At 63.2% G+C, this 56272-nt stretch carries 52 protein-coding genes (1 of these 52 cut by a window edge); 38 read left to right on the top strand and 14 right to left on the bottom strand.

Translation table 11 applies throughout. The annotated features are described in order from the left end of the window. The 4 genes from nqrF to OEZ71_RS15495 form a co-directional block, all read left to right on the top strand. Positions 1-1145, top strand: partial view of an NADH:ubiquinone reductase (Na(+)-transporting) subunit F gene (gene nqrF, locus OEZ71_RS15510; protein ID WP_263740935.1) — the 3' portion only. 76 nt of this gene lie to the left of the window's left edge; only the last 1145 of its 1221 coding nucleotides appear in the window; its start codon lies off the left edge, out of view; its stop codon occupies positions 1143-1145. A gap of 3 nt (positions 1146-1148) precedes the next feature. Further along, positions 1149-2102, top strand: a complete 954-nt coding sequence (locus OEZ71_RS15505) for an FAD:protein FMN transferase (protein ID WP_263740934.1) — start codon at positions 1149-1151, stop codon at positions 2100-2102. A gap of 178 nt (positions 2103-2280) precedes the next feature. Next, positions 2281-2679 carry a CBS domain-containing protein gene (locus tag OEZ71_RS15500; protein ID WP_263740933.1) on the top strand — a complete coding sequence of 133 codons (399 nt, stop codon included), beginning with the start codon at positions 2281-2283 and terminating at the stop codon, positions 2677-2679. A 4-nt stretch (positions 2680-2683) separates the two neighbouring features. Further along, positions 2684-3862, top strand: a complete 1179-nt coding sequence (locus tag OEZ71_RS15495) for a cation:proton antiporter (protein WP_263740932.1) — start codon at positions 2684-2686, stop codon at positions 3860-3862. Here the strand turns inward: OEZ71_RS15495 and OEZ71_RS15490 are convergent. The 3 genes from OEZ71_RS15490 to OEZ71_RS15480 all read right to left on the bottom strand — a co-directional run bounded on the left by OEZ71_RS15490 (position 3813) and on the right by OEZ71_RS15480 (position 7761). Then, positions 3813-4472, bottom strand: coding sequence for a phosphoribosyltransferase (locus tag OEZ71_RS15490; RefSeq protein ID WP_263740931.1), 660 nt, complete (start codon positions 4470-4472; stop codon positions 3813-3815). The two genes, OEZ71_RS15495 and OEZ71_RS15490, sit on opposite strands and share 50 nt — an antisense overlap. A gap of 93 nt (positions 4473-4565) precedes the next feature. Further along, a complete protein-coding gene (locus OEZ71_RS15485) occupies positions 4566-5312 on the bottom strand; it encodes a hypothetical protein (protein WP_263740930.1) in 747 nt (248 codons plus the stop codon). Beyond that, positions 5305-7761 (bottom strand): Lon protease family protein, encoded by a 2457-nt coding sequence (locus tag OEZ71_RS15480; protein ID WP_263740929.1) that lies wholly within the window; start codon positions 7759-7761, stop codon positions 5305-5307. Before OEZ71_RS15480 ends, OEZ71_RS15485 begins: the two co-directional genes overlap by 8 nt. 97 nt (positions 7762-7858) lie before the next feature. Between OEZ71_RS15480 and OEZ71_RS15475 the strand changes: the two genes are divergently transcribed. The 9 genes from OEZ71_RS15475 to OEZ71_RS15435 all read left to right on the top strand — a co-directional run bounded on the left by OEZ71_RS15475 (position 7859) and on the right by OEZ71_RS15435 (position 18446). Next, positions 7859-8242: a hypothetical protein gene (locus tag OEZ71_RS15475; protein WP_263740928.1), complete on the top strand. Its 384-nt coding sequence runs from the start codon at positions 7859-7861 to the stop codon at positions 8240-8242. 93 nt (positions 8243-8335) lie between these two features. Beyond that, positions 8336-9364, top strand: coding sequence for a BMP family lipoprotein (locus tag OEZ71_RS15470; protein WP_263740927.1), 1029 nt, complete (start codon positions 8336-8338; stop codon positions 9362-9364). Positions 9365-9380: 16 nt separating this feature from the next. Continuing rightward, a complete protein-coding gene (locus tag OEZ71_RS15465; RefSeq protein WP_263740926.1) occupies positions 9381-10892 on the top strand; it encodes an ABC transporter ATP-binding protein in 1512 nt (503 codons plus the stop codon). Then, entirely contained in the window at positions 10889-12016 is a 1128-nt protein-coding gene (locus OEZ71_RS15460) for an ABC transporter permease (RefSeq protein ID WP_263740925.1), read from the top strand. The genes OEZ71_RS15465 and OEZ71_RS15460 overlap by 4 nt, the downstream gene beginning before the upstream one ends. Next, complete coding sequence (locus OEZ71_RS15455; protein ID WP_263740924.1) at positions 12013-13278, top strand: ABC transporter permease; 1266 nt, start codon at positions 12013-12015, stop codon at positions 13276-13278. Before OEZ71_RS15460 ends, OEZ71_RS15455 begins: the two co-directional genes overlap by 4 nt. Before the next feature lie 8 nt (positions 13279-13286). Next, complete coding sequence (acsA, locus tag OEZ71_RS15450; protein WP_263740923.1) at positions 13287-15032, top strand: acetate--CoA ligase; 1746 nt, start codon at positions 13287-13289, stop codon at positions 15030-15032. Continuing rightward, on the top strand, positions 15029-17032 hold the full coding sequence (pdhA, locus tag OEZ71_RS15445; RefSeq protein ID WP_263740922.1) for a pyruvate dehydrogenase (acetyl-transferring) E1 component subunit alpha: 2004 nt from the start codon (positions 15029-15031) through the stop codon (positions 17030-17032). Before acsA ends, pdhA begins: the two co-directional genes overlap by 4 nt. Further along, entirely contained in the window at positions 17029-18204 is a 1176-nt protein-coding gene (locus tag OEZ71_RS15440) for a dihydrolipoamide acetyltransferase family protein (RefSeq protein WP_263740921.1), read from the top strand. The genes pdhA and OEZ71_RS15440 overlap by 4 nt, the downstream gene beginning before the upstream one ends. Further along, positions 18201-18446, top strand: coding sequence for an acyl carrier protein (locus OEZ71_RS15435; protein WP_263740920.1), 246 nt, complete (start codon positions 18201-18203; stop codon positions 18444-18446). The genes OEZ71_RS15440 and OEZ71_RS15435 overlap by 4 nt, the downstream gene beginning before the upstream one ends. Here the strand turns inward: OEZ71_RS15435 and ppsA are convergent. Together ppsA and OEZ71_RS15425 are read right to left on the bottom strand one after the other, a co-directional pair. Next, on the bottom strand, positions 18443-20839 hold the full coding sequence (gene ppsA, locus OEZ71_RS15430; RefSeq protein WP_263740919.1) for a phosphoenolpyruvate synthase: 2397 nt from the start codon (positions 20837-20839) through the stop codon (positions 18443-18445). The genes OEZ71_RS15435 and ppsA overlap by 4 nt on opposite strands. Positions 20840-21038: 199 nt before the next feature. Beyond that, complete coding sequence (locus tag OEZ71_RS15425; RefSeq protein ID WP_263740918.1) at positions 21039-21857, bottom strand: helix-turn-helix domain-containing protein; 819 nt, start codon at positions 21855-21857, stop codon at positions 21039-21041. Between the two features lie 174 nt (positions 21858-22031). On the opposite strand from OEZ71_RS15425, the gene OEZ71_RS15420 reads away from it, so the two are divergent. The 6 genes from OEZ71_RS15420 to OEZ71_RS15395 are packed head-to-tail and all read left to right on the top strand — an operon-like array spanning position 22032 to position 28534. Next, on the top strand, positions 22032-23495 hold the full coding sequence (locus OEZ71_RS15420) for an ABC transporter substrate-binding protein (protein WP_263740917.1): 1464 nt from the start codon (positions 22032-22034) through the stop codon (positions 23493-23495). Between the two features lie 50 nt (positions 23496-23545). Next, positions 23546-24487 carry an ABC transporter permease gene (locus OEZ71_RS15415; RefSeq protein ID WP_263740916.1) on the top strand — a complete coding sequence of 314 codons (942 nt, stop codon included), beginning with the start codon at positions 23546-23548 and terminating at the stop codon, positions 24485-24487. Beyond that, complete coding sequence (locus OEZ71_RS15410; protein WP_263740915.1) at positions 24484-24843, top strand: ABC transporter permease; 360 nt, start codon at positions 24484-24486, stop codon at positions 24841-24843. Before OEZ71_RS15415 ends, OEZ71_RS15410 begins: the two co-directional genes overlap by 4 nt. Before the next feature lie 8 nt (positions 24844-24851). Beyond that, a complete protein-coding gene (locus tag OEZ71_RS15405; RefSeq protein WP_263740914.1) occupies positions 24852-25355 on the top strand; it encodes an ABC transporter permease in 504 nt (167 codons plus the stop codon). 1 nt (position 25356) lies between these two features. Further along, complete coding sequence (locus OEZ71_RS15400) at positions 25357-27033, top strand: dipeptide ABC transporter ATP-binding protein (RefSeq protein ID WP_263740913.1); 1677 nt, start codon at positions 25357-25359, stop codon at positions 27031-27033. Continuing rightward, complete coding sequence (locus OEZ71_RS15395) at positions 27020-28534, top strand: amidase (protein WP_263740912.1); 1515 nt, start codon at positions 27020-27022, stop codon at positions 28532-28534. Before OEZ71_RS15400 ends, OEZ71_RS15395 begins: the two co-directional genes overlap by 14 nt. 65 nt (positions 28535-28599) lie before the next feature. Here OEZ71_RS15395 and OEZ71_RS15390 read toward each other — a convergent pair whose 3' ends face one another. After that, positions 28600-29520 (bottom strand): LysR substrate-binding domain-containing protein, encoded by a 921-nt coding sequence (locus tag OEZ71_RS15390; RefSeq protein ID WP_263740911.1) that lies wholly within the window; start codon positions 29518-29520, stop codon positions 28600-28602. 242 nt (positions 29521-29762) lie between these two features. Here OEZ71_RS15390 and OEZ71_RS15385 point away from each other — a divergent pair, with 242 nt between their 5' ends. The 10 genes from OEZ71_RS15385 to OEZ71_RS15340 all read left to right on the top strand — a co-directional run bounded on the left by OEZ71_RS15385 (position 29763) and on the right by OEZ71_RS15340 (position 39200). Then, positions 29763-30497, top strand: coding sequence for a pirin family protein (locus OEZ71_RS15385; protein WP_263740910.1), 735 nt, complete (start codon positions 29763-29765; stop codon positions 30495-30497). A 46-nt stretch (positions 30498-30543) separates the two neighbouring features. Further along, positions 30544-31614, top strand: coding sequence for an MBL fold metallo-hydrolase (locus OEZ71_RS15380; protein ID WP_263740909.1), 1071 nt, complete (start codon positions 30544-30546; stop codon positions 31612-31614). 300 nt (positions 31615-31914) lie between these two features. Next, positions 31915-32406, top strand: coding sequence for an Lrp/AsnC family transcriptional regulator (locus tag OEZ71_RS15375; protein WP_263740908.1), 492 nt, complete (start codon positions 31915-31917; stop codon positions 32404-32406). Positions 32407-32590: 184 nt separating this feature from the next. Further along, entirely contained in the window at positions 32591-33775 is a 1185-nt protein-coding gene (locus tag OEZ71_RS15370) for a glycine cleavage T C-terminal barrel domain-containing protein (protein ID WP_263740907.1), read from the top strand. 28 nt (positions 33776-33803) lie between these two features. After that, positions 33804-34253, top strand: a complete 450-nt coding sequence (locus tag OEZ71_RS15365) for an OsmC family protein (protein WP_263740906.1) — start codon at positions 33804-33806, stop codon at positions 34251-34253. Positions 34254-34274: 21 nt separating this feature from the next. Continuing rightward, a complete protein-coding gene (locus OEZ71_RS15360; RefSeq protein ID WP_263740905.1) occupies positions 34275-35072 on the top strand; it encodes an enoyl-CoA hydratase in 798 nt (265 codons plus the stop codon). 7 nt (positions 35073-35079) lie between these two features. Continuing rightward, positions 35080-36714 (top strand): acyl-CoA synthetase, encoded by a 1635-nt coding sequence (locus OEZ71_RS15355; protein ID WP_263740904.1) that lies wholly within the window; start codon positions 35080-35082, stop codon positions 36712-36714. Positions 36715-37353: 639 nt separating this feature from the next. Then, on the top strand, positions 37354-37869 hold the full coding sequence (locus tag OEZ71_RS15350) for a sigma-70 family RNA polymerase sigma factor (protein ID WP_263741416.1): 516 nt from the start codon (positions 37354-37356) through the stop codon (positions 37867-37869). Beyond that, on the top strand, positions 37870-38505 hold the full coding sequence (locus OEZ71_RS15345) for a ChrR family anti-sigma-E factor (protein ID WP_263740903.1): 636 nt from the start codon (positions 37870-37872) through the stop codon (positions 38503-38505). Positions 38506-38684: 179 nt separating this feature from the next. Beyond that, a complete protein-coding gene (locus OEZ71_RS15340) occupies positions 38685-39200 on the top strand; it encodes a fasciclin domain-containing protein (protein ID WP_263740902.1) in 516 nt (171 codons plus the stop codon). Between the two features lie 155 nt (positions 39201-39355). Here OEZ71_RS15340 and OEZ71_RS15335 read toward each other — a convergent pair whose 3' ends face one another. Both OEZ71_RS15335 and OEZ71_RS15330 read right to left on the bottom strand, forming a co-directional pair. Then, positions 39356-40081, bottom strand: a complete 726-nt coding sequence (locus OEZ71_RS15335) for an SDR family NAD(P)-dependent oxidoreductase (protein WP_263740901.1) — start codon at positions 40079-40081, stop codon at positions 39356-39358. After that, positions 40078-40851 (bottom strand): DUF1365 domain-containing protein, encoded by a 774-nt coding sequence (locus tag OEZ71_RS15330; RefSeq protein WP_263740900.1) that lies wholly within the window; start codon positions 40849-40851, stop codon positions 40078-40080. The genes OEZ71_RS15335 and OEZ71_RS15330 overlap by 4 nt, the downstream gene beginning before the upstream one ends. Before the next feature lie 124 nt (positions 40852-40975). On the opposite strand from OEZ71_RS15330, the gene OEZ71_RS15325 reads away from it, so the two are divergent. The 5 genes from OEZ71_RS15325 to OEZ71_RS15305 are packed head-to-tail and all read left to right on the top strand — an operon-like array spanning position 40976 to position 45682. Next, positions 40976-42319 (top strand): NAD(P)/FAD-dependent oxidoreductase, encoded by a 1344-nt coding sequence (locus OEZ71_RS15325; protein ID WP_263740899.1) that lies wholly within the window; start codon positions 40976-40978, stop codon positions 42317-42319. Continuing rightward, entirely contained in the window at positions 42258-43415 is a 1158-nt protein-coding gene (locus OEZ71_RS15320; RefSeq protein ID WP_263740898.1) for an SAM-dependent methyltransferase, read from the top strand. The genes OEZ71_RS15325 and OEZ71_RS15320 overlap by 62 nt, the downstream gene beginning before the upstream one ends. Next, entirely contained in the window at positions 43408-43902 is a 495-nt protein-coding gene (locus OEZ71_RS15315) for a hypothetical protein (RefSeq protein WP_263740897.1), read from the top strand. Before OEZ71_RS15320 ends, OEZ71_RS15315 begins: the two co-directional genes overlap by 8 nt. Further along, on the top strand, positions 43902-45119 hold the full coding sequence (locus tag OEZ71_RS15310; protein WP_263740896.1) for an MFS transporter: 1218 nt from the start codon (positions 43902-43904) through the stop codon (positions 45117-45119). The genes OEZ71_RS15315 and OEZ71_RS15310 overlap by 1 nt, the downstream gene beginning before the upstream one ends. 5 nt (positions 45120-45124) lie before the next feature. Continuing rightward, entirely contained in the window at positions 45125-45682 is a 558-nt protein-coding gene (locus OEZ71_RS15305; RefSeq protein ID WP_263741415.1) for a DUF3833 domain-containing protein, read from the top strand. 544 nt (positions 45683-46226) lie between these two features. On the opposite strand, the gene OEZ71_RS15300 is transcribed toward OEZ71_RS15305, so the two are convergent. The 4 genes from OEZ71_RS15300 to OEZ71_RS15285 all read right to left on the bottom strand — a co-directional run bounded on the left by OEZ71_RS15300 (position 46227) and on the right by OEZ71_RS15285 (position 51964). After that, on the bottom strand, positions 46227-48389 hold the full coding sequence (locus tag OEZ71_RS15300; RefSeq protein WP_263740895.1) for a fused MFS/spermidine synthase: 2163 nt from the start codon (positions 48387-48389) through the stop codon (positions 46227-46229). Between the two features lie 140 nt (positions 48390-48529). Next, complete coding sequence (locus OEZ71_RS15295) at positions 48530-49528, bottom strand: methylenetetrahydrofolate reductase (RefSeq protein ID WP_263740893.1); 999 nt, start codon at positions 49526-49528, stop codon at positions 48530-48532. Continuing rightward, positions 49525-50106 carry a methylenetetrahydrofolate reductase C-terminal domain-containing protein gene (locus OEZ71_RS15290; RefSeq protein WP_263740892.1) on the bottom strand — a complete coding sequence of 194 codons (582 nt, stop codon included), beginning with the start codon at positions 50104-50106 and terminating at the stop codon, positions 49525-49527. The genes OEZ71_RS15295 and OEZ71_RS15290 overlap by 4 nt, the downstream gene beginning before the upstream one ends. 262 nt (positions 50107-50368) lie before the next feature. Then, on the bottom strand, positions 50369-51964 hold the full coding sequence (locus tag OEZ71_RS15285) for a GMC family oxidoreductase (protein WP_263740891.1): 1596 nt from the start codon (positions 51962-51964) through the stop codon (positions 50369-50371). Positions 51965-52323: 359 nt separating this feature from the next. Between OEZ71_RS15285 and OEZ71_RS15280 the strand changes: the two genes are divergently transcribed. From OEZ71_RS15280 to OEZ71_RS15265, 4 genes are read left to right on the top strand one after another with little or no spacing between them, the layout of a single operon-like run. Then, positions 52324-52788: a RidA family protein gene (locus OEZ71_RS15280; RefSeq protein ID WP_263740890.1), complete on the top strand. Its 465-nt coding sequence runs from the start codon at positions 52324-52326 to the stop codon at positions 52786-52788. Between the two features lie 2 nt (positions 52789-52790). Beyond that, positions 52791-53561, top strand: a complete 771-nt coding sequence (locus OEZ71_RS15275; RefSeq protein WP_263741414.1) for a glycerophosphodiester phosphodiesterase family protein — start codon at positions 52791-52793, stop codon at positions 53559-53561. A 43-nt stretch (positions 53562-53604) separates the two neighbouring features. Then, complete coding sequence (locus tag OEZ71_RS15270; RefSeq protein ID WP_263740889.1) at positions 53605-54783, top strand: GNAT family N-acetyltransferase; 1179 nt, start codon at positions 53605-53607, stop codon at positions 54781-54783. A 28-nt stretch (positions 54784-54811) separates the two neighbouring features. Further along, complete coding sequence (locus tag OEZ71_RS15265; protein ID WP_318527852.1) at positions 54812-55174, top strand: 4a-hydroxytetrahydrobiopterin dehydratase; 363 nt, start codon at positions 54812-54814, stop codon at positions 55172-55174. 3 nt (positions 55175-55177) lie between these two features. Here the strand turns inward: OEZ71_RS15265 and OEZ71_RS15260 are convergent, their stop codons facing one another. Both OEZ71_RS15260 and OEZ71_RS15255 read right to left on the bottom strand, forming a co-directional pair. Beyond that, on the bottom strand, positions 55178-55660 hold the full coding sequence (locus tag OEZ71_RS15260) for a peroxiredoxin (RefSeq protein ID WP_263740888.1): 483 nt from the start codon (positions 55658-55660) through the stop codon (positions 55178-55180). A 3-nt stretch (positions 55661-55663) separates the two neighbouring features. Further along, complete coding sequence (locus OEZ71_RS15255; RefSeq protein WP_263740887.1) at positions 55664-56149, bottom strand: peroxiredoxin; 486 nt, start codon at positions 56147-56149, stop codon at positions 55664-55666. Positions 56150-56272 lie beyond the last annotated feature (123 nt).

Genomic DNA, 56272 nt, shown 5'->3' with positions numbered 1-56272 from the left:
GGCGGGTTCTGCTGCCCGAACTTCCCGTGGCCGTGACGATCAACGGGACGGAAAACATCGCCGCCCGCACCGGCCAGCGGCTGCTGACCGCACTGGGGGATGGCGGCATCCTGATCCCCTCGGCCTGCGCCGGTGCGGGGACCTGCGGGCTGTGCCGGGTCCGGGTCACGCAGGGCGGCGGCGCACCGCTGCCGACCGAGCGGGAGCATCTGAGCCGGGCGGAGATCGCGGCGGGTCTGCGGCTGGCCTGTCAGGTGACTTTGCGGGGCGATGTGGAGATCGATCTGCCCGAGGATCTGGCGGGCGCGAAGTCCTATGACTGCACGGTCAGCGCCGCACGGTTCCTTACCCCCTTGATCCGCGAGGTTGTCGTGGACCTGCCAGAAGATGCCAGGCCCGCATTGCCCGCCGGATCGTTCTTCCAGATCACCGCGCCGCCCTATCGGCTGGATTTCCACATGCTTGAGGTGCCCGATGCGCACGCAAAGGTCTGGGCACCCATCCGCGCCCTGCACTCCGATAGTGGTAAGCCGGAAACCCGCGCCTATTCGATCTCGAACCGGCTGGAGGACAGCGAAGCCGGGCGCCTTGTCTTCAATATCCGTCTTGCCCTGCCCCCGCCACAGCTTGCCGATGCGCCGCCCGGAAAGGTGTCGTCCTACCTCTTCTGTGTGAAGCCCGGCGACCGGCTCACCGTCTCGGGCCCCTTCGGCAGCTTTCGCGCGCAGGAGACCGGGCGCGAGATGGTCTTCATCGGCGGCGGGGTCGGCATGGCGCCCCTGCGCGCGATCATCCTCGACCAGTTGCAGCGGCTGGGCACGGCGCGGCGCATGAGCTTCTGGTACGGCGCACGGAACCGGGATGAGTTGTTCTACTCCGACGAATTCGATGCGCTGGCCACGGAACATCCGAATTTTCGCTGGACCGTCGCCCTGTCAGACCCGCGCCCGGGGGACGGCTGGGACGGGCCAAGGGGGTTCATTCATTCGGTCGTGGCCGAACGTTTCCTCGCCACTCACCCCGCGCCCGAGGAGTGCGAATACTACCTTTGCGGCCCGCCCCTGATGATCAAGGCCGTCCTTGCCATGTTGTCGGATGCCGGGGTCGAACCGGACGCCATCTTCAACGACGATTTCGGAGGCTGAGACATGGACCTGACCCGTCGCCTGTTCCTCATGTCCGCCGCCGCCAGTGCCGCCCTGCCGGCTGGTGCCGCGCAGGCGGTGACACGGTTGGCGGGACTGGCCTTCGGCGGCAGCTGGCATGTTGTTTTGCCGGACAGAATCGATTCCGACGCCGTGCGGTACGCGCTTTTGTCCGAAATCGCCGCGGTAGATGCGGCGATGTCGCCCTATCGCGCGGAGTCTGATCTGACCCGGTTCAACATGTCGCGCGAAACTGGCTGGCAGAAGGTCGCGCCAATTCTCGCCCAAACGCTTTCGAATGCGCTGGACGTCTCGCGGTTAAGCGGTGGCGCCTTCAACCCCACGGTCGGCCCGTTGGTCCACCGCTATGGCTTTGGCCCGATAGCGGGAAAGGGGGCAGGTGATCCCGCCGATCTGAATGCGCGCCCGGATGCCATTCGCAAGGCCATGCCCGAGTTGACCATCGACCTTTGCGGCATTGCCAAGGGGTATGCGCTCGACCGGATGGTTGTGGCGCTTGAAATTCTCGGGCACCGGAATTTCCTGATCGAGCTTGGTGGCGAGGTGGCATGCCGGGGGCGTCATCCGGAAGGGCGCGACTGGCTGGTCGCGGTGGAAACTCCCGGCGGAGGGACGGCGCAGCGCATCGTCAGGCCTCACGACATGGCGCTGGCCACATCGGGACACAGGGCGAATGGATATCCGCGGCTGGGGCTGAGCCACGTCATCGACCCGCGCACCGCACGGCCCGCGACGCGCGGCCTTGCCGCGGTCTCGGTGCTGGCCGGGACGGCCGAACAGGCAGACGCGCTGGCGACAGCGCTGCTCGTCCTCGGCCCAGAAGCCGGGCCGGAGCTTGCCCGGGCGAAGGGCATCGACGCCCTGTTCCTTGCCGGTCATGGTCCCGCCTACAGCGAATCCATGACAGGCACCTTCCCACGCCACGTCTTAGAATAGGACCATCGCATGACCAGTTTCCTAGCCACCCTAGCAGTCACGCTCCTCGCCCTTGCCGGGCTCGCGATTGGCCGGTTTTTCGGGCGCCGTCCGCCCGCAGGCTCATGCGGTGGGTTGTCCTGCATCCCCGGAGCAACCTGCGCGGCGTGCCCGCGCCACCGGCAGGAAGGGTGCGAGGATGACTGATCGCCCAAAAGTCGCCGACTACATGGCCAGGAACCTTGTGACGCTGGCACCGGACACGGAGATCAACCGGGCCATGAAACTGCTGCTTGACCGGAACATTTCCGGGGCACCTGTCGTGGACAGCAGCGGGCAACTGGTCGGCGTTCTTTCCAAGAAGGATTGCCTGCGCGCTGCACTCAACGCGAGCTACTATCAGGAGTGGGGCGACAGCGTCGCCGATTATATGAGCGGCAATGTCCACACGCTTGACGCAGATCTGGACATCGTCGCGGCGACCGAAGCATTTCTGAAAGGCCCCTATCGCCGGTTTCCCGTGATGCAGGGCGGACGGCTCGTGGGTCAGATCAGCCGGGCCGACGTGCTGCGGGCGCTTGCCGATCAATGGAGGTGAGGCAATGGGAGAAGCGCTAACCGTTCTTGCTATCGGAGCCTTGTTCCTCGCCAGCATCGGCATCGACGCCCTCGAACGCCGGGCGCATGTGCCGCGGGTCACCCTGCTGATCCTGTTGGGCGTGGCAATCGGACCGCCGGGTCTGGATCTTCTGCCCACGGCGCTTGCCGGGACTGATGACGCGGTTGCCCCAACCGCCCTGACGATGGTTGCCTTCCTGTTGGGCGGCAGGCTCAAGCCCGAAACGCTGCACGCACATGGGCGCGAGATCCTGACGCTGTCACTGGCAGTAGTCCTGACCTCGGCCGCATTTGTTGGGGTGGGGCTATGGCTTCTGTCCGGCGATCCGGTGCTGGCGCTGATGCTGGCGGGACTTGCCGTCGCGACCGATCCGGCAGCCACACATGAGGTGATCCGGTCCGTCGGCGCAAAGGGACGCTTCGCGACAAACATCCTTGGCATCGTGGCCATCGACGACGCCTGGGGCATCCTTCTGTTCAGCCTTCTTATTCTGATTGCCGATCTGACCATGGGCGGGCCGACACCCGGGCCTTTGTTCCAGACGCTGGTGGATCTTGGCGGGTCCATCGCTCTTGGCGCGGCAATCGGCCTGCCCGCCGCCTATCTGACCGGCCGCCTCAAACCCGGGGAGCCGACGCTGATGGAGGCGCTTGGCCTCGTCTTTCTCTGCACCGGATTGTCGCTCTATCTCGGGCTTTCCTTTCTTCTGACCGGCATGGTCTGCGGCACCGTCATTGCCCATTTCGCCCGCCACCACGACCGGCCGTTCCACGAAATCGAGCGAATCGAATGGCCGTTCATGCTGCTTCTTTTCGTGATGGCGGGTGCCTCACTCGACCCCACATCGCTTGGGGGGCTTGGCCTCGCCGGTGCCGCCTATATCGGGTTGCGCGCCCTGTCACGGGTAACCGGCGGATGGATCGGCGGGGCAATTGCCGGTCTGCCGGCCCGCGAGGGGTGGCTTTCCGGTCTCGCGCTAATGCCGCAGGCGGGCGTTGCCATCGGCATGGCACTGATTGCCGGTGAACGCTTTCCCGAGCGGGCCGAAGTGATCCTCGGGATCACCATCGCCAGCACCGTCGTCTTTGAGGTCGTTGGCCCGCTGATCACCGTCATTGCCCTGAAGCGGGCCGCTCAGCCGCCGCATCGAGAAGCCGGATGACCTCGTCATCCGAAGTCTGATCGAAGGTGACGTAGAACGCCCCGATCGCGCCGAGATAGGTCGGCACATTCGGGCAGACGATCAGATCGGCCTCTTTCTTCATCGCCTCAAGCGTCTCGGGCGCCGCGACCGGCACTGCAAGCACAATTCGTGCGGGTGCCTGCCGCCGCACCGCCTTCAGTGCCGCCCGCATCGTCGCGCCCGTGGCAATGCCGTCATCGACGACGACGGCAGTGCGGCCCGATAGCGGCACCTGCACGCGGCCTTTCAGATAAAGCCCCCGGCGTTCGCGGATCAGGTCCAGCTGTGCTTCAGCCAGCCTCTCGATGTCGGCAGGCACCAGTCGCGCATGGCGGGCGACCTCCTCATTCACCACGATCTCGGGATTGGCACCGTTGACAACCGCGCCGGCGGCAAGCTCTGGCTGAGAAGGCACGCCGATCTTGCGCACCATGACAAGATCAAGCGGCGCGGCAAGCTCGCGCGCCACCTCATAGGCAACCGGAACGCCGCCCCGGGGAAGGGCAAGGACCACTGGGTCGGGCAAGTCGAGCGCCTTAAGCTCCTGTGCCAGCCTTTCGCCGGCTTCCGTTCGATCGCGATAGCGCATAATTCATCTCCCGATTTGATCCCGTTGTCCCGACAACTGTCCGATCCTCGCTGCATTTCAGACCTTCACATTTGGCCAGCAGCGCGCCAGAGATTATTTTCCCTCCGTTGCGGGGCCCGTCAGGATCACCGGGCAGCGCGCCGCGTTGATCAAGGCTGTGACAGGAAGCGCCTCGTCTTGGCCGGTTGCGATGATCAAGGCGGCGGGGCTCATCCGCTCAAGCTCACGCAACAGGTTCCCGGTCCCGAGATAGGGGCGGTATTCGTTGTGCCTTACACCGCTACCGCGGCGAAATGCTGCGACGATCTCTTCTTCCCACCGTGGCGTGGCGAAGACGACAAGACGCTTGTGGGCAGCGGCAGCAAGATGGAGGGCGAGAGACAGCTGGCCGCTGTCGGGGTTGCGGTCGCCGAGAACCAGGATCAGCGCGTCGCCCTCCCGCAGCGCCCTGCGGAACCCGACGACGACGATATCCCTGGCGCCGGTGATCTGTGCAAGCACCGCCATCAATCGACCGCCGATGGCACTGAACCCGGTGTCGAGAACCGCATCCCGCGCCGCCTGAACCAGCCGCTTCTCAAAAAGCCGTGCGTCAGCGCGGAAGGCGGCGCGCATGGTTTCGACCGTTACCTGGGACACGGCTTGCCCGGAGAAAGAAACAGCGCGGGCATGCGGGTGTCTGGCGGCTTCAAGGATCGCCTCATCGCTGACCAAGAGGCCGTGCAGACCCGCGCCGACCTGTCGCGCCAGAAGAACGGCCAGATGCAACGCCGCTTCGGCATCGGCGTAACATGTCGCGCTCAGGATCACGCGGAAAGGCGGCGAACCGGTCTCAGACATCTGTCCTGACCTCCTTGCCCGCCCGTCCGAATGCCTTGCGCTTCGCGGCAAAGGCGCGCAATTGATCTTCGGCGCGGCGGTTCACGCTGCCCTCCGGATAAAGACCATCCGGCAAGCGTGTTCCTGCGACTGTCCCGGTCAGCGCTTCGATGCCGTCGGCAATCGTTCGCATCGGCAATATGCGGAACTGACCGGCCTCCACCGCCTGGATCACACGACGGCGGAGCGAGAGGTGCTTTACGTTGGCCGCCGGAATCAGAACGCCCTGGCGCCCGGTCAGGCCACGCGCGGCGCAAATGTCAAAGAAGCCCTCGATCTTTTCGTTCACACCACCAATTGCCTGAATGTCGCCGAACTGGTTGACGGAACCGGTGATCGCCAAGGATTGGTCGATCGGCACGTCCGACAGCGACGAGATTATCGCCAGCAGCTCAGCTGCCGAGGCGCTGTCGCCATCGACGCCGCCATAACTCTGTTCGAAGACGAGGCTGGCCCAGAGCGACATCGGCGCATCGGTGGCATAGGCCGCCGCAAGATAGCCCTGAAGGATCAGCATACCCTTGGAATGGATCGGGCCGCCCAGTTCGGTCTCACGCTCGATATCAACGACCTTGCCGGTGCCCAGCCGGGTCCGAGCGGTCAGCCGCGACGGCAGGCCGAAACGGGTACCGCCGATCTCCAGAACTGACAGCGCGTTGATCTGACCAACCCGTACGCCATCGGTGTCGATCATCAGGGTTTCGCGCAGGATCGCCTCCGCGCCAAGCTCGCGCAGCCGCCCGGCTCGGAACTCGCGCTCGGCAACAGCCTTTTCGACCGCCTCGGCACCGATAACGTCATGCCCCTCAGAACCCGACCAGAAGTCGGCTTCCCGCAGAAGATCGGAAAGATGGTCAAGGCTCAATGACAGTCGCTCCGCGTCGCCCGTCATGCGGTGACTTTCGTTGAAGATCCGCGCCATCGCAGGGGGATCGAGTGGCCTGAGACCACCATCCCGCGCGATCTCCGCGATCATCGCCGCATAGGCGCCGGAACCATCGCTGCCCGTTGTGATATGGTCGTTGAAATCGGCCTCAAGCTTGAAAAGATGGGCAAAATCCGGATCGAGCGCGGCGAGCAGATAATAGAAGATCCTTTCGCCCAACAGGATCACTCGTACATCCAGCGGCACCGGATCGGGTGCCAACGAGACGGTGGAAATCAGGCTGAGCCGTTCGGCGGGAGAATAGATCGCGATCTCGTGGGTTCTGAGGCAGCGTTTCAGCGCATCCCAGGCAAAAGGTTCGGACAGGATCTGGCGTGCGTCGAGAATGAGAAATCCGCCATTGGCGCGGTGCAGGGCACCCGGCTTGATCATGGTGAAATTCGTCACCAACGCCCCCATTTCCGAGGCGTATTCGATCCGGCCGATGAGGTTGGCGAGCGTGGGCAGGTCCTCCTCGATCACTGGCGCACCGTTTTCGCCATCCCCCTCCTGCGCAACGACGACGTTGACCGCGTAGCGCTGGAACCGCGGCTTTGCATAATGCCGTGTCGTCGCAACAGGGAACGGTCCGGCCTCGGCGCCATCCTCACGGACCAGAAAAATCTCCGCATTCTCGATCAGGTCACCGCGCACCGCATCGAGATAATCCGTTACCGCCTGAATCCCGGAAAATGACTCGCGCAAGGTACGGATGGCGACATCGACGCCGCCGGTCGCCATCGCGTAGTTCAGGTCCTCGACATCGCGCCGGTGCTGCTTTTCGCGCCCGGGCACCGCCTTGAGTGCCGCCGCCAGTTCCTGCTCGGTCTCATCGACCGCCGCGTCAATGGCCGCCTGTTCATCCTCACTCAGGTTCCGGTATTTCTCGGGCGTCATGACCTCGCCGTCACGGGTACCGACGACAGTAAACCCCATGGGTGTGCGAAGGATGGCGACGTCGCGTGCGCGGGCCTGTTCGAAGACCCTGCTCATCTCCGCTTCATGCTCTTCGGTATAGCTTTGTTCGATGCTGCGTCGGCGGGTCTGATAGTCTTCCGAGTCGAACAGCGCCGGTATGTCGTTGGCCAGTTCGTCGATCAGCTCTTCCATCGCCTTGCGAAGCTTCGTTGCCATTCCCGGGGGCAGTTCGATCGCGACCGGTTTGTCGGGCGCGTCGAAATTGTTGACATAGACCCAGTCCGCCGGGCGCGGCCGGTTCATTGCCGCCTCAGCAAGAATCGCCCGGGTCATCCGGCGGCGTCCGCTGCCGGGGTTTCCAAGGACAAAGGCATTGAAGTCGCTGTGGCGCATCTCTGCGGCCATGCGAAGCGCGCCCAGGGCCCGGTCTTGTCCGATCCAGTTAGTTCCGTGAAGCTCGGCGCTGGTCGAGAACGTGAAGTCCTCGGCTTTGACAGGCGCCGAGAGTTTCACGACTGGCAGCGGTGCTGGTCCAACCGGATTGGCCATATCGTCCTCGTGTTCCACTCCGCGAGTATCCCACCGCGATGCCCGTGCCGATTGATCCCGCTCAATCAACTCGCCGAACGACGGGCTATTCTTAACCGCAGACACGGAGAGAACGATGACCAGAGCTGACATCGAAGGGATCGCCGTCACGATTGAGGGGTCGGCTGATCTAAGCCCTGAAACCGCCACCGCCGTGCTCGGGCTGATCCGGCCACTTGTACCGTTGAAGGACAGATGGCCCGCCGACCGGATGCCGGTGATCCAGTCCAGCGACGAAGCAATTCATCTTGTCGACCTCGCTTTGCCGGACTGGTCGATCAGCCTGAAAGGCCGCACCAATGACGCCGACGGGCACTGGACCTGCACTTTGCGCCGGTCTGATACGCTCGACGACGATTTCATGATCGGGATCGGCCGGGGACCCGTCCTGTCGCATGCCATCCTGGCCGCCATGGTGCGTGTCGCCGCGTTGCGTAGTCCGGCCACTGGCGCGAACTGATCGGCGTCAATTCCGGGCGGGCGCGCAGGTCTAGCATTGCATCGGCAGGAACGTCCGGATCCCGATCCGGATTCGCCATGAAAGGAGAACGCCATGAAAAGCTTCGCCCAATTCTTGTGTCAGTCCGCCTGCGCCACAGCCTTTCTGGCCAGTTCCGCGCTCGCGGCAGCCGCCTTTACCGCCTGCCAGGTCACCGATACCGGCGGCATCGACGACAACAGCTTCAACCAGACCGCCTGGAAAGGGGTCGAGGATGCCGAGGCTGAATTGGGCATTTCGGGGCGCTTTCTCGAATCTCAAGCGGAGACGGATTACGAGGCCAACATCAACTCGCTGCTTGGCGGGGCATGCGACGTGATCATCACCGTGGGTTTCCTTCTGGGTGACGCCACGAAGACAGCCGCCGAACAGAACCCCGACCAGAAATTCTCCATCGTCGACTTCGCTTATGACCCGGCGCTGCCGAATGTGCTAGGCCAGGTCTACGCGACCGATGAGGCGGCGTTCCTTGCGGGTTACCTCGCCGCTGGCATGACCGGAACCGGGACGCTCGGTGTCTTTGGCGGGATCAACATTCCACCTGTGACGATCTTCATGGACGGGTTCCATCATGGTGTAACCTACTACAACAGCCAGAAGGGCACCGCTGTGACCGTGCTCGGCTGGGACCCGGCCACGCGCGAGGGGCTCTTCACCAACAACTTCGACTCGCTCGACGACGGCCGTGCCTTTGCCCAGAACCTTTATGACGAAGGCGCCGACATCGTCCTACCGGTCGCAGGGCCGGTGGGCCTTGGCTCGGCGGCACTGGCCGATGAACTCGGCACCGACAAGCTGAAGATCATCGGCGTCGATGCCGACCTTTACTTTACCGACCCGGCGAAGAAACACGTCTACCTGACCTCAATCACCAAGCGCATGGATGCGACCGTGTTGCAGGTGATCAAGGCCGTGATGGAAGGCAGTTTTGAGGGCGGGGTTCTGACCGGCACGCTGGCCAATGGCGGCGTCGACCTTGCTCCCTTCCACGACATGGAAGGCGATGTGCCCGAGGACCTCAAGGCCGAACTTGCGTCGGTCCGGCAGGGCATCATCGACGGCAGCATCGACGTCAGCCCCTGATCCGGGGGCCAGCACGATGGATATCGAGCTTCGCGGCATCACCAAGCGGTTCGGCGAGGTTGTCGCGAATGAGGGCGTGAACCTCTCCATCCGCGCCGGCGAAGTGCTGGGGCTGCTGGGCGAAAACGGCGCGGGCAAGTCGACACTGATGAACGTGCTCTGCGGTCTTTACCGCCCGAACGAGGGCGAGATTCTGATCGACGGGCAGGCGGTCACGTTCACCAGCCCGGCAGACGCGATCGCCGCCGGGATCGGCATGGTCCATCAGCACTTCATGCTGGTCCCGGTCTTCACCGTCGCTGAAAACGTCGTGCTGGGGGTCGAGCCGGTCGGGCGTCTTGACCGGCTGGACCGCGCGAAGGCCAGCGCCGAGGTCGCTACAATCAGCCGGAAATACGGGCTGGAAGTGGATCCCGACGCTCTGGTCGAAACCCTGCCCGTCGGCGTCCAGCAGCGGGTCGAGATCATCAAGGTCCTCTTCCGCGCCGCCGATGTCCTGATCCTTGATGAACCGACAGCCGTCCTGACCCCGCAGGAGGTCAAGGATTTCTTTGAAGTGGTCCGGGCGCTGCGGGATGCGGGCAAGGCGCTGGTCTTCATCACCCACAAGCTGAACGAGATCCTCGACATCTCCGACCGGATCGCCGTGATCCGGGGCGGACGCATCACCGGTGAGGGCCTGCCGCGCGACCTGACCCCGAAGTCGCTGGCCGAGATGATGGTGGGCCGGCCCGTCAGTTTCGACGTGGCAAAGGCACCCTTCAATCCCGGCCGCGCGCTGCTTGAGGTGCGCGACCTCACCGTCCTGCGCGACGACGACGCGGTCGCCGTCGATCACCTGAACCTGACGGTGCATAGCGGCGAGATCGTCGGCATCGCGGGTGTTCAGGGCAACGGTCAGTCGGCGCTTATTGAGGCGCTGACCGGCCTGCGCCGCGCGGCCGGTGGAACCGTGACCTATGATGGCACCGACATCACCCATGCCTCGGTCCGCGCCCGCCACAGGGCGGGCATCGCCCATATCCCCGAGGACCGGCAGAAGAGCGGCCTGATCCCGAAATTCACAGTTGCCGAGAACATGGTTCTGGACACCTATTACGACGAGCGGTTCAGCCGCGGCCCGTCGGTGATGTGGGACCATGTCGCCGAGAAGGCCGCGCAAGCCGTGCTGGATTTCGACGTGCGCACCCCGTCGGTCTATACCGCCGCCGGTCACCTCTCCGGCGGCAACCAGCAGAAACTGGTCGTGGCGCGGGAACTGTCGCGCGAAACGCTTCTAGCCATCGCCGGGCAGCCGACGCGGGGGCTTGATGTCGGCTCCATCGAATACATCCACAAACGGCTGGTCGAGGCGCGCGACACAGGGGACGGCGTGCTGATCGTTTCGTCCGAGCTGGACGAGATCCTGTCGCTCGCAGACCGGATTCTGGTGATGTTCAAGGGCCGCATCGTGGCCGAGTTCGACACAGGCGCAGGGCCGGTCGACAAGGGCGCCATCGGCCTGGCCATGGCGGGGGCGGCGGCATGAACGGGCGCAACATGAAGGATCTGCTCGAACGGCCGGTCTGGGGCCGGACCGAGGTCGAGGACATCGTGATCGTGCCGCTTTTCGCGGTGGTCGCCGCGCTGATCCTCGGCGCACTGACGATGCTGGCGACAAACGTGGACCTTGCCACGATCGGCCAATCCTATGTCGCTCTGGCGCGCGGGTCTGTCGGGTCGCTGAACGCGCTTTCTGAAACCCTGACCGCCGCGATTCCGCTGGTCCTTGCCGGACTCGGCCTCGCGCTTGGGTTCCGGGCGGGGCTTTTCAACATCGGGGCCGAGGGGCAGCTGCTGATGGGCGGCATGGCGGCGGTGATCGCCGGGTTCTCCCTGTCGGGCCTGCCCGCCGCGGTCCACCTGCCCATCGCGCTTCTGGCAGGCGCGCTGGCGGGGGCGTTCTACGCCTCGATCGCCGGATGGCTCCGCGCGGCCACCGGCGCGCATGAGGTGATCTCGACCATCATGCTCAATCTCATTTCCTACCGGCTTTTGGACTACCTGCTGCGCATGCCCGCGATCCAGAAGGAAGGGCGCGCCGATCCGATATCGAAATCGGTACCCGAGGCCGCCGAACTGCCGCGCCTGCTGAGCTTCATCGACCCCAACCTGCGCGTCCATGCCGGTGTCTTTCTGATGCTGGCCATGGTCGCGCTGATCTGGTGGGTGCTCTTCCGCTCGCGCATCGGGTTCGAATTCCGCGCCAGCGGCGAAAGCGCCGATGCGGCGCGCTATGCGGGTATCCGCGCCGGGCTGGTCATCGTGCTGGCCATGGGAACGGCCGGGGCGCTTGCCGGTCTTGCCGGGGCCAATCAGGTACTGGGCGTCCTCGGCCGCGCGACACCGGGATTTTCCGCTGGGATCGGCTTTGACGCCATCGCGGTGGCACTGCTGGGCCGGTCGCATCCGGTGGGTGTCCTCTTTGCCGGCCTTCTTTTCGGCGCGCTGGAGGCCGGGGGGCGGCAGATGCAGGTCGATGCGGGCGTCTCCATCGACCTGATCGGCATCATTCAGGCGCTGATCATCGTTTTCGTCGCCGCCCCCTTGCTGGTCCGCGCGCTCTTCCCGTGGGGGTTCCGCAAACCCGAATCCGGAGGGCCGAAGACATGACCGCCGCGACCGACCTTCCACAACAAACAAAGCTCGACACCGGGCGCGAGCGGCAGGCGCGTATTGCCGGGATCGTCCTGATCGTGCTTGCGGCACTCGTCCTCTTTGCCTTCGTGCCCGATGCCACGGGCCACGCGACCTTCCGCCTGTCACGCCCGACCGATGCGCTGCCCCTGCCCGACCTTGCAGTGCCCGCGCAGCCTTTCCTCTACGCCGCCGCAGCGCTTCTCGGCTTTCTTGGGGCGCGGCAGTTCATCCGCGGCGGCGGGCGCTGGACCGCCCTGTCGCTGGGCTTCGGCCTTGCGCTGGCTGTCACGGCCTTTCTGGTCTGGGCGGCCTCGGGCAAGGCGTTTTCGCTGACCGGCATGTTGCAGGCGACGATGGTGCGGGCCGTGCCGATCGCGCTTGGCGGGCTGGCGGGCGTGCTGTCCGAACGGGTTGCGGTCGTGAACATCGCCATCGAGGGGATGCTTTTGGCCGGCGCCTTCACCGGCGCGCTCATGGGATCGCTCATTGGGGGTTTCGGCGGTCTCATCTCCGCGGTCGCGGTGGGCGGGCTCTTCGGCTTCATCCTCGCCGCCCTCGTCGTCACCTACCGCATGGACCAGATCATCGCGGGCGTGGTGATCAACCTCTTCGTCCTTGGCCTGACCTCCTATGTCAGCAGCCAGGTCTTTCAGGAATACCGGGGCCTGAACGACGCGCCGGTCTTCCGCGCGGTGAAGATACCGCTCCTGGGCGACATTCCCGTTCTCGGGCCGATGCTTTTCCAGCAAAACATCTTCGTCTACGGCGCGCTGATCATGGTCGGCGTCGCGACCTATTACCTCTTTTACACGCGCCATGGCCTCCGCGCCCGCGCGGTCGGCGAGCACCCGAAAGCCGCCGATACGCTGGGGATCGACGTCTACCGTTCGCGGTATATCAACGTCACGCTGGCGGGCATGGTCGCAGGGTTCGGTGGGGCGTGGTTCACGCTCGGCGCCGTTGGTCGCTTTGACGAGGGCATGACCGGCGGGCGTGGCTTCATCGGGCTCGCCGCGATGATCTTCGGCCGCTGGCACCCGGTCGGCGCGCTCGCTGCCGCGCTTGTCTTCGGATTCGCGGATTCGCTTCAGCAGAAACTCGCGCTGCTGCAGACGCCGATCCCGTCCGAATTCCTCGCCATGGCGCCCTACATCGCCACCATCGTCGTCGTCGCCGGCCTGATCGGCCGCGCCCGTGCGCCTGCCGCCGACGGCAAACCCTATGTGAAGGAATAGAGGCCCGGATGACCAAGGACCACATAACCAAGCCCGAGGAGATCAGGCGCCAAGCCAACATGACCGACTATGACGCGGCGCGCGCAGAATCCACCTGGGACGTGGCGCAGGGCCTGATTGACGGACTGCCGGGCGACAAGCTGAATATCGCGCATGAGGCCATCGACCGCCATGTCGCAAACGGGCATGGCGAACAGACCGCGTTGCGCTGGATCGGCAAGGACGGCGCGCGGCGGGATTTCACCTATGCTGACCTGCAACAGCAGACCAACCGCTTCGCCGGCGTCCTTCGCGCTCAGGGTCTTGCTAGCGGCGACCGTGTCTATGCCCTGATGGGCCGCACGCCCGACCTTTATATCGCCGCGCTCGGCACTTTGAAGGCGGGCTGCGTCTTTTGCCCGCTTTTCTCCGCCTTCGGGCCCGAGCCGATCCATGCCCGGATGGAGATCGGCGGCGCCAATGCGCTGATCACGACCGCGCGGCTCTACAAGCGCAAAGTCGCGGGGCTGCGTGACCGGCTGCCCGAGTTGCGGACCGTGTTCCTGACCGATGGCGAGGCGGATGGCTGCGCCACGCTGCCGCCTCTGATGCAGGCCGCGCCGGACCGCTTCGCGACCGAGGCGATGGACCCGGAGGACATGGCGCTACTCCACTTCACCTCCGGCACGACGGGCAAACCCAAGGGCGTCGTCCATGTTCACGAGGCGGTCGTGGCCCACAACATGACAGGCAGGATCGCGCTCGACCTAAGGCCCGGGGACATCTACTGGTGCACCGCCGATCCCGGCTGGGTCACCGGCACCTCCTACGGAATCATCGCGCCCCTGACCAACCGGGTCACCATGATCGTCGATGAGGCCGAGTTCGATGCAGGCCGCTGGTACGACATCCTTGAGCGCGAAGCTGTGACGGTCTGGTACACCGCGCCGACCGCGATCCGCATGCTGATGAAAGCCGGGGCGGAGGCGGTCGAAGGGCGCGACCTCTCGGCCTTGCGCTTCATGGCAAGCGTCGGCGAGCCTCTCAACCCCGAAGCGGTGGTCTGGTCCAACGAGGTCTTTAGCCGACCGTTCCATGACAACTGGTGGCAGACGGAAACCGGCGGCATCATGATCGCCAACTATGCGTCGATGGATGTGAAACCCGGGTCGATGGGCAAGCCCCTGCCAGGGATCGATGCCGGGATCGTCGAGGTGACCGAGGCGGGCGCGACCGAGGTCACGACACCCGGCACCATCGGCGAACTGGCGTTGCGCCCCGGCTGGCCCTCGATGATGCGCGGCTACCTGCATGAAGAGGCGCGGTACAAAAAGTGCTTCCGCGATGGCTGGTACCTCTCGGGCGATCTCGCGATGCGTGATGCCGAAGGTTATTTCTGGTTCGTCGGCCGTGCCGACGACCTGATCAAGAGCGCCGGGCACCTGATCGGACCCTTCGAGGTGGAAAGCGCGCTGATCGAGCATGAGGCCGTGGCCGAAGCGGGCGTGATCGGCGTGCCGGACGAAACCGCGGGCGAACTGGTCAAGGCCTATGTCGCGCTGAAGCCGCGCTTCGAGCCGACCGAAGATCTGAAGCTCGACCTGCTTGGCCATGCCCGCAAACGCCTTGGCCCCGCCGTGGCCCCCAAGGACATCGTCTTTCGCAAGAACCTGCCCAAGACCCGCAGCGGCAAGATCATGCGCCGGCTTCTGAAGGCGCGCGAACTTGGCCTGCCGGAAGGCGATATCTCGACCCTTGAAAGCGATGAACAATGACCGTCACCAGCGAAAAACCCCGCCTAGACCACACCCATGTCCGCGACCTTCTGAAGGCGATGATCCGCATCCGCCGGTTCGAGGACAAATGTGCCGAGCTTTACACACAGCAGAAGATCCGCGGTTTCCTGCACCTTTACGACGGCGAGGAAGCGATAGCAGTCGGGGTGATCCCGCTCTTGGAGGACAAGGACCGGCTGGTCGCCACCTACCGCGAACACGGGCATGCGCTGGCGCGGGGCGTGCCGATGGGCGCGGTTCTGGCCGAGATGTACGGCAAGGCCGAGGGTTGTGCCGGCGGGCGTGGCGGGTCGATGCACCTTTTCAGCCGGGATCACAACTTCTACGGCGGCAATGCTATCGTCGGCGGCGGCCTGCCTCTGGCCACCGGCCTCGCGCTTGCCGACCGGATGCAGGGCAGCGATGCCGTCACCGCCTGCTTTTTCGGTGAAGGCGCGGTGGCCGAGGGCGAGTTTCACGAGGCGATGAACCTCGCCGCCCTCTGGGGTCTACCGGTCCTGTTTGTCTGCGAAAACAACGGCTATGCGATGGGCACGGCTTTGGCGATATCCGAGGCCGAGACCGATATCAGCGTCAAGGCGCGCAGTTACGGCATCGAAAGCAGCGTGGTGGACGGCATGGACGTCGTCGCCGTCGAGGCCGCCGGGCGCAAGGCGCTGAAGGCCATCGCCACCACCGGCAAACCGCAATTCCTGGAATGCCGCACCTACCGCTTTCGCGCGCATTCGATGTTCGACGCCCAGCTTTACCGACCAAAGGAAGAGGTCGAGGAATGGCGCGCGAAGGGGCCCATTGTGCGGTTCCAGACCTGGCTGCTGGAGAACGGTCTGTTGCATGAAAATGAGGTCACCGCGCTGATCGCCGAAGTCGACGCCGAGATTTCAGAGGCGGTCGCCTTTGCCGAGGCGGGTCAGGACGAACCCATCGCCGATCTGACCCGCTTCGTCACGGCGCCCGACAGGCCCGACCCGCCGGTCATGGAACCGCCCGGAAAGACGATGACGACGACCTACCGCGAGGCCGTCAAGGCCGCGATCACCGACGCGATGGAGCGCGATGACCGCGTCTTTCTGATGGGCGAGGATGTCGGGCGTTACGGCGGGTGCTATGCTGTCTCCAAGGGGCTTCTCGACCGCTTCGGCCCCGACCGCATCCGCGACACGCCACTTTCCGAATCCGGCTTTACCGGGGCTGGCATAGGGGCCGCGATCGCGGGCATGCGGCCGATTGTCGAGGTAATGACGGTCAACTTCTCGCTTCTGGCGCTCGACCAGATCCTGAACACGGCGGCCACATTCCGGCACATGTCGAACAACCAGTTTGGCGTGCCCGTCGTGATCCGCATGGCAACCGGCGCGGGGCGGCAACTGGCCGCGCAGCATTCCCATTCGCTGGAAGGCTGGTACGCCCATATCCCCGGCCTTCGTGTTCTTGCCCCCGCTACGCTGGAAGACGCGCGCGGCATGCTCTGGACCGCACTTCAGGACCCCGATCCGGTCCTGATCTTCGAAAACGTCATGCTTTATAACCGCGAAGGGGATCTGGCCGAAAACGCCGGACCCGTCGACATCGACCGCGCCGCGATCCGGCGCGAGGGCACGGATGTTTCGCTCATCACCTATGGCGGATCGCTCTGGAAGACGCTCGATGCCGCCGAGGCGCTGGCGGCGGATGGCATCTCGGCCGAGGTGATCGACCTGCGCACGCTCCGTCCGCTCGACCTGCCGACAATCCTGACATCGGTCAGCAAGACACGGCGCGCCGTAATCGTCGATGAGGGCTGGAAGACCGGCAGCCTTGCCGCCGAGATCGGCATGCGGCTGGCCGAAGAAGCGTTCTGGGAGCTTGACGCACCACTTGCCCGGGTCTGCAGCGCCGAAGTGCCGATCCCTTACGCCGCACATCTTGAACAGGCAGCGATCCCGCAGACTGATCGGATCGACGAAACCGTCAGAGCGGTGATGGAGGCAAAGCCATGAGCGCGTTTCTCATGCCCTCGCTCGGCGCGGATATGGAGGCCGGAACCTTGGTGGAACAACTGATCAGCCCTGGAACGGACGTACATCGCGGCGACATCATCGCGGTTGTCGAGACCCAGAAAGGCGCCATCGAGATCGAGGTGTTCGAGGATGGCAGGCTCGAGAACTGGCTGGTGCAGATCGGTGAAAAGGTCCCGGTCGGAACGCCGCTCGCGATGATCCGGGCGCAGGGTGAACCCGAGACGCCGCAACCGCAGGACCCGGTGCCAAAGCCGCCACCGCCCGAAGCGCCGCCTCGTCCGGAGCCCCTGCCGCAGCCACCCGGCCCTGAACTGCCCCCGCCGGAGCTGCCGCAACCGGACCAGCCCTTTCCGGAACTGCGCGCCCGCGCCTCGCCCGCCGCACGGCGGTTGGCGGCGCGAACCGGCATCGACCTCAGCACCATCTCGGCAAGGGCAGACGGCACCATCCGCTATGCCGACGTGCAGGCCCGGCCCCGCCAATCCGGTATGCCCGACATGCGTGCCGCCATCGCGGCGGCGATGGCACGGTCGAAGCGGGAGATCCCGCACTACTACCTCTCGCACCAAAGCGACCTGAGCGCGCTCGAGGGTTTCGTCGCACGGACCAATGCCGGCCGCGCGCCTGAAGACCGGCTCGTCCCCGCCGCCCTGTACGTCAAGGCAGTTGCCCGCGCGCTTCGCGACTATCCGGAATTCAACGGCACCTACACCGAAGATGCATTTGCACCGTCTGATGCCGTCCATGTCGGCCTTGCCATCAACCTGCGCGGCAAGGGGCTGGTCGCGCCCGCCTTGTTCGACACGGGTGAAAAGGATCTCGACACGCTCATGTCCGACATGCGCGACCTTATCGCCCGCACCCGCGCCGGGCGGTTCAAGGCGCGTGAATTGTCGGACGCGACGATCACCCTGACCAGCCTTGGCGACCGCGGCGTCGACGGGCTCTTCGGCGTGATCTACCCGCCGCAAGTCGCCATCGTCGGGATCGGCACCCCGCGTACTGCGCCTTGGATCGCGGATGGTGCGGTCGTCGCCCGACCCGTCACCACGCTCACCCTCGCCGCCGACCACCGCGTCAGCGACGGCCACCGCGGTGCGCTCTTTCTGCGCGCCATCGACACCCATCTGCAAAGGCCCGACACGATATGACCCGCGATAGCATCGAACAGATCCTGACCGCCGAACTCGCCACGATTGCCCCGGACATCGACATGAAAGATGTCGACCGCAGCCAAGACCTCCGCGAGGAGTTCGATATAGATTCCATCGACTTCCTGAACCTCGTCACCGCGCTTGCGAAACGCTTCGGGCTTGAGATGCCCGAGGCCGACTATCCGCAGATGGACACGTTCGACCATCTGTGCGACTACCTCGTCGCCAAGACCGGCTAGTGTGGTGGCAACGCCCCCTCTGCCTCGGCGACGTTGCGCTTGACCTTCAGGAAACTGTCCGGTGTGACTGAGATGCTGTCGATCCCCAGCCCGACCAGACTTTGTGCGAAGGCCGGGTCATTGCTGGGCGCCTGCCCGCAGAAACCGACCTTCGATCCGGCCTTGTGCGCCTCGCGGATCACCGTGCGGATCATCCACATCACCGCCGGATCGCTTTCGCGGAAAAGCGGCGCGAGGATCTCTGAATCGCGGTCCACGCCCAGCGTCAGTTGCGTCAGGTCGTTCGAGCCGATGGAGAACCCGTCGAACCGTTCGGCGAATTCGGCGGCGAGCACGACGTTTGACGGGATTTCGCACATCACATAGACCTCAAGTCCCTTACGGCCGCGCTTCAGCCCGTTCTCGGCCATAACCTTCAGCACCCGGTCGGCCTCGTCCGGCGTACGGCAGAAGGGGATCATGACGATGACATTGTCGAACCCCATCTCCTCACGCAGCCGCCGGATCGCCCGGCATTCCAGCGCGAACCCCGCGCGGTAACGGTCGGAATAGTAGCGCGACGCGCCGCGAAACCCGATCATCGGGTTTTCCTCCTCGGGCTCGAACTGACGCCCGCCCAGAAGGTCGGCGTATTCGTTGGTCTTGAAATCCGACATCCGGACGATGACCGGCTTCGGATGGCAGACGGCGGCGATCCGCGACAGGCCGCGCGCGAGGTGATCGACGAAATACTCGGCCCTGTCTGCATAGCCCCGCGTCAGATCGGCAATCGCCTTGCGTGCGTCGGGATCGGTCAGCCGATCGTATTCGACCAGCGCCATCGGGTGGACCTTGACCGACGAATTCACCACGAATTCCATCCGCGCAAGGCCCACCCCGTCCACCGGCAGCCGCCACCAGCGGAAGGCGGCGGCGGGATTGGCGAGGTTCAGCATGACGCCGGTGCGGGTCTTCTCGATCCCGGCCAGGTCCTGTTCCTCCACGGTTATCTCTGCGTGTCCCTGATAGACGAATCCGTCCTCGCCCTCCGCGCAGGAAACGGTGATCTCCTGCTGATCATGCAGCACATGCGTGGCCTCGCCGCAGCCGACGATGGCGGGCAGGCCAAGCTCGCGGCTGACGATGGCAGCATGCGAGGTGCGCCCGCCATGATCGGTTACGATCGCGGCGGCGCGCTTCATGATCGGCACCCAATCGGGGTCAGTCGTCGAGGTGACAAGGACCGATCCGTCGACAAAACGATCGATCTCTGCCGCCGTCTCGATCAGGCAGACCTGGCCATTGACCGCCGCATCGCCGACACTGAGACCGGAGAGCAGCCTGGGCCCCGTCTTCGCCACCGCATAGGATTTCAGCGACCCGGCCGTGCGGCGCGACTGAACCGTCTCGGGCCGCGCCTGCACGATGAACAAGTCGCCGGTTTCTCCGTCCTTTGCCCATTCCATATCCATCGGCTGACCGTAGTGATCCTCAATGACCTTGGCCTGACGCGCCAATGTCAGGATCTCGTCATCGCCGAGAACGAACGCTGCCCGCTCGGCTTTCGACGTCGGCACGTTCCGGGTCTCGCCGCCGGACGCGCCGGCATAGATCATCTTCTTTTCCTTCGCCCCCAGACGCTTTTCAAGGATCGGGACCAGACCGCGCTTGCCGAGGAACGGTTTGAAGACCTGATACTCATCCGGGTTGACCGCGCCCTGCACAACATTCTCGCCCAGCCCCCAGGCGGCATTGATCAGCACGACCTTGTCGAATCCCGTCTCGGTGTCGATGGAGAACATCACCCCCGACCCGCCCAGATCGGCCCGTACCATCTGCTGCACGCCGACAGACAATGCCACCTTGTCGTGGTCAAAGCCCTTGATCTGCCGGTACGTGATCGCGCGGTCGGTGAAGAGCGAGGCGTAACAACGCCGGCATGTGGCCAGAAGTGCCTCCTCGCCCCGCACGTTCAGAAAGGTCTCCTGCTGACCAGCGAAACTCGCATCCGGCAAGTCCTCGGCCGTGGCGCTGGAGCGGACGGCGACCGCAGGTTCGGCAGTGCCGGTGCCGTCCGCCAGATCGCGATAGGCCCTGCGGATCGCCTTCTCCGTGTCGTCTGGCCAATCTCCATCGACGATCATCCGGCGGATCGCGTCACCCGCCTCGTGCAGTTTCAACTTTCCCGCGTTCAACTGGGCGAGGCGGTTGGCGATCTTCGGACCCAAATCGTTTGCCGCAAGGAAGTCGCGGTATGCGAATGCGGTCGTGGCAAAACCCGGTGGAACACGAACGCCTTTCGCCCCCAGTTCACGGACCATTTCGCCGAGCGAGGCATTCTTGCCGCCGACGAGGGCAATGTCGTTACGCGTTACGCTGTCCAGATTGCGCACGTGGCGGTCATCGGTTTTCATTGCATCCTCCAGATCAAGCGCCCGCACGATTGTCACCGGATCTTCACCGCCACGGACTGATTTCGCTCAACTCGGCGGGTCGATCTGACCGGCGGTTTGGGCGCGTGCGATTATCTTGTGACCACCAACGGCCCAAACCGGATGAGGGGGGCCGCAGCACACCGGTGTTGGCGGCAACCAGCGAAGATCTGGAACCGGCTCAGTAGGATGCCGTCAGAATACGCTGTTCCGGAGTAGCACTCGACGCCCATGACCGCCGTACATAATCCGCAATGTCGGAGCTGTCAGAGGCGTATACGCCGCAGCCGCGCAGGGCCGCGCGCAGGTTCGGGTTGCGGCCCAGAAACTGCCAGACGACGTGGGTTGCAACGATATCGTGCGACCCTTCCGGTGCGATCCCGAGGACCAGACCCGGCAGGAACGTCGGCGCGGCGTATTCAGAGGCTATGAGCATCGTGGACCAGAAGCTGCGCCCCATGCCGTATTCCCGCTCCTGGATGATCAACCGGTTATGCGCCTCGATGGCGACGCCGCTAAACCGAAGGGGGGACGGCACGGCGAATTCCTCATCGCCATGGCGTTCGATGGTTTTTGACAGCCAGCGATTGTCAGCTCGGTAGAGGCGGCACAGGGCGCGTAGGATATAGTCCCGGTCCGGGTCCGGGCTGAAATGCACATAGTAGTAGCCTTCGTGCCGCTCCAAAAGCTGGGCCGATGTGGTTCCGTGATCGACAAGACGCTCAAGCTGTAGTTCGAAACGGTTCTGGGCTGGTCCAAGACGGGGCGGCCTGAGGCGGACGAGAGACGCGAATTCGCGCGGTGGCATCAGGATTTCCCCCTCGTCCACGCCGAAGAAATCGCAGATCCGCCGAAGGGTGGACAGTGAGGGCTGGGTCTGGCCGCTGAGATACTTGTTCATCTGCTGCCGGTTCAGGCCGATCCGCCGACAGATCTCGGATACGGAATCGCCATAGCTGCAGAGAAGCCGAAGATTCTGCGGGAGATTACTGTCGCTCATATATGCTCTTTTATGCTCTTTCGCTTCATCTGGCATAAAAACTTGCGTCAAATCAACTTTCTTTCTGACATTGTCCGGTCCTATCCTTCGTTCACCTCGACCTCAGAAAAGGCCCCGACCATGACCCCAACTGTTCGCCTGATCGTATCGACGGCCCTGGCCACAGCGCTCCCGATGACCGCCCTCGCAGACACGCTGCGCATCGCCATTCCGGCCGATCCAGGCTATCTCGATCCGGCCTATGCGGGGTCCAGCTCGGAATGGATATTGATCGACAACCTCTACCCCCGGCTTGCGAAATACGTCGCCGGGGACGAATGGACGGTCGAACTCGAAGCGGCAAAGTCGGTCGATCTCTCGGACCCGGCCAATATCGCGTTCGAGCTGAAGTCCGGCATCATGTGGTCGGGTGGTTACGGCGAACTGACAGCAGAGGATGTGGAATACTCCTACGAACGCCACGCCAATCCCGATCTGGAAAGTGCGCTGGCACCGGAATACGCGCTGCTGACCGATGTGGAGGTGACGGGCAAATATACCGGCATCATCCATCTGGCCAAACCGTCGCCCAGCTTCTGGTCGGCGACGATGACCTATGGCACGGGCGCCATCGTGTCCAAGGCCGCGGCCGAGGCGTCGGGTGGCTATTTCGAGGCGACACCGGTAGCCACGACCGGCCCCTACAGGTTCAGGAGCTTCGAACCGGGCCAGTCGATGGTGCTGGAAAAGGACCCTGACTGGACCGGTGCCCCCGGCGCCTTCGATGAGATCAAGCTGATCGCAATCCCCGACGACAATGCCGCGCGCGTCGCGTTCGAGGCGGGAGAGGTCGACTATGTCTCGGGCGTCTCGGCACTGGAATTCGACAACTGGTCGGCCAGTCCGCCGCGCGGCGGACAGGTGGCGCTCAAGCAGTCCATCGACCCGCTTTGGCTGGGGATTTCCGAAACCCATCCAGCGCTGTCTGACATCCGCGTCCGTCATGCGATCCAGAAGGCGATCGACATTCCGACGATCCTTCAGGCCACCTCGAACGGCCACGCGAAACAGGCCCCCGGCATCGTCGCCCCGGGCCTGCCCGGCTACCGCGAGGGCAAGCTGATCGAGCGCGATGTCGAAGGTGCGAAGGCACTGATCGCCGAGGCGGGGGCCGAGGGCACGGTGATCCGTCTTGACTACGTCAACACCGCCAACCGCGCGGCCATTGCCCAGATCATGCAGGCGAACCTCGCCGAGATCGGCCTGACGGTCGAGTTGAACGGGCAGGACGAGGGCACATTCTGGGCCGTGGACGAGGAACGCGCCAAGGACCTGCAACTGCACGTGAAAAGCTGGTTCGGCAACCCGGACGGGCTTTACACGCTGCAATGTTTCATCTCCGATCAGGTCGGCGTCTGGAACTGGGAAGGGCTTGCCGATCCCGACTATGACGCGCTGGTCGAAAAGGCGCGCGAGACGGTGGACGAAGGCGGCCGCGCCGCGATCTATGTCCAGCTTCAGGACATGCTGGAGGACAGCGGCGATTTCCTCTTCCTCACCCATGAACCGCTGACCGTGCTCTGGCGCGATGGGATCGTGCCGGGCAGCCTGCCCGATGGTCGGCCCGTCTTCGGCGCCTTCGCCAAAACGGTAAACTAGGCGATAACGGGGGCGGGCACTTCCGCCCCCGACCCTGACCGGAGCCCTTCATGTTCGGCTATATACTGCGGCGGATCGCGCTTGGCTGCGCCGTGCTTCTGCTCGCCATCTCGACGCTTTATGTCATCGTTCAGGCGGCCCCAGGCGATCCGGCCTCGGCCATGCTGGGGCCGAAGGCGACGCCCGCGATCAAGGCGGCCTTTGCCGAAAAGCTGGGTCTCGACCAGCCGATGCCAGTGCAGATCGCGCGCTATGTGGGTTCGGTCCTCTCTGGCGATCTTGGCACCGACCTGCGCTCGCGCCGCCCGGTGACCGAGGTTCTGGCCGCGCACGCGCCCTATACGGTCGAACTGATCCTTGCGGCTCTCGTCATCGCGGCGGGCCTCGGAATTCCTCTCGGCTGTGCAGCGGCGGTACGGCGCAACAGCTTCTTTGACCGGGCGATCGGGCTTTTGTCGGTCAGCCTGATTTCGGTCCCGCCGGTAATCATCGCGATCTACGGGATGCTTCTGTTCTCCGCCGCGCTCGGCTGGCTCCCGGCCATCGGCGCGGGTGAGGGGCTGGCCGAGCGTCTCCATCACCTGATCCTGCCCGCCGTCGCGGTGGGCATCGGCTGGGTCGGCTATATCGCGCGCCTTGTCCGCGCCTCGATGATCGAAGTGCTTTCAGCCAACTATATCCGCAATGCCCGCGCCTTCGGTCTGGCCGAGGGGCGTATTGTCTACCGTTATGCTTTGCGCACCGCCGTGGCGCCCACTGTCACCGTGCTTGGCGTCGGCGTCGGATACATGCTGGGCAGCGCCGTCTTTGCTGAAATCGTCTTTGCCCGGCCCGGCATCGGCAAGCTGATGTATGACGCGGTGATCCTCAGGAACTACCCCGTCACCCTCGGTGCGGTACTGGCCGCCACCACGCTTCTGGTCGCGGCCACCACGTTGGCCGACATCCTCAACGCGCTGATCGACCCGCGCTTCAAGGAGAGCCGGGAATGACTGCCGTGAACACCAACATCAGCGCCGTGAAACCGGCCGGAGGCCTTCGCGCCTTCCTGCGCGATCCGATGGGGCTTTTCGGTCTCACCATCGCGGTCTTGCTGATCGTCTCGGCGTTCTTCGCGCCATGGATCGCGCCCTACGATCCGGCGGCGCTGGACGTGCCCGCAAAGTTGCAAGGTCCAAGCGCCGCGCATTGGCTGGGAACGGACGAGTTGGGCCGCGACGTTCTCAGCCGCGCCATCTGGGGCGGGCGGATTGCGCTGACGGTCGCCCTTGTCGCCACGACCCTCTCTGTCCTGATCGGCGGGCTTCTGGGGATGCTGGCGGCGATGGGGCCGCGCTGGCTGGACTAGTCCTGACCATGGGCTTCGACACGGTCCGCGCCTATCCGGTGATCATCCTTGCGCTGGCCATCGGGCCGATCTTCGGCGGCGGCATGGGCGTGCTCCTGGGCCTTCTGATCGCGACCTCGGTTCCTTACTACGCCCGCGTCATGCGATCCTCGGTCATCGCGCAATCTTCGGCGGAATATGTCGAGGCATTGCGGGCGATGGGCATGGGCCGCGCGCGGATCGTCCTGCGCCACATCCTGCCCAATGCTATCGGCCCCATCCTTATCATCGCGTCGATGGACATTCCCGCCTATATCACCGCCGAGGCCGGTATCTCCTTCCTCGGTGTCGGCGTGAAGGCGCCCGCGACAAGCTGGGGCCTGATGCTCGATCAGGGGTTCCGATATGTCGGCCACACGCCCTGGCTGGTGATCGCGGGCGGCCTGCCCCTAATCCTCGCCACGCTGGGTTTCACCTTTCTGGGCGAGGCGTTGCGCGACGCCTTCGATCCGAAACTGCGGCGGAGGGGCTGAGATGGACAGGCTTCTTCAGGTCGACAACCTCGCCGTGCGCTTCGGCCCTATGCAGGCGGTCAAATGGGTGTCGTTCACGCTCCACCGGGGCGAAACGCTCGGCATCGTCGGTGAAAGCGGCTCGGGAAAGTCGACGCTGATCTGGGCGCTGACCCGGCTTCTGCCGGAAACCGCCGCGATCAATTCGGGCGAGGTGTGGTTCGAGGGCGCAGACCTTTTGCGCCTGCCGCCCGACCGGCTGCGCGCACTGCGCGGCACCCGGATTTCGTACATCTCGCAGGATCCGATGACCTCGCTCGCGCCCGGGCTGACCATCGGCCAGCAGATGATGGACGTCCTGCACCGCGAGCCTTGGTCGGCGCGGGAAAAACGCGCCCGCGTCATCGACGCGCTCGACTGGGTCAGCCTGCCTGAACCGGAGCGGCGAACGGAGATGTATCCCCACGAACTGTCGGGCGGGCAGCGTCAGCGGGTCTCCATCGCCATGGCGCTCATGCTTGGCCCTGACATCCTCTTGGCTGACGAACCTACGACCGCGCTTGACGCGACGCTGGAGGTCGAGGTGCTGGACCTTCTTAGGCGCCTGCAGCGCGAAACCGGCTGCGCAGTCATCTTCGTCAGCCATCACCTCGGCACGGTCGCGACTTTATGTGACAGGGTGATGGTGATGAAGGACGGCGAGGTGCGTGAGGACGGCCCCGTCGCCCGCGTCTTCGCCGCGCCGCAGGACGATTACACGCGGCGGCTCCTCCTTTGCGATCCCGCCCATATCCTGACCCCGACACGGCGCCAGCCCACGATGGCGGATGCCGGAACCCCCGGCGCGGGTCCCGCGCCGGACCCTGCCGGACGCGTGAAGACGGAGGAGGCGCCGGCCCTTTCCGTCAACGGCCTTTCCGTCACCTATACCCGCCGCGGCGTCCTCCCTGTCGCCCTTGGCGGGTCGGTAGACCGTGTTCACGCCGTCCGGCAGGTAGGGTTCGAGATACGCAAGGGCGAGACGCTGGCGCTGATTGGCGAAAGCGGTTCGGGCAAGTCCACGGTGGCCCGTGCGATCCTCGGGCTGGTGCGGACGGACGGCGGAACGATCCTGCTTGGGACAGATAACCTGACCGCTGCCGACCGCGCCGGGTGGCAGGCGGCGCGGGCCGAGGTGGCGATGATGTTCCAGGATCCGGCAGGCTCCCTCTCGCCGCGCCGCACGCTTGGCGAACAAGTGGTGGAGCCGCTTGTCGTCCACGGCCGCCGGGGCGAGGCGACGCGCGGCAAGGCGGTCGAGCTTCTGACACTCGCCGGCCTCGATGGCGGCTTTGCGGACCGCTACCCGCATGAACTGTCGGGCGGTCAGGCGCGGCGCGCGGGCGTGGCCCGGGCGCTGGCCCTGTCACCCCGGCTGATCGTCGCGGATGAGCCCACGGCGGGCCTCGATGTCTCGGTCCAGGGCGAGGTGATCAACCTTCTCAACGGTCTTCAGGAACGGCTCGGCCTCTCGATCCTGCTGATCACCCACAACATGGCCGTTGTGCGCCATGCCGCCGACCGGGTGGCGGTGATGCTGAAGGGGCAGATCGTCGAGACCGGCCCCACCGCGCGCATCTTCGCCGCGCCCGAACACGACTATACGGCCCGGCTGATCGCGGCCGCCCATCACGATCTTCCAACCCATGAAAGCGCCTGACGTGACCACCTCTGCGACGACAATCGACCTTGACCTGTGCTACATGCCCGCGACGGAACAGCTGCGCCTGTTCCGCGCCCGCAAACTCTCGCCCGTCGAGGTGCTTGAGGCACAGCTTGCCCGGGCCGAGCAGGTCGAACCTGTAATCAACGCCTTTACCGAGACCTTCGCGGATAAGGCGATGGCGGCGGCGCGGCAGGCCGAGAAGGTCTGGACAACGCGGCCCGACACCGCGCGGCCGCTCGAAGGGATCACCGTCGCCGTGAAGGACGAGATGCCGGTCAAGGGCCAGCGCAACACCCAAGGGTCGCTTATCTACAAGGATTACATCGCCGACCACACCCACCCGGTCGCCACCCGGCTGCAAGAGGCGGGCGCGATCTTCCACGCCCGCACCACGACGCCGGAATTCTGCTGCGCCTGGATCACCGCCTCGCGTCTGCATGGTGTGACGCGCAACCCCTGGAACCCGGACTATACCTGCTCAGGCTCCTCTGGCGGCGCGGGGGCGGCGCTGGCGGCCGGTACGACGACGCTCGCCACGGGTTCCGATATCGGCGGCTCGATCCGGGGTCCGGCGGGCGCGAACGGCATCGTCGGATACAAGCCCCCATATGGCCGTGTGCCCGACGAGCCGCCCTTCAATCTCGACTGGTACTGCCATGTCGGCCCGATGGCGCGGACCGTGGGTGACACGGCGATCATGCAGAACGTCATCTCGGGCATTCACCCGCAGGATATTGCCACCGTTCGCGAAAAGATGGTGATCCCCACCGGCGGTTGGGGCGACCTGAAGGGCAAGCGCATCGCCTGGACGCTTGATGTCGGCAACGGCGTCGTGGCCGACGAAGTCGCGGCACAGACGATGAAGGTGCTGGAGGCGCTGGCCGATGCCGGGGCCAGCATCGAGGAAGTGTCGCTCGGCTGGGGCGCGGACGTGCGCGACGGCTGCAAGTTCTACCTGGACCACCTCATGGGTTCGGCGCTGAAGCGCGAGGTCGAAGCCCATCCCGATCTCGTCTGCGACTACACCGCCTTCTATGCCGAACGGTCGGGCACCACGACTGCCGATCAGTTCCTCTGGTCCCTGGACGTCGCGGGCGATATCTACAGCCGCTTCGGCCCGATGATGGAAGAGTACTACGCCTTCATCTGCCCGACTTTTGCAACACATGAGGTCCGGGCAAACCAGATGCCCTGGGAACGTATGATCGTGCAGGGGCGGGATTTCGACAGCGACTACGACTGCAACCTGCAAACCGTCTTCAACATGCTCTCCCGCCTGCCGGTCCTGGCTGTTCCCGCCGGGATCGCGGCGAACGGCTTGCCCTCCGGTGTACAGATTGCCGCCCGCGCCTTCGACGACCCACGGGTTTTCCATGTTGCAAGCCTTCTCGAACGCACAATGCCCTGGCTCGACCGCGACGAACGCCGGCCCCGTTTTCTCGTCGATCCTCCGTCACGCGGAACTGCGCTTCATGATTGCGGAGATTCATTTTGAAACGGAAATCCGTCGGCGGCTGACGCGGCATAACGATAGTCAAAACGGCTGGCGGCGTGCCCGGTTTAGCCATCAATTCTGCATGTGCCGGCAAACACCGGGGGCAATTCTCGTTTAAGGCAATCAATGAAAGCTTCGACCACGGGCAAAAGACCCTGCCGAGATGGCATCAGCAAGCTGATTTGTGGACAACCTGCTGTCCAACCTGGCAATACCCGGACAAGAGAGCCAGCTTCGACCTCGGGCACGCAGACATATGACGGCAAGGCAGTAATTCCCAATGAAGATATTGCTGTGCGCTTAAGCGTTGTCATGTCGTCGCTGGCCAATCGAACGCGACATGGCACCGAGGCACTCTGCCCGTTTAAGTCGGTGAGCAGCCACTGGTGCACGTCTTCAGGGCGCCCAAGAACCAAGGACGGATGATCGGCCAAACGTGAAGGTTCGTCCGGCGATGACAGGCTTTCGAGATACTTGGGCGAACAGAACAGGTGCCATTCCAGCTTAGCAAGCTTCACTTGAATGAGACTTGAATCGGGCAGCGTGTCCATGTGTCCACGGATCGCCACGTCAATCCCGTCCTTCACCAAATCCTCCATCCGGTTCGACGCCCGCTGCACGACGGTGACTCTGGGATTCTCTTGTAGGAACCGCGGTATGATCCGGTCGAGCGCGAATTGCGCCATACCTACCGAACAGGACACCGTGACAGCGCCTTCGATCCGATTGGCCCTGCGTCGAACTGCGGTTTCCGCGGCCTTAAAGCGGATCAGAGCACCCTGCGCATGGTGATAGTACTCCTCGCCGATATCCGTGGTGGTCACGACGCGCGAGGTTCGCTGCAAAAGGCGGACTCCCAGGTCATCCTCAAGTTGGCTGACGCGGCGACTCAACCGCGATTTCGGAACATTCAACGCGCGCGATGCTGCGGAAAAACCACCCTTTTCAACAACCTGAACAAAATAGAAGGCGTCATTAAGGTCCATGCATCATCTCCCATATCGTTCCACAGATAGAACGATTGGTCCTGATATTGACCGGTTTTCGACGAATTGTCTCGTTTGTAACGTCAACGACATTAAAGCGAGTGAGAACGATGAACATCAAACACATCGACACAATTGCCGGAGTACCCTGCGAGACGCTGGTCCAAAGCGACGGAAGGGCGATCGCGAAAGGCACCGGATTTTCGGCCAGAAGCTACCATCACCGAGATTTCGGCGGGCTGATGGATCCCCTGATCATGGTGGATCATTTTACCATGACCGAACCCACGTTCGGGACGCATCCCCTTGCCGGGCTTTCAGCGGTCACGGTCATGTTCCAAGACAGTGAAGGCGCATTCAGGAACCGCGACTCTTTGGGCAACGATGTCGATCTGGCGCCCGGCGATCTTTATTGGTTCAAAGCCGCGCGCGGCGCAATTCACAATGAAGAACCGCGCCCTGGGGCCAGGACACATGCGCTGCAGGTTTTCGTGGGTTTGCCCGCCGACACTAGGCACGACGCGCCTTCGGCATTTCACATCCGTGCAGCGGACATTCCTTTTCTTTTTGGCGAACGCTCCACCGCTCGCCTCGTGCTGGGCGATAGCAACGGCATCACCGGCGCAGCTGCGCCGGACGCCCCGCTGACTCTGCTGGACATCAAAGTCCAGGCAGGCGGCCGGTTTCTGCAACAGGGCGAAAGCGACCAACACGCTTGGCTACTGGTCATCAAAGGGGCACCAACCGTCACATGGAACCGGTCTTCGACCATTCTGCAGAGCGGGTCGGCGATCGCCTTTGCGGGCGCAACCGAAATCGAGGTGTCTTCGGACGTTGCGGCGCATGTCGTTCTTTTCCGGGGAAAACCGCTGCGCGAAGCATTCATCCAGAGAGGTCCGTTCGCGATGGGCAGCCAGGCCGAGCTTGACGCCGTCGAAGCCGCCTATCGTGCCGGCCGGCTCGGATCAATCGACTGAAGACAATCCACCACAAACGACCACCAACCCTTAAAAGGAGGAGACCATGAAATCCTTATGTTCCCCGAACCTTCTTGCTCTTGCCGCGAGCGTCGGCATTGCGATCATCGGCCTTTCCTCACCCGGAAAGGCCGGGTCGGAGCGCGGCCATAATCCGGCCAACACCATCTCGACCGATACCGATCACCCCGATAGCTTCCGCCACTTTGCCCCCGAGCTTCCGGCGATGAAGGCGAGAATACCGCCGATGAACACCGAGTTCGGTCTCCACGTTGGCGAGATCGAACCCGGTCTCTTCTTCATTACCGACTTCATCTATCAATCGGCGTTTCTGGTGACGGATGATGGCGTCGTCGTCTTCGATGCGCCGCCGAGCTTTGGCGACCGTCACCGCATGGCAATCGAGGTATCGGCGCCGAGCGTACCTATTACGCATTTCATCCTCAGCCACAAACATGCCGATCACAATGGCGGCGGACATGCCTTTGCCGATATTGAAGGATTGACTGTCATCGGCGCACAAGCGACCGCCGACAGCCTTGCGGCCAATCCGCTGCGCGGGGTTCTCACGCCGACAGAGACATTTGAGGATGCGCTGTCGCTGTCCGTCGGCGGGGTACCCATCGAGCTGAAGACGGCTAACTTCCACGCCAACGACACGGACGTGATGATCCATCTGCCCCAGCAGAAGTTCCTCATGGCGGTCGACACGATCACACCGGGCGAAGCACCGTTCATGAACTTCGGTGCGACCAGCAATCTCGAAGGCTACATGGCCAACTTCGAGACATTCCTCGCCTACGACTTCGAGCACTTCCTGTCGGGTCATGTTTCGGTCCTTGGCAACCGCCAGGATGTCGAGACGGCGCGCGACTATGCCTTTGACGTTCGCGACACTGTCTATGGCATGTGGCCCAGCTTTCTTGAACGCTTCGGTGCGAAGATGGAGTTGACGGGCTTTTCGAACGGCAACCTCGCCTATCGCATGACGATGGAAGAGGTCCGCGACAAATGCGCAGCGCAAATCATTGATCGTTGGGAGGACAAACTCTCAGTGGTGGACCTTTGGGCCGACAGTCACTGCGAAACCGTCGTGCTGCACGCGATCATGCATTGAGGACTTGCAGTTGGGCGGGCCGCCTCCGGCGACCGCCCAACGATACAAGTAAGACGTACTGACCTGGCCACTCATAAGCATGCCGGACATGTGAGGGGCGTCAACTGCAGTTACGGCCTTGTTGACTGCATCAAAGACTTCCCGGCCGAGGCGATAACAGATTTCTTCTTGGCGGCACGAGATAGCGTCTCTGCAAGTAGCCGGTTGGCAACGCCACCTTTCAGCGAGTAGATGGTTCGATGTTCGAGCCGTTGGGCATCAGATTGTCCAGAGGGAGGTTTTCATGAAAGCTGTGAAACAATGAAACCAACCGCCCTCGACGCCGCAGACATTCGTATCCTCAGTGCAGTGCAGCAGCATGGCCAACTGAGTAAGTCCGAGTTGTCGGAACTGGTCGGGCTCTCCGCCACCCCTTGCTGGGCGCGTTTTGCCCGGCTGAAGAAGGCCGGCCTTATCCGCGGCTACCACGCGGACCTTGCGCTGGGGAAGATAGTCGATGTCTCCAAGGTCGTCGTGACGGTTTCCCTGAAAAGCCACCGCAAGACGGATTTCGACCGCTTCGAGATGCATATCCGCAACCTTCACGAGGTCACTGAATGCGTGGCCACGGGTGGCGGGATGGACTATGTGATGACGGTTGTTACCACCAGCCTTTCTGCCTTCCAGACACTGATGGACGACATGCTGTCGCAAGAACTCGGGATCGACCGTTACATGACTTACATCGTGACCAGAGAGGTCAAATCGGTTCAGCCCAATCTCGCCCGCCTGCTGGCCGATTCCGGGAAGTGACCCCGCGGAACCCGCTTGGTTACCAGAACGACCAAACGGTCCGAACTCCCAATAAAAAATAGTCCGTTCGGTCTCTCTAGCATGAATCTTTGGCCCGAATCTTCATCCTGAATGCCCCTAGAACCTCGCCAAGTTAGACGAGGTCGCGCGGTCTGGGAATGACCCGCCAGCAAGGGCAAACACGATGACGAAAGTAAGCGATTTTGGTACGAAGCACGCCGACGAATTCGGTTTCGGAACGCAGATCCGTAAATCCCCGTATTTCGCGGCAACCGTCCGTTGGGGCGCCAAGGGGTTCTCGGTCTATAACCACATGTATATCCCGCGCGACTTCGGCGATCCGGAACAGAACTTCTGGAACCTCGTGAACGACGCGATCCTGTGCGATGTCGCGGTCGAGCGTCAGGTCGAGATCACAGGTCCCGATGCCGCGAAATTCGTGCAGATGCTGACCCCGCGCGATCTGTCGAAGATGACGGTCGGGCAGTGCAAGTACGTGCTGATCACCAATGCCGATGGCGGCATCCTGAACGACCCGATCCTGCTGCGTCTGGCCGAGAACCACTTCTGGATCTCGCTCGCCGACAGCGACATCCTGCTCTGGGCGCAGGGCGTGGCCGTGCATTCGGGGCTCGATGTGACGATCCGCGAACCGGATGTCTCACCGCTGCAGCTGCAGGGCCCGAAATCCGGCGAGGTGATGAAGGCGCTTTTCGGCGACAGCATCATGGACCTGAAATACTACTGGCTGCGCGCGGTCGAGCTGGACGGCATTCCGCTGATCGTGTCGCGCACCGGCTGGTCTAGCGAACTGGGCTATGAGCTTTACCTGCAGGACGGATCGCGCGGCGACGAGCTGTGGGAAAAGATCATGGCGGCGGGCGAGCCGTTTGGCCTGAAGCCCGGTCACACCTCGTCGATCCGCCGCATCGAAGGCGGCATGCTGTCCTATCACGCCGATGCCGACATCAACACGAATCCGTTCGAGCTGGGCTTTGACCGGCTGGTGAACCTGGATATGGAGGCCGATTTCATCGGCAAGGCCGCGCTGCGCCGGATCAAGGAGCAGGGTGTCAGCCGCAAACAGGTCGGTCTGATCATCGAGGGTACCCCCTTGAAGGGCCCGAACACCTCGTATTGGCCGATCCGGAAGAACGGTGTGACCATCGGCAAGGTCACCTCGGCGGTCTATTCGCCGCGCCTGAAACAGAACATTGCTCTGGCGATGGTCGCGGCAGAGCATGCCGTCCTGGGTGCAGAGGTGGAGGTCGTGAACAGGACCGGGCTTGTCAACGAGGCCGGAACGGAACGCGCCACGATCGTGGATCGCCCTTTCTACGATCCGCAGAAGAAAATTGCCGCCGCCTGAACGCGCCACAGCAGCAAAGTCCTGACCCATGTCCGACCTTTCGATCGAACTGCACTGGCACCGCGTCGAGCCCGGCTTCGAGCCCGGCAAATACTCCGCCGAACATGTCGTGCGCTACAACAACAGCTATGAAGTGCAAGTGGATGCCGCCCCGGATTGGGGCGGCAAACCGGAAAACACCAACCCCGAACAGGCGCTCGCCTCGGCGCTGTCCAGTTGCCACATGATGACCTTCCTGGCGCTGGCCGCGAAGGCCAAGTGGCCGGTGGCCAGCTACCACGATCACGCGGTTGCCCATCTTGGCAAGAATCCCAAGGGACAGATGTCGGTCACGCGCATCGACCTGCACCCGGTGGTCCGCTTCGATACCGGCTTCTCGGTCGACGACAAGACGTTGGAGGCAATGCAGGACCGCGCACACCGCTACTGCTTCATCGCCAACACGCTCGCCGACAGTGTCGAGATCAACGTCCTTTAGGCCCCGACCGGGAGAAGACCTGTGCAAGAGAACATCCTTCTGCGCGATCTGGAGGACGACGGCATCCTCCGCCTGACCCTGAACGATGCCCGCCGCCGCAACGCGCTGTCCGAGGCAATGCTGACGGAACTCGGCGCAGCCTTTGCGGAGGCCGGGGCCAACCCGGCGGTGAGGGTCGTCATCCTTGCCGCGAACGGACCGGCCTTCTGCGCGGGTCATGACCTGAAGGAAATGACCGCGGGCCGCGCGGCCCCGGATCGCGGCCGGGCCTATTTCACCAAGGTGATGGCGATGTGTTCGGGCGTCATGCAGGCGATCGTGAACTGCCCGAAACCTGTTATTGCCGAGGTTACGGGGATTGCCACGGCGGCGGGGTGCCAACTGGTGGCCAGCTGCGATCTGGCCGTTGCCGCTGACACCGCGCAGTTCAGCACGCCGGGCGTCCATATCGGGCTTTTCTGCTCGACCCCGATGGTGGCGCTGTCGCGCAACGTCGCGGGCAAGCATGCTATGGAAATGCTCCTGACCGGTGACATGACCTCGGCCACCCGCGCGGCCGAAATCGGATTGGTCAACCGGGTTGCGACCGAGGACGCCTTGCGGCAAGCGACCATGGAGATGGCGCGCAAGATCGCATCGAAATCCAGCATGACGCTCGCCACCGGCAAACGTGCCTTCTACGCGCAGCGCGAGATGCCGCTGGCCCAGGCCTATGACTATGCCTCAAACGTCATGGTCGAGAACATGCTCGCCCGCGACGCCGAGGAAGGCATCGGCGCCTTCATCGAGAAACGCGCGCCCCAGTGGCAGGATCAGTGAGATCGCGATGCAGAATCCCTACAACACCGATCTGGACCGCAACCCGGCGAACCACCAGCCGCTGACGCCGCTGACCTTTCTCGAACGCGCGGCCAGCGTCTTTCCCGACCACACCGCGATCATTCACGGCCCCCTGCGCCGCAGCTATGCCGAGTTCTACGCGCGGTCGCGGCGCCTTGCCTCGGCCTTGACCAAGAACGGCATCGGTCGTGGCGACACGGTTTCGGCACTCCTGGCCAACACACCGGCGATGCTGGAATGCCATTACGGCGTTCCGATGTGCGGCGCGGTCCTTCATTCGATCAATACCCGTCTGGATGCGGCCATCATCGCATTCCAGCTCGATCACGCCATGTCCAGGATCGTGATCGTCGACCGCGAATTCATGCCGCTGATGCAAGAGGCGCTGGCCCTTGCCACGGTGAAACCGGTCCTGATCCAGTACGACGATCCGGAGTATGACGGTGCGCCGACCGAGTTCGAGGCCGCCGACTACGAGGTATTCCTGACCCGCGGCAACCCGGATTTCGAATGGCTCATGCCCGAGGATGAGTGGGACGCGATCTCGATCAACTACACCTCCGGCACGACCGGCGACCCGAAGGGCGTCGTGTCGCATCATCGCGGCGCCTACCTTCTGGCGCAGGGCAACGCTCTGACGACGTCGATGCAGAAACACGCGGTCTATCTCTGGACCCTGCCGATGTTCCACTGCAACGGCTGGTGCTTCCCCTGGACGATGTCCGCCATCATCGGTACCCATGTCTGCCTGCGGCAGGTGCGGGCGGAACCGATCTGGACTGCGCTGGCCGATGAAGGCGTGACCCATCTCTGCGGCGCCCCCATTGTCATGTCGCTGATGATTTCGGCACCCGATGCGGTCAAGCGCGATCTCGACCAGACCGTGCAGTTCTTCACCGCCGCAGCACCACCGCCCGAAAAGCTTCTGGCCGACATGCGGGATGCGGGCTTCAACGTGACCCACCTTTACGGCCTTACGGAAACCTACGGTCCGGCCGTCGTGAACGACTGGCACGAAAGCTGGTCCGAACTTCCCCGGGCGGAACAGGCCGCCCTGAAATCCCGGCAGGGCGTGCGCTACCTGGCGCTGGAACAGCTCGACGTTCTGGACCCCGAGACGATGCAGCCCGTGCCGCGCGACGGCAAGACCATCGGCGAGGTCATGTTCCGCGGCAATGTCGTGATGAAGGGCTATTTTCGCAACCCGAAATCGACGCAGGAAGCCTTTGAAGGGGGCTGGTTCCATTCCGGCGATCTGGGTGTCATGCATCCCGACGGCTACATCCAGCTGAAGGACAGGTCCAAGGACATCATCATCTCGGGCGGAGAGAACATCTCCTCGATCGAGGTCGAGGAGGCGCTCTACCGGCATCCCGCCGTCGCAGTCGCCGCCGTCGTCGCGATGCCGCATGAGAAATGGGGCGAAACGCCTTGCGCCTTTGTCGAACTTGCCACCGACCACACAGCGGATGCGAAGACGCTGCAGGCCTGGTGCCGCGCGCACCTTGCCCCATACAAGGTTCCCGGCAGGTTTGTTTTCATGTCCATTCCAAGAACCTCGACCGGAAAGATCCAGAAGTTCGTTCTGCGCGAACACGCGAGGGATCTTGCGGTTCAATAAAATGGCAAAGGGCGGGACGGAGCGCGCCGCCCCCAATACATGGCAAGCCGGACACGTCCGGCCCGTTCCCGCCGTTGGTCGCAGCAACTGATTGCTGCAGCGCGGTCCACCGAAACTGTCATTCGTGACATATGTGAAATCATGCGGTCGCCCAATGGCCGATGCTCGGATTGATACAGAAATTCACCACATGCGAAGGACCGGCTGCAGTATTGAGGCGGATCGGAATTCAAACCGTTCCAGACAGAACTTTCTTTAGAGCGGCCGGTCATACCTTTGTGCGGAATTGTCTGAGTACAAGCAGAGGCAACTGGCTATAACGGAAAGTCGAAGTCCACCGGTTAAGTGATGCCAGTAGTCGTAATGACTTTTGCCGCCGCAAAAGCCATTGCGGACGCAGCCCAACACCCGGTGTCCGATTGTCGTATGAGAAACGGTTGCCACAAATGGCCGGTTGCCAGGCGATCGAACTGCACGTGAAAAAAAAGTGATCTAGGTGATGCGCAGCGTCGTATTTCGAGTATGTTTGCCGTGAACCTCGATATCCAGCGCACCGTGGGCTTTGTGCCTTTGGTCCCTCGTCGTGAAAGTAGACATTTGTCGCAGCCATGGTCCGAATGTTCACAGCAGACCATTTGGATGCTTGCCGTGCGGGACAAACGCGACCGGGATGCCTTTTCGGCACTGTTCGACCATTTCGCGCCGCGCCTCAAGGGAATGATGATGCGGTCGGGCACACCGGCCCATCAGGCCGAGGAGATCGTTCAAGATGTCATGCTGACGGTCTGGCGAAAGGCATCGTTGTTCGACCCGCACCGCGCACAGGTGTCCGCGTGGATATACCAGATCGCCCGAAACCGGCAGATTGATATCGTACGCAGGGAGCGCCGTCCCGAGCCGGAAGACTTGGTGGAGGATTGTGAGGCGGAACCCGATGCCAGCCAGATCGTGGCGCTGGAACAGGAAGCGACCAAACTGAAAAATGCGCTCGCGCTGTTATCCGATGAGCAGCGCGAGATGGTCGAAAAAGCCTATCTGGGCGAACTGACACATCAAGAGATCAGCACCCAGACCGGGCTGCCATTGGGAACTATCAAATCGCGTATCCGGCTCGGGCTGGAGCGACTGAGACATGAGTTAAAGGGAATGCGTTGAATGTCCGCGATTAAGCATCATACCCCCGATGCCATGCTGGCGGCTTACGCAGCCGGTTCGCTGCCACAACCATTTGCACTGGTCGTCGCCAGCCATGTATCGCTCTGCCTCCAGTGCCGCGTGGCACTTGAAGCGCATCAAGCGGCCGGCGGTGCAATTCTGGAAACGGTCGACGGGGAATCACTTTCGGGCAGTCTAAAGACAGATGTCCTTTCCAAGCTTGACGACCCCTATACGCCAGAACCTGTGGCCAAACGGTCGGGCATCTTCCCCGGACCGGTTATGGAGGCATTGAAGGGCGGCGCGCCGCGCTGGAAAACCCTTGGGACGGGGGTGCGTCAGGATATTCTCATGGCGGGAAATGCCGGCTCTGCGCGTCTTCTCTACATTCCTCCGGGTCAGGCGGTTCCCGACCATGGGCATAACGGCCTGGAACTGACATTGGTGCTGCAGGGAAGCTTCGCCGATGAAACCGGGCAGTTCGGGATCGGAGATCTCGAGGTTGCCGACGAGGAACTGGCCCACACGCCGGTCGCCGGTCCGGGCGACGCCTGTATCTGCCTCGCGGCAACCGATGCGCCGCTCCGGTTCCGTGCACTTATGCCGCGCCTGTTGCAACCGCTGTTCCGGATCTGATCTTACCACGACCGCGCAGTTCGGGCCGCCGGTGATTCCGGCGGCTTTTTTATATTTATAACAGTAACTTAAATCACGAATTCGTGAGTCGATGATCCACTTTTCGACCGCCTCCGTATCCCTTGCACGAACATTGAAGCAGACCGGGCGCAGAGGCCCGCCAAACCGGAGACCAGGGAATGAAAGCCAATCTGAAAGCCACCGCCGCAGCATTCGCGATCGCCATGTCGGCAACAACTGCGCAAGCCGCAAACATCGTCGAGATTGCCGCGGGTGATGAACGTTTCTCGACCCTCGTTGCAGCTGTTACCGCGGCCGGTCTGGCCGAGACCTTGTCCGGACCGGGCCCCTTCACCGTCTACGCGCCGCTGAACGATGCATTCGCCGCGCTACCCGCCGGGACCGTGGAGTCCCTTCTCGAGCCCGCGAACAAGGCGCAACTGACCGATGTGCTGCTCTACCATGTGGATGACCGCAAGCTGACCGCCAGCATGATCCCGGCCGGATCGAACTACTTCAAGCCGCTTCTGGCCAGCGAGCGGCTCTGCATCACCGCAGGCAGCGATGGCGTGACGATCGCCGATGGAACCGGTGAGATGGCGAATGTCGTTGTCGCGGACATCATGGCCGACAACGGCGTGATCCATGTCGTCGACAAGGTGCTTTTGCCGGGACAGCGCCCGGCCTGCCACTGATCGGCTGCACATAAGGTCGACTTCCGCTGATGACCGAAAAAACCGGTGCTGCCAATTCAGGGCAGCACCGGTTCTTTTTGTCTGAATGCTCAACCTTCATCCAGCGAGGCCTGAGAAGAGAGCGTCCTGACCCTTGCTTCTTGGACTGTAGGTGCCTACCGACCGCGATAGACCAGAATGTCGGGCAGGAAAACGAAACTCTTGAGAAGCCATGAAAACGGCGCGGGAAAGTCAGTGCGGAATCGACGGGACCGCATGGCCCGCGCGACGTGATCAGCCGCGGCTTCCGGCGTCATGATCATCGGCATCCGGAAGCTGTTCTTCTCGGTCAGGCGGGTCTTGATGAAGCCCGGGTTGACGAGACGGACCACGACGCCGGTCCCCTTCAGATCATGCCGCATGGTTTCGGCAAGGCTCACCAGTGCCGCCTTGCTGGCCCCATAGCCGATCGCCGCAGGCAGGCCGCGATAGCCGGCGAGAGATCCGATCAGCGTGATATCGCCGTGCCCTCGGGACACCATCTGCGGCACGATCTCTCCAAGCACCCGCATCGCGCCAAGGAAGTTCACGTCACACATCGTCAGCGCGGCATCGGCATCCCACTCGGTCGCGCGCATGGGCGTGTAGGCACCCGCGTTGTAGATGATACCATCCACCGGCCAGACAGAGCCGACGGCAGAGCGTACGGACATATGGTCGGTCACGTCGACAGGCACAACCCGTGCATCGCTGAGTTCGCTTGCGAGCGAGTTCAGCCGCTCGGCGCTTCGGGCCGAAAGCACCAGCCGGGCGCCCCGGCCGTCCAGTTTCCTTGCCAGCGCCCGACCTAACCCCTCGCTCGCTCCGATCAGCCAGTAGGTTTTTCCACACATTTTGGTCATTCTGCGGGCTCTCGTGGCGCGGCGCTTTCGGAAACGAGCTTGGCGGGAGGCGGCGGCGGTTTCAGGAACGGCGCGCGCTTGCGCCAGAGGATCAGGGCCTGCCAGTGGATGAGCGCCAGGACACGGGCCGCGCCGAACGGGCGACGCAGGGCGGCCCAAAGCAAGGATCTGCTGTTCGCCGGGCGACGTGTGCCGCTCAGCGTCGCCACAACGCCTTCCGCGCCGTTCTCATAGAGGATACGGATGCGGATGGCATCCGCAGCGAAGTCGAAGTTGAAACGGTATTGTCCGGCCACTTTCTGAAATGGCGACACATGCATAAGCTTGGCGGCAGAGATGGTGTCGGTGGTGCCGATCGGACGGAAATCGTCATGTGCGCAGAAATAGCAATGCCGGTGGCCGAATGTGTTGTTGACCTCGGCGATGAAGGCACAGGGTCGGTCATTCCTGAGCGCGATCCAGAAACTGACCGGGTTGAAGTGGAACCAGAGAAAACTCGGCTGCGTCAGCAGCAGGAGTTGCGTACCGTCAAGCGGGATGCCGCGTTGCATAAGTTCTTCACGAAACCAGTCGAATCCAAGTCCTGCATTGCGTGGACCGCCGTTATGCCGGTCCCAAAGTGACCAGAGATTGAACCGATTGCGTGACAGGAGCCACGGGCGTTCGGTCGTGTCGTGATCGCAAAGCACATAGTCGACACCATAGCGGAAGGCGTTCTTCAACGCTCCGCGGCGGGCATGCGTGGTGTGACCCTGAATGTGCTCAATCATGACCCTGTTTATACGACTGCCTTCGGGCTTTGGATCAAACAACTTCGTCGGCAGGTGACTTTGATTGATCCAAGGCCGCAGATCCTGCGTAATCTCACTAAAAAGCATGCTGGGATGGGTGAGAATGTTTGATCACGAGCGCGGGGACCGCAAGCGGATTGCCATCGTCGGGGGCGGGATATCCGGTCTTTCTGCCGCCTATTACCTTGCGCCGGACCATGATGTGACCCTGTTCGAGGCGGCTCCGAGGCTCGGCGGTCATGCCCGCACTGTTATGGCCGGAAAGAACGGCGATCAGCCGGTGGATACGGGCTTCATCGTGTTTAACTATGTCACCTACCCCTATCTCACCCGCCTGTTCCGGGAACTCGACGTGCCGGTCATGAAAAGCGAGATGAGCTTTGCGGCGAGCATCGACAACGGCCGGGTCGAATACGGGCTGAACAGCCTGCGCAGCATCGTCGCTCAGCGGCGCAATCTGGTCCGTCCGGCTTATTACGGGATGATCGCCGATATTGTCCGGTTCGGAAAAGAGGCTGAAAAAGCCGCCGATCACGACGACAAGACCATTGGCGATCTCGTGGCCGAGCTTCGCCTCGGTACTTGGTTTCGCAATAACTACCTCATGCCGATGTGCGGTGCCATCTGGTCGACGCCCACCGAAGACGTTGACCGGTTCCCGGCAAGGTCATTGGTGCGCTTCTTCAGAAATCATGCCTTGCTGGCAGGCTCCGCTCAACACCAATGGTGGACCGTCAAGGGGGGAAGCATCGAATATGTCCGCCGCGTCGAAGCGGCGCTGCTTCAGCGGGGTTGCAAGATCCTCACCGGACAGCCCGTAACGAGCATCGAGCGGTTTCCGTTCGGCGTTACTGTCCAGGCCGCCAATTGCGAAGCGGAGGTCTTCGACGAAGTGATATTCGCCTGCCATTCCGATCAGGCCATTAATATCCTGGGGGACACTGCGACCTCAGCGGAAGCTGATGCCCTTGGCAGGATCCGCTATCAGCCGAACCGGGCCGTTTTGCACTGCGACCCGAACCAAATGCCCAAACGGCGGGCCAGCTGGTCAAGCTGGGTCTATCGGTCGCAGGATGGCGCTGTCGGTGTGACCTACTGGATGAACAGACTCCAGAACATCCCCGAGGAAGACCCTCTTTTCGTGACGCTCAATCCGACCTGCGACATTCCGCGTGAGCATATCTACGACGAAGTCGAGTTCGCCCACCCTGTCTTTGATCAGGATGCGCTTCGCGCCCAGGCCCATATCCGTGCGATGCAGGGGCAAAACCGCACCTGGTTCGTCGGGGCCTATAACCGCTACGGCTTCCACGAGGACGGCATCGCCAGCGCCATGCGTGTCGTCCGGATGATCAATCAAGGCCATCAGCAGAGAGAGACCGAAGATGTACCTTACCAACAGAGCGCTGAAATCGCAGTTCCTGTCGACCTGCGAGCGCCTGCGTGACGGTCAGCTGACCCTCCGGACGCCCGAGGGCGAGACGCACCGTTTCGGCACGACCGGGCCCGAGGCCGAGATGATCATCCGGGACTGGTCCGCCATTTCTGCCATGGCGGCGACCGGACAGGTCGGTCTGGGCGAGGCTTTTGTGCAGGGCTTGTGGGATACACCCTCGGTCGAGACGCTGATGACCGTTGCAATGCAGAACCGCGATCAGCTTGGTGCCTACGATCATGCAGGCCCCTTCACCCGCGCGAAGTTTCGGCTCGTCGATACGGTTCTGCGCGCAAATTCGCGCCGCGGCGCGGCCCGCAACATCCGATCGCATTACGACGTCGGGAACGAGTTCTACCAACTCTGGCTCGACGACGGGATGACCTATTCCTCCGGTCTGTTCGCACCCGGCGACGCCGATCTGGGGCGCGCTCAGCACCGCAAGAACGCGCGCGCCCTGTCGCGGCTGGGCAACGGCGATCGGGTCCTTGAAATCGGTTGCGGATGGGGCGGGTTCGCCGAACAGGCTGCGGAAGACGGCCGCGCGGTTACCGGTGTCACGATCTCGCGCAACCAGCACAGCTACGCCGAATGCCGGCTTGACGGGCGCGCGGACATACAGCTGCGGGATTATCGCGACATTGACGGGCGATATGACAACATCGTCTCCATCGAGATGATCGAGGCGGTCGGGATGCGCTACTGGCCGAGCTATTTCGCGGTATTGAAACGCAACCTTGCCGAAGGCGGCAGAGTGCTCTTGCAGGCAATAACCGTGGCGGACGGTTTCTTCGAAACCTACCGGACGTCTACGGATTATATCCGCCAATATGTGTTTCCGGGTGGCATGCTTCTATCGGATACGAAGATCGCCGAGCAGGCGCAGATGGCCGGTCTTCGGCTGCGTGACAGCTTCGCCTTCGGCCAGGACTACGCCAGAACCTGCCGCATGTGGTCCGAACGCCTGTCCGCACAGAAGTTCAGGATCGGCACATTGGGTTACGGCGAGCCGTTCTTCCGGAACTGGAAATACTACCTTGAGATCTGCGCGGCGTCCTTCGCGGTTGGCCATACCAATGTCGTGCAGGTAGAGCTCGCCCATGCCTAGGGTGCTCTTTTCCCTCTTTCTGCTTTTTTGCCCGGCAATCGCACAGGCCGTTCCGGTTTCGTCTGCCCTGCGCGATGCCGAACTTCGTGGTCAGGCGACGTTGCGCTATTTCGGCTTTCCTCTTTATCACGCGCGCCTATACACGCCGGAAGGCAAGCCGCTCGACTGGCAGGATGACCTCGCGCTGGAGCTGACGTATCTCCGCGGGCTGACCCAGACCGACCTTGTCGAAGCCACATTGCGCGAAATCGGTCGCACCGGCGCGCCTTTGCCCGTGAAGGATCAGCTTGCTCGGTGCTTTGATGATGTCGGCAAAGGCGACAGGTACCTCGCGGTGTCCAATGGCCCTGACGAGATTCTGTTCTGGCGCAACGACCGCCGCATGTGCGCGCTGTCCCATCCGCAGATCAAGCAGCGGTTCATGGCGATCTTTCTCGGCGACGACACCCGTTCGCCCGGCTTTACCCGCAAGCTGCGCGGCCAGTGATGGTCTATCCGCGCGTCAGTCTCTACGCGCTGATGTTGGCGTCGGCCGGCATTCCGCTTTATATCCATCTGCCGCGTTTCGCCTCTGCCGAACTCGGCATTGCGCTTGGCACGATCGGCACCGTCCTGTTGCTGATCCGTCTGATCGATCTGGTGCAGGACCCGCTGATCGGCTGGGCCATTGACCGGTGGCCACGGGCGCAAATCCTGTTTGCCCTCAGCGCGGCAGGCGGGCTGGCGGTCGGGTTTCCCCTGCTCTTCCTGCTTCGGCCGGGGCCGCAGGTGGTCCCGCAACTAGTGGCGATCCTGATCCTGCTGTTTTCAGCCTACAGCCTCGGCACGATCCTGCTCTACGGGCGCAGCGCGACCCTGGCTGTCCGCCCCGGGGCGGGCGAACTGCTGACGCTCGCGGCCTTTCGCGAAGGCGGAATGCTGGGCGGTGTCGTGATTGCGGCGATGGCGCCGTCTCTTCTCTTCGCCATGGGGGCACCGGGTCAGGGTTATCCGGTTTTCGGTTTGCTCCTTGGTACGATCGCGATCCTTACGGCGACGCTGACCCTGCCAATCTGGCGGCGGCCGCCTGTTGTGGGCCAGGCGCTGTCTCTCCCGGCTATGGCCCGGGCGGGGGCGCTGCGTCTTCTCGCCATCGCGCTGGTCAACAGCCTGCCCGTAGCCATCACCTCCACCCTGTTTCTGTTCTTCGTGGAGGATCGCCTGAATCTTCCCGGAAAGGCCGGACCGCTTCTGGTCCTCTTCTTCCTGTCCGCTGGCCTCAGCGTTCCGTTCTGGACCCGGGCCAGCCATCGTTTCGGCCCCAAAACGACGCTTCTGATCGCCATGCCGCTCGCTGTTCTGGGTTTCGTCGGCGCGGCCTTTCTTGCCCCCGGCAGCCTGATCGGCTTCGCCGTGATCTGCCTGGCGTCCGGCGCGGCACTCGGTGCGGACATGGTCATTCTGCCCGCCATGTTCTCGGTCGCGCTGACTACCGCCGGGCTAAACGCCTCGGCCGCCTTTGGCATCTGGTCCTTTGCCGGAAAGCTCGGCCTCGCACTCGCCGCCTTCGCCGTCCTTCCCGTGCTCGGCCAAAGCGGCTTTGTCCCCGGTCAGATCAACAGCGCCGATGCGCTGGTCACGCTCAACATCGCCTATGCCGTCGTGCCCTGCATGCTCAAACTCTGCGCGATTGCCATGATCCTCGCGCTTCCGTCAAAGGAATGAAAACAATGAAGCTCGTCGCCTTCATCCTGGTCCTTGTCATTGTCGGGATCGCCGCCAAGACCCTGTTTCTGAGCTTTCGGGCCCAAAGTCCTGCCGACTATGCCGATACCGGCCCCGCCTTTTCGCTGAAGGAGCATCTGTCGGGACCGATACTCTCTGAGGGCGTGATCTACGGTCCGAGCGGCAGGATGACCAATACGTTCGTTGCCAAAATGGTCGGTGAATGGGAGGGCGACACAGGTACGCTGAGTGAGCATTTCATCTATTCCAACGGCGTCGAACAGCACCGCCAATGGAACCTGAAGATCGGCCCCGGCAACACGTTCACTGCGACCGCCGACGATATCGTCGGCGAGGCGCAGGGCATCGTCTCGGGCGCGACCGTGATGCTGCGTTACAAGATCGTGCTGCCGCCAGAGGCGGGGGGGCACACGCTAACGGCGACCGACTGGATGTATCTGACCCGGGACGGCGCGATCATGAACAAGTCCGAGATGCGCAAGTTCGGCATCAAGGTCGCGGAACTGGTCGCCACCATGCGTCCCGGCACCGGGGTGCCATAAAAGGCTGAAGAGGCTGACGCAAAGACGCCGACATTGCAACAGCAGCGCTCGGACATGTTTCATCAAGGTAAAGGTCTGCAATCAGACGTGATTAAATCAGTCGCGCGCTTTCCCGATCGCCAAGCCGATTGAAGTCTGATTGAGCGTAATGGATCTTGCTCGCCGAGGTCGAGAATGCCCATGCCATCACGCTTCTGCACGAACTCAGCCGACAGGTCCTTTAACGCGAGCAGGAGGAGCAGGGTCTGACTCGTTTCACCGTAAACGGCAGCAAGAACGGGGTCGGCTATGCATTCGACTGACGGCGGTCAGTTGAGGTTCACCGACCCGCCCCGGATACGGTTCGAACCCGTGGCATGGCTCACCAGATCAGTCCCCCGGCTCGTGACGCGGCCATCCTTTTCAAAGATGAGCGAAGCCTTCCCGACCCCCAGCCCGATTACGCGCCGTCGATTTCCTTCCTCACACTCATGGCAAGGCCCTCGGCTGACGGGCCTCATCCTCTCACGAAGCGAGGCAGCGGCAACCTTGGGATGAAACGCCGCTACTCCAGAACCGATAGCAGGTTGGCGTAGTCGTCGGTCCAGATCCGTCCGCCATCTGACGGCAGAGGAACCCAGCGGGGATCGTCGGCGATCACACCAAGAGCAGCCTCGCTCCGGCTTAACATGACAACGCGCGACGGGATGTCGCCCGGGTCCTTGCCGGAACCACCGGGATAATGCTGAATGCGCGCGACAAGACCCAATGTCTCGGCGCTGCGCGCCAACGGCCGCTGGATCGCATAGTAGCGGTTCGAGATATGGTAAAGCAGCACGCCATCCGGGCTCAGCCGGTCAAGATAGACCTGCATCGCCTCATGCGTTGTCAGATGGATCGGCACCGCGTCCGAGCCATAGGCGTCGATCACCAGAATGTCGTATTGTAGCCCGTCCTGCCGGGCCAGAACCATCCGCGCGTCGCCGAAATTGGTCGGCGTATCCCCGGCGCAGTTTGACATGAAGGTGAAGTAGGCGGGGTTGCGCGCGATATCGTCGACCACACGGTCGATCTCGTAGAACTGCCATTCCTGCCCCGGCTGCCGGTAGCAGGCAAGCGAGCCGACGCCCAGACCGACGACGCCGACCTTCTTCGCCGTATCGCCGATATCCGACGTCAGGACCTGCGCCATCGGGCCGTTCTTATGGTAATAGAACAAAGGATCGGGCCGCATGTCGCCAAACTGCGAGAGACGCTGTACGCCATGGATCGTGGTGCCGTTTGTGTATTGGCGCAGAATCGTGTCCTGGCTCACACGATGGGCGCCAAAGAAACTGCGCCCCTGATAAAGCGACCCGTCGGGAATGACATAGGATCCGGTGATAGCGACGATCAGGGCAGCGATGGCGGCGGACGACATGGTCCGGCGTAGGGCAAGCGCTACAATAGCGGCCGAGGCCATCACAACCACCTTAAGCAACGGCCGGTTATCGATTCCAAGCACCCAAAGCGCGATCATGAGCGGGACAATTCCTAACAGCCCGACAAGAATACCCACTTTGGCGCTTTTCCACGTCGGCCGCATGGCTGCGGTCAGGATCAGAGTCGTCGCCACCAGAGTCGTGACGCCACCTTCGGCCAAGCTGTCGAACGCCACCGGCGCGATGATCGAATTGAAAAGCCCTCCCAAAGCTCCGCCGAGCGACATGACGACGTAAAAGAGCGTCAGATGCGCGCTGCCCGGGCGGTTCTCATACAATCTGCGATGGGCGTAGAGTGCGACTACGAAGAAGCTGATGACCAGCCCCGCAATACCATAGAAGTTGGTATGGGCGCCCGTGATGCCGGAGAAGATCGTTCCGAGGCATCCAAGCGCCACAAGATAGGCCCAACGCAAACCTCCAGTAGTGGTGTAGTTCCGGCGGCTGAAAGTCAGGACGAAGCTGAGGAGATAGAGTGCCAGCGGCACGACCCAGATCAGCGGGATCGCACCAAGATCGGTGCTGATCTTGGTCGTCACCGCCAACATCATCGACGACGGCACGAAGGCCAGAAGCAACCAGTGCACGATCTGCTTCAACTGGACCGGCGCGTGATCACTCCCTGCTGCCAGCACGGGCCGGGCCGCAGACCCGCCGCGCGCCGCGCAAAGACCGCTGACCAGTAGGAACCCGCCCAAGGCAAGGAACCCAATCGCCCATCCCTGCCCGATACGCGTCGCACCGAACAGGGGTTCCGCGACCAGCGGAAAGGCGAGCAGGGCCGCGAGCGAGCCGAGGTTGCTGGCGCCATAAAGGAAATAGGGGTCATCGGCCGATGGCCCGTCGCTCCGTGCATACCAGGCCTGGATCAGTGGCGCATTGGCCGAGAGAACCCCGAACGGAACGCCGACACCAACGCCGAAGAGGACCAGCGTCTGCCACGCAACCGAGGTGTCGGCATCATAGGTCCATCCCTCCGGGATAGACAGCGGCAGGAACCACAGCGCAAGGGCCCATAGCGCAAGATGCAGCCCGACCTGCGCGCGCGTTCCCAGATATCGCGTGCTCAGATGCGAATAGAGGTACCCGCCGATCAGCACGCTCTGGAAGAACAGCATTGCCGTCGTCCATACCGCGGGCGCACCGCCGATCTGCGGCAGGACTATCTTGGCAAAAAGCGGCTGAACGAAGAACAGCAGCGATGCCGAAAGAAAAATGGTGGCCGTAAAGACCACGGGAACAAACATGCCCGTCCTCCGGACTTCCCTAACATCGGTACTGTGCATTCGCGGCGCCCCATTGTCTCGTTAGCGGAGACAAAAGCCACCAATCTTGATTACAATGAGGCGGAAAGACGTTCAGTCCGGGACATCACGCGCAAATCAACCTATTCCGGACCTCCAACCCGCCGTTTCGCCTTGCGGCCAGCCAGAACGCCCGATTCCAGGATGATCTCGGACACCTGATGTTCGCGCCGGTAGGCCATCACGTGAACCCCCGCGACACCCTTGATCTCGCGGATCTGCTGAATGAGCTCAATGCAGATCTTCTTGCCCTCTGCGCCGGGCTTTTCGGCCTTCTCCATCCGGTCGATCAGCGCGTCGGGCACATGGATGCCCGGCACGTTCGACCGCATCCAGCGCGCCGCCTTGGCCGAGGCCAGGGGGCCAACACCGGCCAGGATGTAGACCCGCTTGTCGAGCCCCATGTCGCGCACGCGCGCCATGAATTTCTCGAAAAGCGGGATGTCGTAGATATAATTGGTCTGGATGAACTCCGCCCCCGCCTCGACTTTTTTCGCCAGCCGGTCGGGGCGCCAGTCATGCGGATGGATGCAGGGGTTCTCTGCCGCGCCGAGGAACATCTGTGGCGGCCGCGTGATTTTGCGGCCGGACAGGAACATGCCCTGATCGCGCATCGTGCGAATTGTGCGCAGCAGCGTGAGCGAGTCGAAATCGAAAACCGGCTTCGCGCCCGGCTGATCCCCGACACCCACGCCGTCCCCGGTCAGGCAAAGGACGTTCGTCACCCCCATCGCGGCGGCCCCCAGAACATCGCCCTGAATGGCGATCCGGTTCCGGTCGCGGCAGGAGATCTGGTAGACCGTCGAATAGCCCGCCCGTGTCAGAAGCGCCGATATCCCGATCGAGGACATGTGGCAGTTCGCGCCCGAAGCATCGGTCGCGTTGATCGCATCGGCCACCTCGCCTAACGGCTGCGCCGCATCGAAGACGTCTGACGGATCAGCGCTGTCGGGCGGGTTCAGTTCCGCCGTCACCGCGAAACGGCCCGCGCGCAGGACACGCTCCAGCCGGGAATGGGAGACATGGCCTTCCGGCGGCGGGGCATAGACCGGGACCTGATCGGTATAATCGGACGGGCTCATTTCTTCAGCACCTCCCGGTTGATGGCGCTCGCCGGTTCCTCGGCAAGGGGTGCGGAAGAGGGTTCGATCGCACGCGCCTCGGGGAAAGCCTCTGCGACGGCGGTGCGGGCCGCTTCACGCGCCTCGCGAAGTTTCGCGGCCTTCTCGCGGCTGACCCTTAGCCAGGACGATGACCCTTTCAGGCTGCGGTCCACGGGGGGCAGCACCTCGCGGATCTTGTCGCCTTCCTTCATGCGTGACGCGCCATCCCAGGCCAGCGACCAGACGCATTTCATCCAGGGCTTCACCTCGCAATACCCGCCCTCCCGCACACCGCCGCAGGGGCCGTTCCTGAGTTCCTTGGGGCAATTCATCGGGCAGGACATGCCGGTCGACGACAACACGCATTGCCCGCACATCTTGCAGTCAAAAAGCACCGTCTTGATGCCCTGCTCAACCAGCGCAATGGGCCGTTCCACCCGCCCATACCCGATCTTCGCAAAGACCGGGTCAAGCGCGACCATGACCTGTTCGACGCGTTTGTAGATCCACTCGAACTTGCGTGAATGGCGGATCGCGAAGAGACGAGCACGATACATGACGGCCTCTCATCTGACGGCGGGCGTGCCCGCGACAGGTCCAGAATTCCCGCCACGCAAGGCGAATGCAAGACGAATGGGCTGAGTCTTCAAAGAAATTTCCTCAACACCGCGATATCGGATTCCCGAACTTGACGGCATGAGGCGGAGGGCCCACCATTGCGCCCTGATTTTGCGCAAGTTGATTGATGACACGGTCGGTCGAGCTGTTTTTCGGACATAGACGCATCACGAATAAAAACGCCGGGTTACCGTAAAGCGCTCACCTCGCCAAAAGGATCAGGTCCGACGCCTTTTCGCCAATCATGATCGCAGGGGCATTAGTATTGCCCGACACGATCTCGGGCATGATCGAACAATCCGCGACGCGCAGCCCTTCAATCCCGTGCACCCGCAAGGCGCTGTCCACGACCGATCCCGGGTCTGATCCCATCTTGCAGGTTCCGGTCGGGTGATAGATCGAGACACTGTTGTTGCGCGCCCAGTCCAGCGTGCCTGCGTAGTCGTCCATGTCGAGGCCGGCATCGGGCCGGTATTCCTCCGCGATTTTCGAAGAGAGTGGCGCGTGCCGGGCGATCCTGCGCGCAATCCTGACACCTTCGACGAGGGTACGCCGGTCGGTTTCGGCCGACAGGTAGTTCGGGATGATCTTCGGATAGGTCGCCGGGTCCGGCCCGGCCAGCCGTATCTCGCCCCGGCTTTCGGGCCGCAACTGGCAAACCGACATGGTGAAGGCCGAAAATGGATGAACGCCCTTGCCGGGGCTGTCAGCAGACCAGGGCTGGACATGAAACTGGATATCGGGGGTTTCAACATCGGGCCGGGTCTTGAAGAACCCCGTCGCGAGGCTTGCCGCCATCGTCATCGGCCCCGACCGGAAGAGAGCATATGTCAGCGCGATCCGCGCGCGGTCAAACAGGCTCCGCACTTCATCGTTCAGCGTCGGTTCGGTGCATTTGTAGACAAGGCGCGCCTGCAGATGGTCCTGCAGGTTCCTGCCGACGCCGGGCAAGTCGTGCAGGGGCGTGATCCCTTTGGCGCTCAGGTCGGCCGCCGCGCCGATGCCCGACAGCATCAGGATCTGCGGCGACCCAATCGCCCCGCCCGACAGGATGACCTCGCGCCGCGCCGTCGCGGTGACCGTTCTGCCGCCCGCATCCTTGTAGGTCACGCCAACCGCTCGGCGGCCCTCCAGATCGATCCGCTGCACCGCCGCGCGCGTCACGATCTGCAGATTGGTCCGTGATCTGGCGGGCCTGAGATAGGCCACCGCCGCGCTGCACCTGCGGCCGTTCTTCGTGGTCAGCTGGAAACAGCTTGCCCCTTCCTGCTCGGCACCGTTGTAATCGGGGTTGAACGGATATCCCGCCGCCTGCGCCGCAGCGATCCAAGCGTCGCAGATGGGCCTCCGGATGCGCATATCCGACACCGAAAGCGGCCCGTCATCGCCGTGAAATTCATCGGCACCGCGCTCGTTGTTCTCGGCCCGCCGGAAAAGCGGCAGCACATCATCCCAGCCCCAGCCGGTATTGCCCATCTGGCACCAGCGGTCGTAGTCCTGCCTCTGGCCGCGTACGTATAAAAGGCCGTTCAGCGAGGACGACCCGCCCAGCACCTTGCCGCGCGGCCAGTCGATCGACCGCCCGTTCAGGCCCGGATCGGGTTCGGTTCGGTAACACCAGTCGACCGAAGGATTGTGCATGGTCTTGAAGTAACCGACCGGGATGTGAATCCACGGATTGAGGTCGCGGGGACCCGCTTCCAGAAGCAGCACCCTGACGGACGGATCGGCGCTCAGACGGTTCGCGAGAACGCACCCCGCCGAGCCTGCGCCCACGATGATGAAATCTGCCTTCACACCCGTCCCTTCCGTTTTTCAGACAATATTCAGAACCGGCGGGCCACACGAGTGGTTTTTCGGGCCAACGACGCGGATCCGCGGCAGCCTCGCGCTCGCATGCCGTGTCGGGCCGGTTGCCATACGTTTTGCCGACAGGATGCAGACGCTTTGCAGACCGGCCAATTGGCTGATTTCAGGGCAATAACCCGGATTTTCGTTTGAACCACTCGACGGGCGGGTATGGCAAGGCAGCCGCTTGCGGTCTCGCAGATCATATTCCGGTAACACTTGCGAACCCGGGAGGATGGCGGCTTTTTGCCCTTTCCTTGAACCCGCCACGCGGCTAGCTTCCGCGCCGAACGGAACAGGAGGATTTCATGGCCGGAAAGATCGACGCACGCCTTGCAGAACTTGGCATCACCCTGCCGGACGCCCCCGCGCCCGCCGCGAATTACGTGCCCTATGTGCTGGCCGGTGACATGCTCTTCATCTCGGGCCAGATCAGCGCCGGGCCGGACGGGCTCATCAAGGGCTGTCTCGGCGGCAACATGGATGTCGAAGGCGGCGCAAAGGCTGCACGGCAATGCGGCATCGCCATTCTGGCGCAGGCCCGCGCCGCGCTCGGCGGTGATCTCGACCGCATCGTGCGGGTCGTGAAACTGGGCGGTTTCGTCAATTCGACAGCCGATTTCACCGACCAGCCCAAGGTCATCAACGGCTGCTCCGACCTCATGGTCGAGGTGCTTGGCGATGCCGGCCGTCATGCCCGCGCCGCCGTCTCCACCCCCTCGCTGCCGCTCGGCGTCGCGGTTGAAATCGACGCGGTCATTCAGGTCCGCTGATGGTGCCGGTGCCCTTGCCGGACGCCTTTCTGAAAGCCCCGATCGCGCATCGGGGCTTTCACAATAAGGCCTTGGGAAGACCCGAGAATTCGCTTGCCGCCTTCCGCGCTGCCATCGCGGCGGGATACGGGATCGAATGCGATATCCAGCCATCGGCCGACGGTGTGCCGATGGTCTTTCACGACTACGACCTGAAGCGTCTGACCGGCATACCGGGCCGCGTTCGTGGCCGGACAGCGGCGGAGCTTAAAGCACTTCCCCTGACCGGCGGGGATGAGGGTATTCCGACCCTGGCCGACATGCTCGACCTCGTCGCGGGCCGGGTGCCGCTGCTGATCGAGATCAAGGATCAGGACGGCGCGATGGGCCCCGATGTCGGGCCGCTGGAACGGGCCGTCGCCGATATCCTCAGGGCCTATGACGGCCCCGTCGCGCTCATGTCTTTCAACCCGCATTCGGTCGCGGCTCTTGCCGAGGCTGCCCCGCAACTCCCGCGCGGGCTTGTTACCTCGGCCTACACGGCCGAAGACTGGCCGCTCCTGCCCCCCGCCGCTCGGGACCGGTTGCGGGACATTCCGGACTACGACCGGGTGGGAGCGAGCTTCATCTCGCACGAGGCCGCCGACCTCGCCCGGCCGCGTGTGGCCGAGTTGAAGGCATCGGGCGCCGAGGTGCTGTGCTGGACGATCCGCTCGGCCGAAGCAGAGGCAAAAGCCCGCCGCATCGCCGGAAACATCACCTTCGAAGGGTACAATGCCGCGCTGACGGCTTGACGAAAGACAGGGCCCGCCCCCAAGTCATGGGTAAGGCAGGGCCATGGATCAGACAGCCATCGAAATCACCGCGCTCTCCGGCCTTGGCGACATCGCCGAGGCCGACTGGGACGCCTGCGCCTGCCCGGAAGCGGCGGATGGCCGTGCCATCGACCCCTTTACCACCTACCGGTTTCTTTCGGCTCTGGAACGGTCGGGATCGGTCGGTCAGGGCACGGGCTGGCAGCCGCACCACCTTGTCGCGCGGGCCGATGGTCAGATCATCGCCGTGATGCCGCTCTATGCGAAAAACCACAGCCAGGGTGAATACATCTTCGACCACGGCTGGGCCGATGCGCTGCATCGGGCGGGGGGAAATTACTACCCCAAACTGCAATCCGCCGTGCCCTTCACCCCCGCCACCGGTCGCCGTTTTCTGACCCGTCCGGGATGGGAGGGAACCGGCATTGCCGCGCTCACGCAAGGGATGGTCCAAATCGCCGCTGACAATGGGCTTTCGTCGGCCCACATTACCTTCTGCACAACAGATGAGGCAGAGGCCGGATCGCGGATGGGTCTTCTGCACCGCGTCACCCAGCAGTTTCACTGGGAAAATCGGGGTTACGCCGACTTTGACGCCTTCCTCGCCCAGCTTTCTTCCCGCAAGCGCAAGGCGATCCGCAAGGAACGGACAGGGGCAATGGGCTTCGGCGGGACCATCCGGGCGCTGACCGGCGACGATCTGAAACCCGAACACTGGGACGCCTTCTGGGCCTTCTATCAGGATACCGGCAGCCGCAAATGGGGCCGCCCCTACCTGACCCGCGCCTTCTTCGATGAGGTGCAGGAAACGATGCGGGACGATGTGCTGCTGATCCTCGCTGAACGCGGGGGCCGCCCCATCGCCGGGGCCCTGAACTTCCTCGGCCGCGACACGCTCTATGGCCGCTACTGGGGCGCGGTGGAGGACCACCCGTTCCTGCATTTCGAATGCTGCTACTACCGCGCCATCGACCACGCCATAGCCCAGGGGCTGGCGCGCGTCGAGGCGGGGGCGCAGGGCGAACACAAGCTGGCGCGGGGCTACCTGCCGGTCGAAACCCATTCGCTGCACTGGATCGCCAAACCCTCTTTCCGCGCCGCCGTCGCCCGCTATCTTGAGGCCGAGACTCGTGCTGTCGGAGAAGAGATTGAAATCCTCGCCGATTACGGACCGTTCCGGAAACCGAATACCGGGGCGTGATCAAGACAGAGCTTGAAAGGAACGCGCCATGGCCGAACTTCTGACCGATGCCGAACGGCAATCCGACCTGCCCGCACTGGGCGAAACCGGATGGAACGCCGTCGAAGGGCGCGACGCGATCCGCAAGATTTGGAAATTCAAAAACTTTTCCGAGGCCTGGGGCTTCATGTCCCGCGCGGCACTTCAGGCCGAAAAGCTAAACCACCACCCGGAATGGTCGAACATCTACAACGTCGTCGATGTCACCCTGACCACGCATGATTGCGAAGGCCTGTCCGCGCTGGACCTCACGCTCGCAAAACGTATGGACAAGATTGCGGGCGCGGCTGAGGTGCAGCGCGACCATGGTGAGCCGGTCGCCTGCCTCTGCCAGATCCACGCCCGCAAATAGCGCTCAGAGCTTTTCCAAGAGCGCCTCACCCGTCGACAGGCTGCACTGGCCGAGCGGGTCGAGTTCGAACGCCGTCACGACGCCATCCTCGACCGCCATCGCGTAGCGGCGCGAGCGCCCGAACATGCCCGCCGCGGGATTGTCATAGGCAAGACCCATCGCCCGGGCAAAGGCACCGTCCGCATCGGCGAGCATCGTGATGCCCGCCGCAGCAGCACCGGTCGTCTCGCCCCAGTAGCGCATCACATGCGCGTCGTTGACCGACAGGCAGATGACCTCATCCACACCCTTGGCGCGATAGGCGTCCATGGAGCGGATGAAGCTCGGCACATGCGCGGAATCGCAGGTCGGGGTGAACGCGCCCGGCACCGCAAAGATCACGACCTTGCGGCCCCGGACCAGCGTGGACAGAAGAACCTCTTCCGGCCCGCCCGCGCCGATGCGAAGAAACCGCGCCTCGGGCAGGCGCATGCCGGTCTCGAGCATGGATCAGAGCTCCGCCAGCAGGTGTTCACCGGTGGAGATATCGCAGACGCCGGGCTTGTCCACTTTCGACGCCGTTATGACGCCGTCATCCAGTACCAGCGCATAGCGGTTTGACCGTCCGATAAGGCCGATTTGCGGCGCGGTAAAGTCCATGCCCAGCGCCTTGGTAAAGCTGCCATCGGCATCGCCGAGGAAACTGATCCCGGCCGCCGTCGCGCCCGTGGATTCCCCCCAGGCTTTCAGAACAAAGGGATCGTTCACCGAGACGCAGATGATCTCGTCAACGCCCTTTGCACGAAAATCCGCGGCGGTCTTGATGAAGCTCGGGATATGGATTGTCGAGCAGGGGCCGGTATAAGCGCCCGGCAGGCCGAACACGACGACCTTGCGGCCCTTCAATCGCTCGGACAGGTTCACTTCCTTCGGGCCGTCCTTGCCCATTTCAACGAATGTCGCTTCCGGCAGCCTGTCGCCCTTGGAAAGTGCCATATGTGTCGTCCTCTCGCGTTGCGTTTCCCTGAACCCACGATATAGGGTCGCCGCAACCGGCGACCAGAGGGAGAATGCAGATGGGCGGGATCGTGATCATCGGTGCGGGCCAGGCTGGGGCGT

It is taken from the genome of Albidovulum litorale (assembly GCF_025751495.1).
Classification (GTDB): Bacteria; Pseudomonadota; Alphaproteobacteria; order Rhodobacterales; family Rhodobacteraceae; genus Albidovulum; species Albidovulum litorale.
The sequence above is the reverse complement of the archived record's forward strand: the minus strand, read 5'-3'. Positions and strand labels throughout refer to the sequence as shown.

Bases quoted from the DNA above. Each gene is read 5' to 3' on its own strand.
- OEZ71_RS15400 (WP_263740913.1), top strand. From the start codon at position 25,357: ATGGACAGGCTTCTTCAGGTCGACAACCTCGCCGTGCGCTTCGGCCCT.
- OEZ71_RS15440 (WP_263740921.1), top strand. From the start codon at position 17,029: ATGAGCGCGTTTCTCATGCCCTCGCTCGGCGCGGATATGGAGGCCGGA.
- OEZ71_RS15460 (WP_263740925.1), top strand. From the start codon at position 10,889: ATGAACGGGCGCAACATGAAGGATCTGCTCGAACGGCCGGTCTGGGGC.
- OEZ71_RS15385 (WP_263740910.1), top strand. From the start codon at position 29,763: ATGGATCCCCTGATCATGGTGGATCATTTTACCATGACCGAACCCACG.
- OEZ71_RS15315 (WP_263740897.1), top strand. From the start codon at position 43,408: ATGCCTAGGGTGCTCTTTTCCCTCTTTCTGCTTTTTTGCCCGGCAATC.
- ppsA (WP_263740919.1), bottom strand. From the start codon at position 20,839: ATGAAAACCGATGACCGCCACGTGCGCAATCTGGACAGCGTAACGCGT.
- OEZ71_RS15330 (WP_263740900.1), bottom strand. From the start codon at position 40,851: ATGATTGAGCACATTCAGGGTCACACCACGCATGCCCGCCGCGGAGCG.
- pdhA (WP_263740922.1), top strand. From the start codon at position 15,029: ATGACCGTCACCAGCGAAAAACCCCGCCTAGACCACACCCATGTCCGC.
- OEZ71_RS15505 (WP_263740934.1), top strand. From the start codon at position 1,149: ATGGACCTGACCCGTCGCCTGTTCCTCATGTCCGCCGCCGCCAGTGCC.
- OEZ71_RS15260 (WP_263740888.1), bottom strand. From the start codon at position 55,660: ATGCTCGAGACCGGCATGCGCCTGCCCGAGGCGCGGTTTCTTCGCATC.
- OEZ71_RS15435 (WP_263740920.1), top strand. From the start codon at position 18,201: ATGACCCGCGATAGCATCGAACAGATCCTGACCGCCGAACTCGCCACG.
- OEZ71_RS15500 (WP_263740933.1), top strand. From the start codon at position 2,281: ATGACTGATCGCCCAAAAGTCGCCGACTACATGGCCAGGAACCTTGTG.
- OEZ71_RS15295 (WP_263740893.1), bottom strand. From the start codon at position 49,528: ATGAGCCCGTCCGATTATACCGATCAGGTCCCGGTCTATGCCCCGCCG.
- OEZ71_RS15390 (WP_263740911.1), bottom strand. From the start codon at position 29,520: ATGGACCTTAATGACGCCTTCTATTTTGTTCAGGTTGTTGAAAAGGGT.
- OEZ71_RS15255 (WP_263740887.1), bottom strand. From the start codon at position 56,149: ATGGCACTTTCCAAGGGCGACAGGCTGCCGGAAGCGACATTCGTTGAA.
- OEZ71_RS15380 (WP_263740909.1), top strand. From the start codon at position 30,544: ATGAAATCCTTATGTTCCCCGAACCTTCTTGCTCTTGCCGCGAGCGTC.
- OEZ71_RS15370 (WP_263740907.1), top strand. From the start codon at position 32,591: ATGACGAAAGTAAGCGATTTTGGTACGAAGCACGCCGACGAATTCGGT.
- OEZ71_RS15485 (WP_263740930.1), bottom strand. From the start codon at position 5,312: ATGTCTGAGACCGGTTCGCCGCCTTTCCGCGTGATCCTGAGCGCGACA.
- OEZ71_RS15350 (WP_263741416.1), top strand. From the start codon at position 37,354: ATGCTTGCCGTGCGGGACAAACGCGACCGGGATGCCTTTTCGGCACTG.
- OEZ71_RS15345 (WP_263740903.1), top strand. From the start codon at position 37,870: ATGTCCGCGATTAAGCATCATACCCCCGATGCCATGCTGGCGGCTTAC.
- OEZ71_RS15425 (WP_263740918.1), bottom strand. From the start codon at position 21,857: ATGAGCGACAGTAATCTCCCGCAGAATCTTCGGCTTCTCTGCAGCTAT.
- OEZ71_RS15375 (WP_263740908.1), top strand. From the start codon at position 31,915: ATGAAACCAACCGCCCTCGACGCCGCAGACATTCGTATCCTCAGTGCA.
- OEZ71_RS15475 (WP_263740928.1), top strand. From the start codon at position 7,859: ATGACCAGAGCTGACATCGAAGGGATCGCCGTCACGATTGAGGGGTCG.
- OEZ71_RS15465 (WP_263740926.1), top strand. From the start codon at position 9,381: ATGGATATCGAGCTTCGCGGCATCACCAAGCGGTTCGGCGAGGTTGTC.
- OEZ71_RS15320 (WP_263740898.1), top strand. From the start codon at position 42,258: ATGTACCTTACCAACAGAGCGCTGAAATCGCAGTTCCTGTCGACCTGC.
- OEZ71_RS15415 (WP_263740916.1), top strand. From the start codon at position 23,546: ATGTTCGGCTATATACTGCGGCGGATCGCGCTTGGCTGCGCCGTGCTT.
- OEZ71_RS15265 (WP_318527852.1), top strand. From the start codon at position 54,812: ATGGCCGAACTTCTGACCGATGCCGAACGGCAATCCGACCTGCCCGCA.
- OEZ71_RS15300 (WP_263740895.1), bottom strand. From the start codon at position 48,389: ATGTTTGTTCCCGTGGTCTTTACGGCCACCATTTTTCTTTCGGCATCG.
- OEZ71_RS15290 (WP_263740892.1), bottom strand. From the start codon at position 50,106: ATGTATCGTGCTCGTCTCTTCGCGATCCGCCATTCACGCAAGTTCGAG.
- OEZ71_RS15410 (WP_263740915.1), top strand. From the start codon at position 24,484: ATGACTGCCGTGAACACCAACATCAGCGCCGTGAAACCGGCCGGAGGC.
- OEZ71_RS15495 (WP_263740932.1), top strand. From the start codon at position 2,684: ATGGGAGAAGCGCTAACCGTTCTTGCTATCGGAGCCTTGTTCCTCGCC.
- OEZ71_RS15280 (WP_263740890.1), top strand. From the start codon at position 52,324: ATGGCCGGAAAGATCGACGCACGCCTTGCAGAACTTGGCATCACCCTG.
- OEZ71_RS15340 (WP_263740902.1), top strand. From the start codon at position 38,685: ATGAAAGCCAATCTGAAAGCCACCGCCGCAGCATTCGCGATCGCCATG.
- OEZ71_RS15305 (WP_263741415.1), top strand. From the start codon at position 45,125: ATGAAGCTCGTCGCCTTCATCCTGGTCCTTGTCATTGTCGGGATCGCC.
- OEZ71_RS15355 (WP_263740904.1), top strand. From the start codon at position 35,080: ATGCAGAATCCCTACAACACCGATCTGGACCGCAACCCGGCGAACCAC.
- acsA (WP_263740923.1), top strand. From the start codon at position 13,287: ATGACCAAGGACCACATAACCAAGCCCGAGGAGATCAGGCGCCAAGCC.
- OEZ71_RS15270 (WP_263740889.1), top strand. From the start codon at position 53,605: ATGGATCAGACAGCCATCGAAATCACCGCGCTCTCCGGCCTTGGCGAC.
- OEZ71_RS15365 (WP_263740906.1), top strand. From the start codon at position 33,804: ATGTCCGACCTTTCGATCGAACTGCACTGGCACCGCGTCGAGCCCGGC.
- OEZ71_RS15325 (WP_263740899.1), top strand. From the start codon at position 40,976: ATGTTTGATCACGAGCGCGGGGACCGCAAGCGGATTGCCATCGTCGGG.
- OEZ71_RS15335 (WP_263740901.1), bottom strand. From the start codon at position 40,081: ATGACCAAAATGTGTGGAAAAACCTACTGGCTGATCGGAGCGAGCGAG.
- OEZ71_RS15420 (WP_263740917.1), top strand. From the start codon at position 22,032: ATGACCGCCCTCGCAGACACGCTGCGCATCGCCATTCCGGCCGATCCA.
- OEZ71_RS15490 (WP_263740931.1), bottom strand. From the start codon at position 4,472: ATGCGCTATCGCGATCGAACGGAAGCCGGCGAAAGGCTGGCACAGGAG.
- OEZ71_RS15310 (WP_263740896.1), top strand. From the start codon at position 43,902: ATGGTCTATCCGCGCGTCAGTCTCTACGCGCTGATGTTGGCGTCGGCC.
- OEZ71_RS15470 (WP_263740927.1), top strand. From the start codon at position 8,336: ATGAAAAGCTTCGCCCAATTCTTGTGTCAGTCCGCCTGCGCCACAGCC.
- OEZ71_RS15455 (WP_263740924.1), top strand. From the start codon at position 12,013: ATGACCGCCGCGACCGACCTTCCACAACAAACAAAGCTCGACACCGGG.
- OEZ71_RS15405 (WP_263740914.1), top strand. From the start codon at position 24,852: ATGGGCTTCGACACGGTCCGCGCCTATCCGGTGATCATCCTTGCGCTG.
- OEZ71_RS15395 (WP_263740912.1), top strand. From the start codon at position 27,020: ATGAAAGCGCCTGACGTGACCACCTCTGCGACGACAATCGACCTTGAC.